The following is a 57,671-nucleotide window of genomic DNA, read 5'->3' as shown; positions in this document are numbered from 1 at the left end:
GTACAATCCTCCGTATGTGCCAATAAAGGCGTTCCTTGTAACGGTTTACAAGTTCCCCAAAGGCATGCTCTTGTGTGGCAACGCTTTTTAGTTCTTTAATTAGAATGTCTTCTTGCAATAGCGATTATTTGATCTTTAGACTCTAATTTAATAAAAAGGTTTAATATGAACCTTTAAAGCGGCTGTAAAGAGGCTAAAGCCATAATAATGTGAATGTACTGTGTTGTAAAATCAATGAAAAACTAGTCAAACGACTGCATTTCTACCAGTTTTTGGTATACTCCCTTTTTGTTCAATAATTCTTGGTGGGTACCTTGCTCGACAATTTGCCCTTTTTGCATTACCGCAATGGAATCTGCATTTTGAATGGTAGAAAGCCGGTGCGCAATTACTACCGATGTCCTGTTTTTCATCATGTTTTCCAAGGCGGTTTGTACCAGTTTTTCGCTTTCTGTATCAAGTGCAGATGTTGCTTCGTCCAAAATCATGATAGGCGGATTTTTAAGTACGGCACGCGCTATGGAAAGGCGTTGTTTCTGTCCGCCGCTTAATTTGCCGCCGGCATCGCCAATGTTGGTATCGAAACCATTTGGAAGGTTTTTTATAAATTCATGGGCATTGGCAATTTTGGCCGCTTTTTCTATTTCTTCCATTGTGGCATCGGGTTTTCCAATGCGGATATTGTTGGCAACCGTGTCGTTAAACAAAATAGAGTCTTGGGTTACAATGCCCATAAGGCTGCGTAGGCTTTTTATGGAAATTTCTTTAATATCAATCCCGTCAATTTCTATAGTTCCGTCATTTACATCGTAAAAACGGGTGATTAAATTCGCAATTGTACTTTTACCACTTCCCGATTGCCCCACCAGGGCAACTGTTTTTCCCTTGTCTATATTTAAGGTGAAGTCTTTTAGCACTAATTCGTCTTCATATTTAAAAGAAACATTCCCGATGCTGATATTTTTATCAAAAGAAGTTTTTTCAATGGCATTTGGAGCGTCTTGGATTGAATTTTCGGCATCGAGGATGTCAATAATTCTTTCGGCGGCCGCATCGCCCCTTTTTACGCCCGATAATGCTTTTGAAATTTGTTTTGCGGGAGTTAATATGTTGTAGGCCGAAGCTAAAAAGGCGATAAACAGTCCCGAGTCTAAAGATTTTTCCTGAAGGACCATAATCCCGCCAAACCACAATACGCCCGAGACGGCAATGATACCTAAAAACTCGCTCATGGGCGAGGCAATATTTTGCCTGTTGAGCACACTGTTCATGTATTTATTGAGGCGGTCGGTGGCATTGGTAAAAGTTTTAAAAAACCTGTTTTCGGCATTAAAGCCTTTTATGACCTTTAACCCGCCCAAGGTTTCTTCTATAATGGAAAGCACGTTTCCCTGTTCTTTCTGTGCCCTGTCGGAATGCTTTTTTAATTTTTTTCCGATGTATGAGATGAAAAAACCCATAATAGGAAGAAAAAGAAATACAAACAGCGTAAGTTTAGGACTAATGACTATCATGGCAATTAAGGTGAATATAATGGTAAGGGGTTCCCTCACTATTAATTCTAGAATGGAAAGGAATGTCCATTGAACTTCCTGAATATCATTGCTTGCCCTTGCCATGGTGTCGCCCTTTTTTTGATCTGAAAAATAACCAATTGGCAGGCTTAATATTTTTTTGTACAAGGCATTTCTCAAGTCCTTTAAAACACCGTTTCTATAAAAGGTAATAAAAAACATCGCCAGGTAATTGGAGACATTTTTTAAAAGAAAGAGTCCAATAATTAACAAACAAGAAAAGAGCAGCGCTTTCATCTCGCCATCACTCCCGTTGGATTCAATGTAGGTGTTAAGCTTGTAATTAACAGAGTCCAAAATAAAAGCTTTAAGGTCTCCGGTGAACTCTGGGGCTGCTTTAATGGGCGGGACCGTTTTAAAAAGGACGTTGAGCATTGGGAAAAGTGCAATAAGCGACAAGGCGCTGAACAACGCATACATGACATTGAAAAAAATATTCAAGTAGCCATACTTTCTATAAGGTTTGGCAAAGCGTAATATCTGTCGGAAGTAATTCATTAATTATTAATAACGTTTGTGGTAAATAACACGTTGGTCGAAATAAGAATACAAATGTATGGTTTATTATCATAATAGCCTGCTGTTATGAGCAAGCTGTTTATTTGATGAGTTTTTTTAATTCGTAGATTAGCTTGATCTTTTCTGCCCATCGAGCATGTCCTGTAATAGAAGCTTGTAATCTCGTTTAAACATAAATCAAATCTTCTTCGATAGATTGAAGGTATCGTGTTTAATTCCTTTTTAATGTTGATTTTATTTCCTTCAAGGACTTTATAACACTAATTTAAAGCTAATTCCTTAATAATACGGTCGATTTTTTCATCAAGCTTTGCAATTTCCTTGTCGTAATTTTTGGCATGGTCCAATGTTCCCTGTACGCTGAAATAAAATTTTATTTTAGGTTCGGTTCCACTGGGCCTTGCGGCTATTTTGGTACCGTCTTCTGTATAATAAATCAATACGTTTGAAGATGGAATAGCTAGGGTGTCTTTATCCCCGGTTAGTAAATTGGTGCGCATGGAGCTTTGGTAATCTTCTAGAAACTGTACTTTTGAGCCACCTATTTCTTTTATTGGGTTTTCCCTTAAATCTACCATCATTTGCTTGATTTCATTGGCACCGCTTATTCCTTGTTTTGTTAATGAAATAAGTTTTTCCCTATAAAGCCCAAAATCTTCATAGCATTTTAAAAGGTCATTGTAAAAGGAGCTTCCTTTTGCCTTGGCATCGGCTGCAATTTCGCAGGCCAGTAATGAGGAGGTAACGGCGTCTTTATCTCTTACAAAATCGCCTACCATATAACCAAAACTCTCTTCGCCACCACCAATAAATTCTTGCATTGGGAAATCTTTTATCATTTTGGCAATCCATTTAAACCCGGTAAGGGCTTCTTTGTATTCTACCTGATAATTTCTTGCAAGGACTTTCATCATTGGCGTAGAAACAATGGTAGACGCAATGTATTGGTTTCCGTTAATCCTGTTTTCTTTTTTCCACTTATCCAAAAGGAAACGGGTCATTAAAATCATGGTCTGGTTTCCGTTTAGCAAAACCATTTTGCCCTCGTTATCGCGTACTGCAATCCCCAGGCGGTCGCTATCTGGATCGGTACCAATAACCATATCGGCATTTACTTCGGCTGCTTTTTTTAGGGCCATGGCCAAAGCTTCGGGTTCTTCTGGATTTGGTGACTTAACAGTGGAAAAATCGCCATTTGGCACCGCTTGTTCTTCAACAAGATGCACATTTTTATATCCTGCCCGCTTCAAAACTTCCGGAAGTACGGTTATGGACGTGCCGTGAAGCGCTGTAAAAACAATCGAAAAATTGTCTTTTTCTTGGGCGTTAAAGCTTCCGTTTTCAACAGAAGCATTTATAAAGGCTTCATCTACATCTTTATCGATATACTGAATATTGTTTTCTATTGCCTTAAAATTGATATCTTCAAAAGAAAGGCATTCGATCTCGTTTATAATTTCGTGATCCTGCGGAGGGACAATTTGCCCGCCATCTTGCCAATATACCTTATATCCATTATATTCCGGAGGATTGTGCGATGCGGTAAGAACAATGCCGCATTGGCATTCCAGATACTTGACCGCAAAAGAAAGTTCGGGAGTGGGGCGAAGTCCGGAAAAGAGGAAAACCTCAATTCCATTAGCCGAAAAAACATCGGCCACTACTTTCGCCAAAGTATCGCTGTTATGGCGGCAGTCGTATGCAATGACTACTTTATGTTTTTTGTCTGGAAAAGATTTTTTTATATAATTGCTCAATCCCTGGGTGTTTTTTCCCAAGGTGTATTTGTTGATCCGGTTAGTGCCAACGCCCATGGTACCGCGCATGCCCCCGGTACCAAATTCAAGGTTCCTGTAAAACCTTTCTTTTAATTCTTCGGGGTCGTTGTTTATAAGTTCTTGTACTTTATTTCTGGTATCGGTATCAAAAAAATCGGCTAACCAAGCCTCGGCATTCTTTAAAATTTCTTCTGATGTCATTTTTTAAGCGATTATTTTTTCTCAAAGTTAGTTAAGTTTAAAAACTTAAGTGCTAAAAAATTATGTAGTTTTTATTATAAATTGGCAGTTTCCAAAACTTTATATCTTTTTTCCTGTTTTTTAGAGCGTAGGATAAGTTCTCCTAAAAAACCTGCTATAAAAAGCTGTGTCCCTATAACCATGGCAATAAGGGAAATGTAAAATTGCGGGCGGAGCGCTATAAGCCTGGCATGTGGATTGATAAAGAGCTTGTCTATGCCTATATAGGCGGCAAAGCCAAACCCGATAATAAACATAATAACGCCCAATGCTCCAAATAAGTGCATGGGCTGCTTTCCAAACTTGGATAAAAACCAAATGGTAATGAGGTCCAGGAAACCGTTTATAAAACGTTCCATGCCAAATTTTGTGGTTCCATATTTGCGTGCCTGGTGTTTTACCACCCTTTCTTCAATTCTGGTAAAACCTGCGTTTTTGACCAAAACCGGGATGTAACGGTGCATTTCGCCATGAACGTCAATAGATTTTACAACAGTGTTTTTATAGGCTTTTAGGCCACAGTTAAAATCGTGCAGATTAACACCCGATGTCCGTCTGGCGGCCCAATTAAATAGTTTGGAAGGAAGGTTTTTTGCCAGAACGGAATCGTAACGTACTTTTTTCCATCCGGAAACAAGGTCGGCATTATCGCCTTTAATCTGCTTGTAGAGTTCGGGAATTTCCTCAGGATTGTCCTGAAGGTCGGCATCCATGGTAATCACGACATTCCCGTTGGCTAGCTGAAAGCCCGCATGCAGGGCCTGCGATTTCCCAAAATTCTTTAAAAAACGTATACCTTTTACATTTGGATCTGTACTGGCCAGGGCCTGTATAGTGTTCCAGGAAGTGTCGGTGCTCCCATCGTCGATAAAAATGATTTCATAAGAAAAACGATTGGACTGCATCACTGTTGCTATCCAATCGTATAATTCCTGTAAAGACTCTTGTTCGTTGAGTAGTGGTATAACTACTGATATATCCATGAATGTTCTTTATATCTAAAAATAAATATCAAAGATATAAATTACATTTCACTTTTGGTTTTTTTCATTATAAGTCCTGTGATTAATGATACAACAAAGCCAATAAAAATATTGAAAATTAAAATTATTGGATAAGTAACCCAAAAGAACTTGCGTTGCATTTCAATAGCTTGGTCTTGTTGTTGTGTGCTTAAATCAGGATTAGCTTCAATCATTTTAGCTCTGGTAATTTCGGCCAGTTTATCATGGTAATCAACTTCAATAAAGTTTATGTACAATACAAGGTAAATCACTGTTATTACAGCGGCAATTGCTGCAACGCCCATTCCCACTTTAAGTGCTTGCCCTAACTCAAGATAGCCGTCGTTTGCTTTTTTAAATTGATAAATGGCAACAATGACAAGGGATACCAAGATAAGAGTAGAAACTATTTGTACACCCGTACTTTGTGAATATTGCATGTCCATAAAATGTAGCATCAAGCTAAAAGCAATTCCGATTACCGAAGTGATGATTCCATACTTCAAAGCAAACTTTCCTGTTGTTGGTTGTGTATTTTCCATTTTTTTGAATAGTTAATTAAGTTTTTATATAAAATTAGTGGTAATTCTTTTAATTTTGTTACAGCTCATGTGAATAAAAAAAATACTTGCAATTTTCGGGGCAAAAAAATTGGTTATCCAAAATAAATGCATAAATTTGCACCTCGAAAAAATTCTGAAGTTTAAAATATTAAGGCGATGAAAAAAGGTATACATCCGGAAAATTATAGATTAGTAGCTTTTAAAGATATGTCTAATGAAGATGTATTTATTACAAAATCTACAGCAGAAACTAAAGAGACAATAGAAGTTGACGGTGTTGAATATCCTGTTATTAAATTGGAGATTTCTAGGTCATCGCACCCTTACTATACAGGTAAGTCTAAATTGGTAGATACTGCTGGACGTATAGATAAGTTCAAGAACAAATACGCAAAGTTCAAAAAATAAGAAACTTATATATTTCAATAAAACCTCTGATACTTTTCAGGGGTTTTTTTGTTTACATACCCAGGAAATAGCAATGAACCCATAAATTGCTTCTTAGGGCGTAAACTTTTTTAGAAATACCAATCAATATCCTATCTTTAATAAAAAATTGTACGCCATGAACTATATTCTTTTTGATGGTCCTGTTCGTAATGCCCTGCTTCCGTTTACATATACACGTCCGGTGGCAGACATACGCATAGGGATTTTAACGGTTCGCGAAAAGTGGGAAAAATACCTGGGCTATACAACCACCACGATTACCGAAGAATATCTTGCCGACAAGTACCCCATGGTGGAAATGGAACATAACATTCTTATAAATGCTTCTTTTTTGCCAAATGAAGACATAACCGAGCTCATAAAGGGACTTGAGCCGGAACAGGCTATTTTTTACGGAGAAGAGGTTGTAGCTTTTTTTACTACGGAAGCTCAAGAAGAAGTAGATCTTAGTGCATATGAAGCCATTGAATATGAAGGCGAAATTATACAGATACAAAATACATGGGATCTGTTCTCTAAAAATGGGGAGGCCATTGAAGCCGATTTCGATTTGATAACTTCCGGGAGAACAAGCCAGCCCTTGCCCAGTAGCAACAATGTAATTTCGCCCGAAAACATCTTTTTGGAAGAAGGCGTTACCATTGAGTTCTGTACGTTAAACGCCTCGACAGGGCCCATTTATTTGGGCAAGAATTCCTTTGTAATGGAAGGCAGCATTATCCGTGGCGGTTTTGCTCTTGGAGAAAGCTCGGTGGTAAAAATGGGCGCACGTATTTATGGGCCAACCACTATTGGCCCCGGTTGTAAAATAGGGGGCGAGGTTACCAACTCTATTTTATTTGGCAACTCCAACAAGGGGCACGAAGGGTATCTGGGAAATTCCGTGTTGGGCGAGTGGTGCAACATCGGTGCAGATACCAATAGTTCTAATTTAAAAAACGATTATTCGCATATACGGCTTTGGGACTACGAAACCGAAAGTTTTGCAAAAACAGGGTTGCAGTTTTGCGGCCTTTTAATGGGCGACCATAGCAAATGCGGTATCAATACCATGTTTAATACCGGAACGGTAGTAGGTGTGAGCGCCAATATTTTTGGAAGCGGATACCCGCGCAATTTTATACCTAGTTTTAGTTGGGGCGGTGCGGCTGGTTTTGTAACCTATAAACCCGAAAAAGCATATCAAACGGCCGAGGCCATGATGCAGCGTCGGGGTTATGAGTTTACGGCTGGGGAGAAAGCTATATTGAACCATATTTTTGAAATCACCAAAAAATGGCGCAAAGATTAACTTGCCAACACATTGACTATTAAGTGCATTATCTCCTTGAATTATCGAGATTGAAGTTGAACTGAAAAAACGCTTAGCTTGGTAGTTAATTCATACAAAAACCAAAAACTAAATTTTCTTCATCTGTTGCTGCATCATTTTTATTTGATCTTTCAGCATGTTCTGTTTGTCCAGTTTTTTGGCTTCATTTAAAAGCATGGTAGCTTCGCGTTTACGTCTTTTCTGCATGGCAATACCTGCAAGGCTCAATTTGGCCATGGCAAGGTCGTAATCCATCGATAAGCCCAGCTTCAATGCTTTCTTGAAATATTTTTCGGCTTCCGTTAGGTTGGTTTGAGAAGACATAATGCCCTTTAGGTAGTTGTAATATCCCTGTTGCTTGGTTATAAGAGCACTTTCAGGGTTTTTAATTCTGTTCAGCCATTTTTGGGTACCAGCAAAATCCTGTTTTCGCATTCTTAAAAAGGCAAGTAAAATCATTTCATTTCTAAAATATAGGAACACAAAAATTCCGGCAAGCAGGATTAAAAAAATGCCGTTGCCTATTTGGCCTTCAATAAATTGATAAATTGCATATGCAAGGATAAGTCCAGCTATTACTAGTTTTATATTTTTGTTGAACATATTGGGAATTTTCAATTGAGGGGCAAAGGTAATAAAAACAAATAAAAATATTTTTAAAAAGGTATTTGTCAAAGTAAAAAGTCTTTGTATATTTGCGCCGCGCTTTTGTGAAGATATATTGCAAGCCGTTAATAGATAGAATTACAAAGAAGATAAAGATATTTAATAATGAAAAGAACGTTTCAACCCTCAAAGAGAAAAAGAAGAAATAAGCACGGTTTCAGAGAAAGAATGGCCTCTGTGAACGGGAGAAAGGTGCTTGCCAGCAGAAGAGCAAAAGGCAGAAAAAAATTATCAGTTTCTTCTGAACCAAGACATAAGAAATAATGGTCATATTGATTATTAAAATATAGAGGTGTTACTTTTATTAGTAACACCTTTTTTTATATCCAACAACATCTTATATTTATACAATACTTTATTAAAAAATGCCAAAAAGAAAAGAACTTAAGAGTATACTCATAATAGGATCTGGCCCTATTATTATTGGACAAGCATGTGAATTTGACTATTCCGGGTCGCAAGCATTACGGTCATTGAGAGAAGACGGTATAGAAACCATCTTGATTAACAGCAATCCTGCAACAATCATGACAGACCCTTCTATGGCCGACCATGTGTATTTAAAACCACTTACCACAAAATCTATTGTTGAAATATTAAAAAAACACCCAAATATAGATGCGGTGTTGCCGACAATGGGCGGTCAAACGGCGTTGAACCTTTGTATAGAAGCCGATGAAAAAGGCATATGGGAAGATTTTGAGGTGAAAATCATTGGGGTCGATATCGATGCCATAAACATAACCGAAGACCGCGAAAAGTTCCGTGAGCTTATGGACAAAATTGGGGTTCCAATGGCGCCACAGGCAACCGCGACTTCCTTCTTAAAAGGAAAAGAAATAGCCCAGGAGTTTGGGTTCCCGTTGGTAATCAGGGCTTCTTATACCTTAGGTGGAGCCGGAGCTTCTATTGTCCATAAGCCAGAAGATTTTGACGAACTTTTAAGCCGTGGACTGGAAATATCACCAATCCATGAAGTAATGATAGACAAGGCCTTGATGGGGTGGAAAGAATACGAACTGGAGCTTTTAAGGGACGATAACGACAATGTGGTTATTATCTGTACCATTGAAAACATGGACCCCATGGGGATCCATACCGGAGATTCCATTACCGTTGCTCCCGCCATGACGCTTTCTGACAGGACTTTTCAAAGAATGCGGGATATGGCCATCCACATGATGCGAAGCATTGGGGATTTTGCTGGAGGATGTAATGTGCAATTTGCCGTAAGCCCAGATGAAAAAGAAGATATTATTGCCATTGAAATCAACCCGCGTGTATCCAGGTCGTCTGCATTGGCATCAAAAGCAACGGGTTACCCAATAGCAAAAATTGCCAGCAAATTGGCCATAGGTTATACACTGGATGAGTTGGACAACCAGATTACAAAATCTACTTCAGCCTTATTCGAGCCCACCTTGGATTATGTAATTGTAAAAATACCACGGTGGAACTTCGATAAATTTGAAGGTTCCGATAGGGAATTAGGCCTACAAATGAAAAGTGTTGGTGAAGTTATGGGAATTGGGCGTTCTTTCCAAGAAGCATTGCACAAGGCAACGCAGTCTCTTGAAATTAAAAGGAACGGCCTTGGCGCAGACGGAAAAGGATATAAAGATTACGACCAGATAATAGATAAACTTACACATGCCAGTTGGGACCGTGTATTTGTAATATACGATGCTATCCAGATGGGTATTCCGTTAAGTCGTATACACGAAATTACCAAAATAGACATGTGGTTCTTGAGGCAATATGAAGAGCTGCATTTTCTTGAAAAAGAAATATCTACGCATACTATAGAAACCTTGCCCAAAAGCTTGTTACTGGAAGCAAAACAAAAAGGCTTTGCCGACAGACAAATAGCGCATATGCTTAATTGTTGGGAAAGCGAAGTGCATACCAAGCGCGACGAACTTAACATAAACAGGATCTATAAATTGGTAGATACCTGTGCTGCCGAATTTAAGGCCATGACGCCATATTATTACTCAACTTTTGAAGATGAAGTTGAAACGGCCGACGGAAAACGTTTTTCGGATAACGAAAGTATAGTTTCCGATAAAAAGAAAATTGTGGTTCTTGGTTCTGGACCAAATAGAATAGGACAGGGAATTGAGTTTGATTACTGTTGCGTGCACGGGGTATTGGCTTCTGCAGAATGTGGCTACGAAACCATTATGATAAATTGTAACCCGGAAACAGTTTCAACCGATTTTGATACGGCCGATAAATTGTACTTCGAACCCGTTTTCTGGGAACACATCTACGATATTATCCGTCATGAAAAACCAGAAGGGGTAATTGTTCAACTTGGGGGCCAAACGGCACTTAAATTGGCAGAAAAACTGGATAAATACGGAATTAAAATTATCGGGACCAGTTTTGAATCTTTAGATTTGGCCGAAGACAGAGGAAGTTTTTCAACATTGCTTAAAGAGAACAATATTCCTTATCCGGAATTTGGCGTGGCCGAAACCGCCGATGAAGCTCTTGCCTTGGCCGATGAGCTCGATTTTCCAATCTTGGTAAGACCTTCATACGTATTGGGTGGACAGGGAATGAAAATTGTAATCAACAAAAAAGAATTGGAAGAACACGTGGTAGATTTGTTGAGAAAAATACCAAACAACAAATTGCTCTTGGACCACTACCTTGATGGTGCCATTGAAGCTGAAGCCGATGCGATTTGCGATGGGGAAGATGTGTACATTATTGGAATTATGGAACATATTGAACCGTGTGGTATTCACTCTGGAGACTCCAACGCAACCTTGCCGCCATTCAACATAGGCGACTTGGTATTGGAGCAGATTAAAGACCATACCAGAAAAATAGCCTTGGCACTAAATACAGTTGGGCTAATCAATATCCAGTTTGCCATAAAAGATGATAAGGTGTACATTATTGAAGCCAATCCACGCGCTTCCAGAACGGTGCCCTTTATTGCAAAAGCATATAAAGAACCGTACGTAAACTATGCTACCAAAGTAATGTTGGGCGAGAAAAAGATAAAGGACTTTAATTTCAACCCAAAATTAGAAGGATATGCCATAAAGCAACCGGTATTCTCTTTCAATAAGTTCCCGAACGTTAATAAAACATTGGGTCCCGAAATGAAAAGTACAGGGGAAAGCATTTTGTTTATCGATAGTTTAAGAGACGATGATTTCTACGATTTATACCAAAGAAGAAAAATGTATTTAAGTAAGTAAAATACATTTTTGCTAATGGTTTGATAAAAATGCAAAGCTGCTAAAGAAATTTGGCAGCTTTTTTTTGTTATAAAATTATTGCAATATCAAGAAAAGAAAATAAACAGGAGGGAAGCCATAATGGCAATTCCAAAACTAAGAAGCGTACCAATTAATATATATTCGGTTAGTTTGCGGTCTTTGGCTTCGGTAAGGTCGCTAAACCTAAAAATAGACTTTGCGGCAATTAAAAAGCCCACGCCTTCCCAATGGTTGGTAACTATAAAAACAAAAACCAGTAAACGTTCCAGCATTCCTATGTATTTTCCAGCATTTTCAAGAGAGTCGCCCTTGTCCATTTCGGTTTTAGGCGTGTAAATAGAAATAAGGGTTTTAATGATAATGGAAGTTGGGTGCGTTAAAAATATAACCGCAGAAACAATCAACAGAAATTGTTCCCCAAAAATGTCTTCAATAGTTATAATTGATGGATTATTGAGCAGGCAAATAATTAAAATAACGGCCATATGTAAAATTTGGTCTACAAAAAAAAGGAGCCTTTTATTGTTTTCTGTCTGAAATAAAAGCTTTCCCGCATCAATAAAAAAATGAGAAATACCTATAATCAATGGGATGTACCATAAATTTATATCCCAAACAAATAGTGCTGCCAGTACACTATGAAGCAATACATGCAAATAAAGTTTTCCCGAACGTAATTTTTTTTCCTCTTTTTTAGCGACCCATTTTTTAGACTGAAAAGTAAAATCTCCTAATAAATGTGCTAAGAATAGCTTTAAAAACAACTCCATTTTTAATGTTTTATAAAATGCCTATTTTTTTTCGGTACATACAGTCCAGTTCCATAATCTCATCAAAAGAAGCCCTTTTTATCCGCTCGCTCACGGCACTTTGTTTTATCCCGATTAAATGTCCAACCTCTTCTTGTGATAGATCTGGGTTTTCTATGCTTATCTTAACAATCTCGGCAGAACTTTTTGTCCAATTATCCATGGCTATTAATGCAAGCTTGAAATATAAGTTTAGCTCATCGTCAAGCTCTTTGTGGCCCGTCTTTATGGCCAAATTAATCTTTTGTTCTTTAAGGGTCTCGAATTTTTCTCCCGAATATATAAAGGCAGAACCATTCGATTCCGATATGCTTGCAGCATCGTGCGTTTTTTCCCCAATGCCTATGGCCATGCGTACATCGAGTTCTTTTATCTTTTTTATGGTAGATTTTATCAATGTTGACATTAAAAACGTTTCCCGAATGTCTTTTATTTCAATTTGAAAACTATCGCCCCTATATATTTCCCAATCCCGGTTAGATGTTATGCCAACAAACACTTTTTTTAGTGGCTCAAGCCATTCTTCCGGATTTTTTATATTTCTGGAACTTATAATGTCACCTGTTATAACGCTTGTCATCTTATCTTTTAATAAAGCTATATTTATTGGGTTATTACCCGATATTTCAATTTATTGGGTTATTGCCCGATATTTCAATTTATTGGGCTATTACCCGATATTATCAAATATCGTCTTTTTAGGCGATAATTCCAAATATCGTCTTTTCAAACGATGTGTTTATATATCAATCTGAACATTATAACCTTCTAGCTCATGGACGAGTTGATTCACGGTATAGTCAAGCTGATTGGCATATGCGGTACGTTCTTTGCGCAACTGCATTCTTTTAATGCTCTTGAAAAATCGTTTTATATCGTTTTCAGATTCCAGGATAAGTCCGGGAACCTTCACGCTTTTTCCTTCACTATCTTTGGCAACCATTGTAAAATAAGAGGAATTACAGTGTTTTACAACGCCGGTTTGTATGTTTTCGGCCTCTACCCGAATGCCAATTACAATAGACGTGTTACCAACAAAATTTACGGAAGCTTTCATGGTAACCAATTCCCCAATTTCAATAGGTTTTAAAAAATCCACCGTGTCTACAGATGCAGTTACGCAATACGAACCACAGTGTTTGGAGGCACATGCAAAGGCAATTTGGTCTAAAAGCGATAGAATAAATCCACCGTGAATTTTTCCGCTAAAATTAGAATGCGAAGGCAACATTAATTCGGATATTTCAATCCTGGAAGCCGAAACAGGTTTAAATTTTGGTGTCATATTCATGAAGGTTGATAGTTGTCTACTTACAATAATTTCTCTTGCGGGTTTTCGGGCAATTCATCTTCATCATCTATTTCAGAGGCTCTGTTTAGCCATTTTTGGTCTATTTGCTTGCTAGCCTTGGCACCTAGCTTTTTCAATTTTTCTATACGTGTAAGCAGGTTTCCTTTCCCGGTTAGTTTGGTCATGGACGAAGAGTAAGTGTTTTGTACCGTTTGTAGCTGCTTGCCCACTTTTTCAAGATCGTCCAGCAGGTTTTTAAACTGGTCGTATAACCGGCCGGCCTGTGTGGCAATATCCAATGCGTTTTTATGCTGTTTGTCGTTTTGCCACATGCTGTCAATGGTGCGCAATGTTGCCAATAATGTAGAAGGGGTAACAATAACTATGTTTTTTTCAAAGGCCATGTTATACAATTGGGGCTCTTCTTGAGAGGCTGTAGCAAACGCGGGTTCCAGCGGTATAAAGAGTAGTACAAAATCAGGGCTTTCAATTTTATAGAGGTCGTGGTAATTTTTGGCACTTAATTGGTCTACGTGCTTTTTTATGGAGTTTACGTGCTCTTTGAGCAGTGCGGGTTTGAGCATTTCATCTTCTTCATTTACAAAGCGCTCATAAGCGATTAAAGATACTTTAGAATCGACAATCATTTTTTTGTTGTCCGGTAAGTGGATAATTACATCTGGCAATACACGTTTTCCTTCATCTGTGGTAAAACTATTCTGTACAGTATATTCACTCCCTTTTTCTAGTCCAGATTTTTCAAGTACGCGCTCCAAAACCAATTCGCCCCAGTTTCCCTGCATTTTGGTGTCGCCCTTTAGTGCTTTGGTAAGGTTGGAGGCTTCTTTTGTTATTTGTAGGTTTAGTTCCTGCAAATGCTTTAATTGTTGCTGCAATGCCGAGTGGCGTGTAATGCTCTCTTTATTGCTGTCTTCTACACGTTTTTCAAAAATTTGAATTTTCTCTTGAAGCGGACTCAAAATATTTTTTATGTTCTCTTTGTTCTGAAGTGTAAATTTCTCCGATTTTTCTTCAAGAATTCGGTTGGCTAAAATCTGAAAATCCTTTGTGAATTTTTCCTGTAATTTTTCTACTTCGGCTTTTTGTTCCTTGTTTTTTTCCATTAGGTTATCAAAATCTACTTCCTTTTTAGAAAATTGTATGGCAAGGCTGTCTTTTTCGTTCCTCAACTGTTCTTTTGCGGCAATTTCTTTTTCAACCTCACTCTGTAGATTGGTAATATTTTGCAGTAATTGGGTTTCCCGCTCCTGAAATGTACTTTCATTCCCTTTGTTTTTTAATTTTTGTATGTAAATACCTAAAAAAGCACCAAGAATGGTAGAAATAAATGCAGTGAAAATTAAAATAAGATTTTCGGTCATTATATGTATTTTCGTTTAAAATTTTGTGTTGAACAGAATTGATGTAAAGATAAAAGAAACGCTTCTATTTTAAGGCCTCAACAAAAAACAATTGATAATTGTACTCGAAAGTAGTATTTTAAAAGAAATTTCACTTAAAGATGTTTATTAGTAAATTCTATAAGGTATTTTATTCTGTATGGCTGTTTTTGCCGTTTTTTATGGTAAATGGCCAGCACAGACCTCCAATACATAATTTTAACGTTCATGATTACGAAGCCGGAATTCAAAACTGGGGCATAACTTATGGGGGCAATAATATTTATGTGGCCAATAATGAAGGTTTGTTGGAGTTTGATGGCATTCAATGGCGGTTTTACGAACTCCCCAATAGAACCATAGTCCGTTCGGTTGCTTATTTTGACAAAAAGATTTATACAGGATCTTATGAAGAATTTGGTTACTGGGAAAAAACTTCAACGGGCCAATTAAAATATTACAGTTTAAGCGAAAAAATCGAGGCAAAAAATATAGAAACCGAATCCATTTGGGGAATTTATCAATATAAAGATGCAATTATCTTTAAATCCTTCAGCAGTCTTTTTATCTACAGGAACGGTAAAATAGAAGTTATCAAGCCTGGAACTACAATTATGGGCGCCAATGTGGCCAATGGCCATTTTTATGTCTTTGGAAGGGAAAAAGGAATTTACGAGCTGGTCGATTTTCATTTAATCCTTTTAAAAGAAACCGAGGCGTTAAAAAACTACAAAGTCCAAACCGTAAATGCCATTTCCAGCAATGAGGTGTTAATAGGGACTTCCTTAAATGGCTGTTTTATATGGAACGGTAAATTGCTAAAACCTTGGAACCATCCTTTTAATGCTATTTCAAAGCAAAATCAGCTTAATAAAATTACCATAAGCAAGGATTTTATTTTTATGGGCACCATTAAAAACGGGGTGTATGTATTCAATAAAAAATCGCAACGCTATTACAACCTAAATGTTCAAAACGGACTACAGAACAATACGGTGCTTGGCAGCATTTTTAACGATCGCGGAATGTTATGGCTGTCGTTGGACAATGGAGTCTCTGCTATTCCCATACATTTTAATGCTTATTACCTAAATCCATCAAAAGAAGACATTGGCGGAGTGTACGACATGGTTGTTTATAATGGCGATACTTACATTGCTACCAATACAGGAGTGTATGTAAGCGGGGACAACGGGATTAGCTTTATAGATGGTTCGCAAGGCCATATTTGGGACTTGACATTGGTTGACAATGTAATAGTTTGCGGCCATAATTTAGGGACCTATCAAATTAAAGATAAGAAATGGGAAAGTATTTCGCCTCAAAACGGTGGATATGTTTTTAAGGAGATCAAAGGCCGTCCAGACACTTACATACAAGGAAATTACTCAGGATTGACCTTGTATACCAAAAAAGATAACAGTTGGGAAGCAATTAATATTGAAGGAATAGACTTTCCCGTTAAAAGGCTGGTTTTTGAGAAAGACCACATAGCATGGGCGGCACATACATATAAAGGTGTTTTCCGGATTCATTTTTCTGAAGATTATAAAAAAATAACCAAAATAGAAAAGCGGTATACTAAGGATTTTGCAAATAGCTACATGATAAAGCTCTTTAAAATAGAAGGGCAAATAGCTTTTTACAACGAAAAAGAATGGCTTGTATACAATCCTTTGGAAGAAAAAATAGTTCCTTTTGAATCGTTAAACACTATTTTGGGCAAGGACAAGGATGCATACCCGATAACCGATCAGGATATCGAGCCCATAGTGTTTAAAAAATCGGACGGGACGCTCTTTGTAAGGGAAGACCTTAATAGCCAAGACTCTCAATTTTACCTGCCACTTCGCTATTACAACAACAGGCTTTTAAAAAACGACGAAAAAGCAATTGTGGTAAACGACTCTTTAATACAGATAGCTCTTTATAATGATATTTTGGCAATCAACCCTCAAAAAATAACAGCCGGCAGCACTCCTTTTAAGCCAAAAATAAACAGGATACTAAAAAATGGGCGCCCGCAGCCACTAGACACTGTTTTTTCATTAAAGCAGCGTGATACTATAATAGTCGAAACATCCGTTCCTTTTTTATCAAACAATACTATTGTTTATTCATTGTCAGATGATGTAGAAACCGATTACAGGAAAGTTCCCAATGGTAAGATCATGCTTACCAATCTGTCTTTTGGCGAGACCAAATTAAATATAAATTCCATGGTCAAGGCCAAAATATCCAATTTGGGAGTTTCCATACCCATACAAACAAAAAAGCCGTGGTACATGGGCATCTGGGGAATAATATTGTTAATGGTTATATTGGCCGCACTTACTTTTTTTGTGGTCACTATTAACAAATATATGCTTATTAGGCACAAAAAATATCTCGAAGATCAGTTTGAGCACGAAAAAGAATTAAACCGAAAAGAAGAAGCGCTCCGTCACGAGAAAAAGTTAAACGAACTGCAAAAAAAGCAACACGACCTGGAACTGAAGGGCAAAACAAAAGAGCTGGCAAATACGGCGCTTGAAATGACCAAAAAGAACGAGATTTTGATGAAGCTCAAAGATGAACTGCTCTATTTTAAATCAGAAATTATAGACAAGGTACGTTATAATAAACTACTTAAAAACGTAGACCGAAATATAAACAATGCCAACGATTGGGAAATATTCGAATCCAATTTTAATGAAATACACGATTCCTTTTTTAAAAACTTATTGAAAAAACATCCGGATGTGCTAACTTCAAAAGACCTTAAATTATGTGCCTATTTAAAGATGAACTTATCCAGTAAGGAAATAGCGCCATTGATGAGCATATCGGTAAGGGGAGTTGAAATTCACAGATACCGTTTAAGAAAAAAACTAGAGTTATCTTCCGAACAAAATATAAATGAATATTTAATGAATGTATAATGTATTTTAACTTAATACTTAAAATAAAAACAACCAAAATTGCTTATATTTAAGGAGCCGAAGGGAATAAAGCAATATGTTTTTCGGTCTTACAAAAAATTGTTTTAACGAAATTTGAATTGATTAAATCATAAAATTTTAAGTTTTAAGCGATAATTTAATAAAAAATGGTATTGTAAATTACCGTTTTGCCAATACAAAAATACATCATTACTACATCATATTTAATTTTCCCATCCTACATTTTATTTTTAACATGCCTTGAATTGCTGAAAATATTAGGGTTTTCAGTGTTTAATATGTTTGATGTATTCAAGGTGAGGTATAATTTTACTACATCGATGTAGTTTGTGATAATTTTAAGAAGCTAACTTTAATATGTAAGAGTAATGAAAAATCATTTATTGACATTTTTATTGTTTTGTTGCATAACCGCTTTCGGGCAACAAACAATTACCGGGGTTATAACCGACGATCAAGACATGCCATTGCCAGGAGCTTCGGTATTGATAAAAGGAACGACCACCGGAACGCAAACCGATTTTGACGGTAATTATTCCATAGAAGCAAATACAGGCGACATACTTGTATTTTCATATGTTGGGATGGATACTCAAGAAATAACGGTGGCAGACACGACTACCGTTAATGTATCGTTAACTGTATCTACAAATCAATTAGACGAAGTGGTCGTGGTTGGTTATGGTACACAAAAGAGATCAGATTTAACCGGTGCTATTGTTTCTGCAAAGGCAGAAGATATAGCTAAGCAACCGGCATCAAACGCAATGCAGTCTTTGCAAGGAAAGGTAACAGGGGTTAATATTGTTACAAATGATTCTCCAGGGTCAAACCCTAAAGTAATAATTAGGGGCACCGGAACAGCTTCAGCTGGAAGTGATCCTTTATATGTTGTGGATGGAATTATGGTGAGCAATATTCAAAATATCAGTCCAAACGATATTGCCAGTGTAGATATAATGAAAGACGCTTCCTCGGCCGCTATTTATGGTAGTGATGCTGCCAACGGAGTGGTGATTATAACCACCAAAAAAGGAAAAAGTGGTAAGGCCAAAATCAATGTTGATTCTTTCTATGGCGCTAAATCGGTATTGAACCCTGTAGACATGGCCAATGGGCAGCAATATGCTACATATTTTAATGAAAAACAGGCATCTACAGGAGGCGGGTATCAATTAGCCAATAATCAATTATACGATACAGATTGGTATGACGAATTAATTTCAAATGCGTTTTCAGTTAATAACAACGTTTCAGTCTCTGGAGGAAGCGACAATGTTGATTATTTCTTCAGTATAAATAATTATAGTGAAGATGGATTATTGGAAGGACAAAAATATAACAGGACTACTATTAGGAGCAATAACACCTTTAAGCTTTTTGACGGGAAGTTAAAATTGACCCCTAATATTAATATGTCATTTATTAATCAAAACCCAAAAGGATTTGGAGTTTTCAATGATGCATACAGGCAATCGCCACTGGTTCCGGTTTATTATGATTCGGGACAATTTGGGCAAAACTATGTTAATCAATCAACAGGGGTGGTAACGTATATTGGTCAACCAGGAGAAACAATAGGGCAATTGAATTCAATAGGAAATCCAGTAGCTAATGCCTATTATGACAATCAGAAAATCGAGTCGACAAATATACAGGGAATATTTAATGCAGAATATAATATTACTGATTGGTTGAAAATTAGTTCAAGGTTTGGGGCCACAAAATTCTATTACACAAAGCGTGTGTTTAATGATGTTAAAGGAAGATGGTTGGCTTCCGACCCTACCAGAACCGAAGCTCAATTTGAGCAATTAAAAGCAGATAACCCTACCTCATTAACTTATGTGAACAATGACCTTTCCTATGAAGACAGGGAAGAGTTCCGTTATAATTGGGATACATTTTTGACCTTTGATAAAACATTTAATAAACATAGTGTAAATGTTTTACTGGGTTTGACAAGGGATTTACGAAATGATAATTCTAGAATGTATGTTAAAGGTTATGATGTTCCACCACAAGAGCAGTATTGGAACATCGATATGGCCTCTTCTGATTATGACAAAATAGCCGAACAAACTTTTTATAATATTAGAACAAAGCTATCATACTTTGGAAGATTGCAGTACAATTATGATAATAAATACTTCTTAACAGCTAATTTTAGAAGGGATGGGGATAGTTACTTTAAAGAAAATGAAGAATATTGGGGTAATTTCCCATCGGTGAGTGCTGGATGGGTAATTTCCAGAGAAGAATTTATGAGCGATTCGGGTATCGATTTCTTGAAAATAAGAGGTGGATATGGTAAACTGGGAAATGCAAATGTACCTCAATTGAACACAAGCACTATACAAACTAGTCCGGGAAGTAGTAGCAACAATTATGTGTTTGGACCAAACCAGGCATTGATATTCGGTTCTAGTTTTGGAACTCCTGTAACAGAATTAACTTGGGAAAAAACAAACGAAGTCTTTGCAGGTCTTGATATTAGTATTTTGAATAGTAGGCTGTCTGCAAATTTTGACTATTATAACAGAACAACAGAAAATGCAATTATGAATGTTAAACCCTTATTGAACTCACCTTATCAAGAATCTTATTATGATCATGGAGGAAAAGTTAATAACCAAGGTTTCGAAATTGCACTAAATTGGAAAGATCAAGTGTCCGATGATTTCTCATACAATATTGGTGTTAACTATGCATACAATAAAAATTTATTAAAGGACGTAAAACCTGCGTATGATGGGAATACCGGAGGCAGTTTGTCAAATGGTCAGATAACAAAGAGACTTCAGGCAGGACAGCCTATTTACGCTTGGTGGATGTACGAAGCAGATGGCATATGGCAAACCCAGGAAGAAATAGACGGTAATGCAAGCTTGGAAAGTGCCAAGCCGGGTTATTTGCGCTATAAAGATCAAAATGAGGATGGGATTATAGATGACAGGGATAAATTATTTTTTGGGTCATATCTGCCCAAATTTAATTATGGAATTAATTTAGGCTTAAACTATAAGCAACTAGATTTTAGCATGGATGCATTTGGAGTAGGAGGAAACAAAATCTATAATGGGTTAAAAGGAGTAAGAATAGATGGTGGAGAGAATATTACGAGCGATGTTTTCAACAGTAGGTGGACTGGTCCAAATTCTACCAACTCAGATCCTGGTGCAGACAGAGATGCAGTAGCGTCGAGTTACTACTTAGAAGATGGAGACTATCTTAGGATTAACAACATTACATTAGGATACACGCTTTCAGAAGATATTCTTAAATACTTTACCAAAGTTAGAATATATGCTACTGCTCAAAACCCGTTTTTGTTCACCAACTATAGTGGTTTCACCCCTGAGCAAAACGGTTATAACCCCAACGATCTATCTGCTTCGGGAGACCCAAGTAAAACCGCAGGGATAGAACTAACAGCATACCCAAATGTAAAAACCTTCATCTTAGGTATAAATATCGAAATGTAAAAAAGAAAAAGCATATATCATGAAAATAAAATATAACAAATATCTCTTACTTCTTGTAGCAGTTCTATGTGTTGCAGCATGTAGTGAAGATTATCTAGATGTAGATTCTAGAGAAAACATATCTCAAGAAGATAGTGGACAAACAATAAAAGCCGAGAATTTCGTAACAGGAATTTACGGAATGTTAACAGAATGGCCTTATGCCTTTTCTTACTTAGGAATAACCGATATGATTTCAGACAATGCAGACAAAGGAAGTTCCCCAACAGATCCAGGAGCAGACAAAGAGGCTTTGGACAATTTGGAACATACAACATCAGCAGGCTCTATAAGAGCTATGTGGGAACATTGGTATAAGTCTATCGGAAGGGCAACAAATGCTATAGAGTTTACTGAAACTTCTACCATTGACGATGCTACCTACAAGACTAGGTTAATTGGTGAAGCAAAATTTTTAAGAGCACTTAATTATTTTTGGTTGGTGCGTTCTTTTGGAGATGTATCTATTCAAGGGGTTTCGGAACCTGCTGAAAGAGCACCAAAAGCAGAAGTGTACGCCTATATTGAACAAGACCTTATGGATGCCATAGAGTCACTACCAAAGAAGAGTGAATATGCTAGTAAAGATTTAGGAAGGGCAACTAAGGGAGCGGCACAAGCTTTGCTTGCAAAAGTATATTTATACGAAGAGAAATGGCAAGAAGCATATGACATGGCCAATGCTGTATTAAGTTCAGGAGAGTATGGCTTAGAACCCAATTATGAAGATATATGGAGGGTGTATTCAGAAAATGGAATAGAATCTATTTTTGAAGTACAAGCAAGAGGGGAGTCCATAGCACATGGAGTTCAACAATACTCGCAAACACAAGGAGCTCGTGGAACCAGTGGTTGGGGATGGGGCTTTAATACACCATCTCAAAACCTGGTAGATGCTTTTGATGCTGAAGGTGACGAAATAAGAAAAAATGCAACTATTATATTTCCTGGAGAGACTTTATGGGACGGTAGGGAAGTAAGTGAATCTGTTGAAAATTCGGGATATAATGAAAAAGCATATTCCAGCAATAATGCAGGTGCAGCCGATGGAGATAAGAATGTTCGTATACTACGTTTGGCTGAGGTATATTTAATACATGCTGAAGCTGCAAACGAACTTGGCAATACATCTGTCGCACTTGCTTCATTAAAGACTGTAAGGGACCGGGTAAATTTAGCAGAATTTACTTCTACAGACCAAAATGAAATACGTGAGAAAATTTGGAATGAAAGGAGATTGGAATTAGCTTTTGAGCATGATCGATGGTTCGACTTGTTAAGAACTGGACAAGCTAAAAGCGCTATGGAAGCAGCTGGTAAAACTTTTATAACCGGAAAGCATGAGCTTTTTCCAATTCCATACGATCAACTTATCCAGACACCAGAGATGCCTCAAAACCCTGGTTGGTAAATAATTTAAGCAAAATAAACAGACCTTCATGCGATTAATTTTAGCATTTATAGCTGTCACATTCATAGTAACTGGATGTGACAGTTCTAAAAAAACAGAAAAAGAAGCCGTAGAAACGCCTTCTGAAAAAACCAACGAAGAAACTCAGTTTGCACCCTCCAAAGACGATAATGCTTTAATGGACAAAGTACAGCGGCAAACCTTTGAATACTTTTGGGATGGCGCGCAACCAAATTCTGGCTTGGCCGCCGAGCGTATTCATTTAGACAATATTTATCCTTCAAACGATAAGCATATCGTTACAACCGGTGGTAGCGGTTTTGGTTTAATGGCTATTCTGGTAGGGATAGAAAGAGGCTATATTACCCGTGAACAAGCTTTGGATAGGTATGTTAAAATTGTAGATTTTTTAAAGAAAGCAGACCGTTTTCACGGGGCTTGGCCACATTGGATGGACGACAATACCGGAACAGTAAAACCATTTAGTAAATTCGACGATGGAGGCGATTTGGTAGAAACAGCCTTTTTGGTCCAAGGGCTTTTAACCGTTGCCCAATATTATAAAGACGGCAATGAAAGAGAACAGCAACTGGTAGCCGATATCCAAAAAATGTACGAAGAAGTAGAGTGGGATTGGTACACCAAAGGGGAAAACGTACTCTATTGGCATTGGTCGCCCAATAATGGCTGGAAAATGAATTTCCCGGTGGGTGGATACAACGAATGCCTAATTATGTATGTCTTGGCGGCTGCTTCTCCAACACATTCAATTTCTAAAGAAGTTTACGAACAAGGCTGGGCACGTAACGGTGCCATTGCAAAAAGTACCACTTATTATGACCTGCCAACGGTATTAGACCATTACGAGCACAATGATGATCCTGTAGGCCCCTTATTTTGGGCACATTATTCTTATTTAGGCTTAAATCCAAAGGGACTTAAAGATCAGTATGGAGATTATTGGCAATTAAATCGCAATCATGCACTTATTCAGTACAGGTATTGTGTAGACAATCCAAAGCATTTTAAAGGATACGGAAAAGGTTGTTGGGGGCTAACTTCCAGTTATTCCATGAATGGTTATGCTGGCCATCACCCCGGAGACAAAGATTTGGGCGTAATTTCTCCAACGGCCGCATTGTCGTCAATGCCATACACTCCAAAAGAAAGCATGCAATTTTTAAGGTATATGTATAAAGAGCAGGATTCCTTAATTGGTAAATATGGGCCGTACGATGCTTTTAGTCTTCAGGATAACTGGTATTTACCAAGATATCTGGCGATAGACCAAGGTCCAATTCCAGTGATGATTGAGAATTATAGAACCGGATTGTTGTGGAGTTTGTTTATGCAAAACGAAGATGTTCAAAAAGGACTGGATAAACTTGGATTTACGATTTCTAATTAATATTAAATGAGGTTTACTTGGCAATTAATAACCTGTATTTTTTTTGCAGCGACCATTGGTTGTAGCCCAGAAAAAACTTCGTTTGAATTTGTTGTCCTGCCCGATACGCAATCGTATGTCGAGGAACATCCGGAAATCTATCTAAAACAAATGCAATGGATTGCCAGGAATAAAAATCGATTTTCATTTGTAATTCACGAAGGGGATATTACACAAAATAATTCTACCGGAGAGTGGCAAATTGCAAAAAAGGGTTTTAATATGCTCAACGGAAAAGTACCGTATACCTTTTGTTTGGGGAACCACGACATGGGAAGCGTTCCGGGGAAATTTGCAGATGTAAGAAATACAGAAAAGGCCAATAATTTTTTTAAGGCAGAAGCCCTTAAGCAAAATTCAAACCTTCTTGCTTCCTTTCCCTCGGGAACTATAGATAACCTATGCAGCCAATTTAATATCGCAGGATATAAATGGCTTGTATTTTCATTAGAGTTTGGTCCGAGGAACAAAACCATAGCGTGGGCAAATAAAATTATTGAATCGCATCCAGATGCAAAAATTATTATCAATACGCATGCATATTTGTACGAAGACAGTACATGGCAGGATGGAGAAGATTGGTGGCAGGCCCAGGCTTATGGTTTAGGGAAAGAAACTGGGGATAATGCCGTAAATAACGGAAAGCAATTATGGAATAGACTGGTTGCCAAGCACCCTAATGTTATAATGGTTTTTTGCGGTCATGTTTTAAAATCGGGAGTGGGCACTTTGGTTTCTACTGGAGAAAACGGAAATAAGGTATATCAAATGTTGGCCAACTTTCAAAAAGGTGTCGAAGGCTCGAAAAATGGCGGAGACGGATTTTTACGAATCGTTAAGATAGACATTGAAAACAAACGTATTTCGGTAAGCACATATTCCCCTTGGCTGGATGCTTATAAAAAAGATGCCGATCACGATTTTACATTTAAGAATGTTGATTTTTTGAATTGAAAGAAATAGAAGTACAAACGAAACAAACAACGATCAACGAACAAAAAAATGAACAATAAATTTAAGTTAGTTAGTTTTTTAATATTGTGTTTTCCAATGATTATGGTGGCGCAACAAAGCCTTTACCAAAAAGATAATTTTGTTAAAGATGGCGATACGTTGCGTTACCGTATCATGTTGCCAGAAAATTTTTCAGATAATAAAGCATATCCGCTTGTTTTCTTTTTGCATGGCGCGGGAGAACGCGGTAACGACAACGAAAGTCAGTTAATGCACGGTAGCGACCTTTTTGCTTCCAAGGAAAACCGCAAAAATTATCCGGCAATAATAATATTTCCGCAATGTTCAAAAGACAGCTATTGGTCCAATGCCAGTGTAGACCGTTCCGATAACGGCGTAAAGTTAAAATTTCATACTGATAAAGCTCCTACCAAAGCCATGTCTTTGGCCATGGACCTACTTCGGGAATATGTAAGCAAACCCTATGTAAATAAACAACAAGTATATGTTGTAGGTTTGTCTATGGGCGGCATGGGCACCTTCGAAATCCTTTCCCGAATGCCCGATACATTTGCAGCCGCAATCCCAATTTGTGGCGGCGGAAGTACAGAATTGGTAAAGAAGTATGTAAATACGCCTATTTGGGTTTTTCATGGTGCCCAAGATAATGTAGTAAACCCCAACCATTCCCTTGAGATGGTAAAGGCATTGTTAGCTGAAGGAGGTTCCCCTAGATTTACATTGTACGATAATGCAAACCACAACAGTTGGGATCGGGCTTTTCATGAACTCGATTTTTTATCGTGGCTGTTTTCGCATAAACTCACCGAAAACAGAGACTGAAAAATATGTCGATTTCTGTGCAAACCGAAATCTTTTTCGACATTATAATTCTACAAGGCGCTTTATAGGCCTGGCAGATAAGAACGGCAACTTGTTGCAGATGAACAACACATAAGAAACATATCAATTTAAAAAAATGCGAATATTTAAAACCCTATTATTTTGTTTTATTGGCACTACAAGCCTAATAGCCCAAAATGCAAAGAAAATCCCAGAAGTAGAGCAACTTCTGGAAAAAATGACGATCGAAGAGAAAATCGGACAGTTAAACTTATTAACACCCGGCGGAGGTGTTGCCACCGGCGAAGTTGTAAGTAAAAATGTAGAAGCTAAAATTAAAACAGGAAATGTTGGGGGGCTATTTGGTGTGGCAAGTCCCGAAAAGATGAAAAAGGCGCAAGACATTGCTGTAAAAAATAGTAGGCTTGGAATCCCCCTGTTATTCGGTTCAGATATTATTCACGGTTATAAAACTACTTTTCCCATTCCATTGGGACTTTCGGCCAGTTGGGATATGGACTTAATTAAAAACACGGCTCAAATAGCGGCTAAGGAAGCCACTGCTGACGGTATTAACTGGAATTTTTCTCCCATGGTAGATATTGCCCGCGATCCACGTTGGGGAAGAATTGCCGAAGGCGCGGGGGAAGACCCGTATCTGGGATCGGCTATTGCAGAAGCGATGGTTAAAGGATATCAAGGCACCGATCTAACGGCAAACAATACAATGCTGGCCTGTGTTAAGCATTTTGCACTGTACGGTGCCGTAGAAGCTGGACGTGATTATAATTCGGTCGATATGGGCCATGTAAAAATGTTCAATCAATACCTGCCGCCATACAAAGCCGCAATAGATGCCGGGGCGGCAAGTGTTATGACTTCTTTTAACGATGTAGACGGGGTTCCATCAACCGCAAATAAATGGTTGTTGACCGATTTGCTCCGGGACCGTTGGAATTTCGACGGCTTTGTGGTTTCCGATTATACTTCGCTTAACGAAATGATTGCCCATGGCCTAGGCGACTTGCAAGCTGTTTCTGCATTGGCCCTAAAGGCAGGACTGGATATGGATATGGTGGGCGAAGGTTTTTTAAGTACATTGAAAAAATCTTTAGATGAAGGTAAGGTAACCGAAACCGATATTACAAATGCATGCAGAAGAATATTGGAGGCAAAATATAAATTGGGCTTGTTGGATAACCCTTATCGATATATCGATGCTTCACGCCCCGAAAAGGATATTTTAACGGAAGAAAACAGAAAAATAGCCAGGAATGCGGCTGCACATTCGTTTGTGTTGTTAAAGAACGAAAACAACGTACTGCCAATTTCTAAAACCACCAAAATAGCTTTGGTTGGCCCGCTGGCCGACAGTAGAAACAACATGCTGGGAACTTGGGCGCCAACTGGAGACGTAAAATATGCTATTACCATTAAGGAAGGCTTTAATAATATTGCCCCCAATGCCACAATTAATTATGCCAAGGGAAGTAATGTTTTAAATGATAAAGAGCTTGCCAAAAAAATAAATGTATTTGGGCCCCGCGTTGGGATTAGCAATGAAACTCCCGAAACCCTGTTGAAGGAAGCCGTAGCTGCCGCCGAAAAATCGGATGTTGTAGTGGCTGTTGTAGGCGAGGCCACAGAAATGAGCGGAGAAGCCGCAAGCAGAACGGATATTAGCATTCCCCAAGCACAGAAAAAATTAATAAATGCACTGGTTGCCACCGGAAAACCTGTGGTTTTGATACTTATGAGCGGTAGGCCCTTGGTAATTACAGAGGAGTTTGATTTACCTGTAAGCATTCTTCAGGTATGGCATCCGGGAGTTGAGGCTGGAAATGCCGTAGCCGATGTTGTTTTTGGAGATTACAATCCGTCGGGGAAATTAACGGCCACTTGGCCGCGTGCCGTAGGTCAGATTCCTATTTATCACAGTATGAAGAATACCGGACGTCCGGCTCCCGAAAACGACCAGTTTCAAAAATTTAGGTCCAATTATCTAGACCAGCCAAATGCACCTTTATTTCCTTTTGGATACGGGTTGAGTTACACAACTTTTGAATATTCAGATGTTCGACTAAGCAAACAAAAAATAGCGCAAGGCGAATCGATAACTGTTTCTGTCAAGGTTAAAAATACTGGAAATTACGATGGAGAGGAAGTAGTTCAACTATATTTAAGGGATGTGGTAAGGAGCATCACCCCTCCAAAACGTCAATTAAAAGGTTTTAAAAAGGTATTCATAAAAAAAGGCGAGAGCAAAACGGTTACCATTACCTTACAACCGGAGGATTTAAAATTTTATAACGGAAATTTGGATTTCGTGGCCGAACCAGGCGATTTTGAAGTATTTGTTGGCGGTAATTCCAATGCCGACTTAAAAAAATCATTTATCTTAGAATAGAAAAATGATAAAATCCGTTAAAATGAAAAATAATGTTTTAATAATCACGTTAATACTTTGTTTTTATGCCAATCTTGGAATTTCTCAAGAACGTTATAAAGATGCAATTTTTTCAGAAATAGATTCAGAAACATATACCTATATTGATTCCCTTCAATTAGACTTTTATCATGCAAATGATGATAAAGCAACAATAAAACCGCTGCTGCTGTTGGTCCACGGTGGCGGTTTTTCATCAGGTAAACGCAATAATCCCGTAGAGAAACAATTTTGTGTTGAAATGGCCAAAAAGGGGTATGCAGTGGCTTCCATGAGTTATCGTTTAACCAGGAAAGGCACGGCTACCGGGTTTGGTTGCGATTGCCCTTCCGAAGAAAAAATAAAAACTTTCAATGCTTCAAGCGAGGATGTTTTAAGCGCGACCAAATTTTTAATAAGCAAGTCAAAAACATTAAAAATAAATCCCAAAAAAATTATTTTGGTGGGAAGTAGTGCCGGGGCCGAGGCTGTTTTAAATACTGTTTACATGAAGGAGAGCAATACAACCCAAGATCTAACATATGGTAATATTGCCTATGCTGGAGTTATTTCTTTTGCGGGTGCAATAGTCGATATTGATGATCTGAACGAAAAAAATGCCATTCCCGCTTTTCTTTTTCACGGAATTAAAGACAACCTTGTTCCTTATGGACAGGCGGCACACCATTATTGCGATGAGGGCACACCGGGCTACTTAATGCTGTATGGCTCTAAACCAATAGCCGATAAATTATCGGCACTTGGGGTTTCATATATTTTGGCAACCGACCCGGAAGGGAACCACGATTGGGCAAATTTGGCATACGGATATACCAATGAGATTGCCAATTTTATTGAGGAGGCCATCCTAAATAACAAAAAAATACAATCAAACATTCAATTGAGTTCAAAAAAATGAGTTTCTTAAAAAAAATAATTATAAGCTGTATTAGTATTCTTTTGTGTTTTTCGGCATGTAAAAAACAGGAAAACAAAAAGGAGGACATAGCAGAACAGCAAAAACCGAATATTTTGTTTATCATGGCCGATGATCATGCTTATCAGGCCATAAGTGCATATGGAAGCGAACTTAGCAAGCTGGCACCAACCCCCAATATAGATAGGATTGCAGTAAACGGCGCCTTGTTTAACCACACGTATTGTACCAATTCCATATGCGGACCGAGCAGGGCGGTTATCCTTACGGGAAAGCACAGTCATATTAACGGGTTTAGGCAAAATGGAGAGCGTTTTGACGGAAATCAACCAACATTGCCCAAAAAGCTTAAAACCTTGGGCTACCAAACTGCCATGATAGGAAAATGGCATTTGTATGGTTATCCGCAGGGGTTTGATTATTGGAATATTATTGATGACCAAGGACATTATTACAATCCGGATTTTGTAAGAATGGGCGATTCCATTAAAATAGATGGATATGCTACCGACATTATTACGGACGATGCCTTGGATTGGCTAAAAGATAAAAGAGAAAATGGTAAGCCGTTTTTTATGATGCTCCATCATAAGGCACCGCACCGAAACTGGATGCCGCCTTTACGTTATTTATCGGTTTACGATTCGATTGAATTTCCAATTCCAGATACTTATTTTGACGAACATGAAAACCAAGTGGCCGCTCAGCAACAAATACAGACCATCTATAAAGATATGTACGAAGGCCACGACCTAAAACTAAGCAAAGCATATGGAAGTACCGAGCTTTCCAACAATCCCTGGACAAACGATTTTGATAGAATGTCCAAAGAACAGCGCCATATATGGGACTCGGTGTATTTACCCAAAAACAATGCTTTTTGGAAAGCAAACCTGCATGGCAAAGCACTTGCCGAATGGAAGGCACAACGTTATCTACACGAATATTTAGCCACCGTAAAAGCTGTTGATGATGGCGTGGGAAAGGTTTTGGATTATCTTGAAGCAAATGGGCTGGACAAAAACACTATTGTGGTTTATACCTCCGATCAAGGGTTTTATTTAGGCGAAAAAGGATTTTTTGACAAGCGTTTTATGTATGAGGAATCGTTTAGGATGCCGTTCATGATTCAATATCCAAAAGAAATAAAACCGGGAACAGTGGTCGATGCGCTAACGCAAAACCTAGACTTTGCACAAACTTTCTTGGATTATGCCGGGGCAAACGACTCTCTTACGGATGGAATGCAGGGAAAATCGTTTAAACCTGTCTTGGACGGTACTGTAAGCGACGACGATTTTAGGGGCGCTATTTACTATCATTATTACGATTATCCTGCTTTTCATATGGTGAAAAAGCATTATGGCGTAAAAACCAAACGGTATAAGTTGATGCATTTTTACGACGATATTGATGAATGGGAATTTTACGACCTTCAGAAAGATCCTAAAGAACTTCACAACGCCATAAACGACGAGAAATATGCCGATGTTATCATGATGATGCACCAAAAACTGGACTCCCTTCAGAAGGTATATAAAGTTACCGATAAGGAATTTGAGCGGGCGCCTAAAAAGAAAGTCGAAAATTCGTATAAAGTTTTTGAAAAACTAAGGGGAACGCCAATAGAATAATGTAAATTTGAACATATAACAACAGCATATTTTAAACCAATGAAAAAGCTTTTTATCGGGATATTCTTTTTTATATCCTGCACATTAATGGCCCAGGACCTTAAGGTAATGACGTATAATATTAAGTACGATAATCCTTCTGATACGGCAAATGACTGGCAAAGCAGAAAAGAATTTTTAATTTCACAGCTCAACTATAATGCCCCCGATGTTTTTGGTACGCAAGAAGGACTGCACCATCAATTGGAGGATATTCAAAACGGACTGGAAAACTATAAATATATTGGCGTGGGGCGTGATAATGGCGATGAAGAAGGCGAATATTCGGCTATATTTTACAATGCCGATAAATTAAAGGTTATTTCTGAAAATACATTTTGGCTGTCGCCAACGCCTGATCAACCCTCTAAAGGATGGGATGCCGCCTTGAACAGAATTTGTACATATGCAGAATTTGAAAACAAGGCATCGGGGAAACGATTTATGGTTTTTAACACCCATTTTGACCATATTGGCGAGGTTGCCCGTTATGAAAGTGCCAAACTTATCCTGAAAAAAATAAAAGCCTTAAACAAAGAACAGTTGCCGGTTGCATTAACAGGAGATTTTAACCTGGATAGCACTTCTAAAGGAGTTGTGGAAATTAAAAAGGAAATGATAGACACGCATAGCGAAGCCGGGAAAAATGCTTTTGGCCCCGATGGGACATTTAATGGTTTTCATTTTGAAAAACCCGTTAAAAATAAAATTGATTTTATCTTTATTACCAAAAACGATTTTAAGGTGCTTAAAAGTGGTATTTTGAGCGATTCTAAGAATTGTAAATATCCATCAGATCATTTTCCGGTAGTTGTAGATTTGGATTTTAAATAGAAGTAGGCATTTCCGGCAAGGTATATAAAACCGTATAGATTTTTTACTTTTAATGCCAGCATTTAAGGTTGAAAAAATATCGAAAAATATGTTATTTATTTATCTTAAAAGTACCCGAATTGCTATCAAAAGAAACGAGGTCGCCGGGAAATAAATGTTGAAAGCTTCCTTTTTCAATTAAAGAACAAGGTTCGCCAAAACTGGAATTTTCGGTATCCAAAACAAGTATTTTATCACATAATTGAATGGCCATATCTATTTCGTGAGTCGAAAATAGTATGGCTTTTTCTGTTTCTCTTGCTATTCTTTTTAGCAGATTAAGCACATAAGCCTTGTGGTAAATATCGAGATGAGTTGTGGGCTCGTCCAAAATAATTATAGATGTGTCTTGCGCCAAGGCACGTGCAATCATGACCCGCTGTAACTGTCCGTCACTTAGCTCATAACATTTTTTATGTTTTATGTTTTCCAGTCCTATCAGGGAAATTGCTTCATTTACCTTTTGTTTGTCCACTTGAGAAAGTGTTCCGACCCAATTGGTATACGGCTGTCTTCCAAGGGCAATTAACTCAATAACGGTTAAGTTTTTAGCAGGGATATGTTCTGTTAAAACAACACTGATCTCTGTTGCCAGTTGAATCCCCGTATAGGTATGTAGCGGCTCGTTCTTTAATGTAATATCTCCAGATATGGCAGGTTGGACTCTGGCCAAAGTACGCAACAATGTAGATTTCCCTATTCCATTTGCCCCAACAACTGCCGAAAGCTCGCCAAGATTTAAATCGAAATGAATGTTTCTGGCTACCGCATGGGGGCGTTTTCCTGAAAAATACCCAATTTCAAGGTTACGTGTTTTTAAAGTGATATTTTGATTTGAAGAGATTATAAGATATCAATTAAAATAAAAGCCTTCATTTATTAAATGAAGGCTTAAATGTATGAATATTTTGGGAAATTTATTTCACCACTTTAATATCTACCAAAAGTCTAGTTGCATTGATAGCTTTTAATTTTACGGCTCCTTTTTTTCCATCTTGGGTTTCAAAAAGAACCACAACAGGAAATTCCAATGTGCCTATGGCTTCGTTGTCATTAACAACTTCAATGCTGTCAAAATCATCAGCTTCATCGATATCATCAAACATTTCTCCGGTAACACCTGTTTTAGCGTTCATGACTTTTGTTGAACGTGCGTTGGGAATATCTACCTCGGTAGACGAACTATCATCGGGGCTTGTGAAGTATATAAACGTAGATTCACTTCCTACATACGCCAATTCTATAACATCTGCATTAGAGGCGGCTTCTTCTGAATTAAATACTTCTCCTGTTGATGAAGAAAAAAAGATACCCATATCAGCATCAGTAGTCTGACCAAACTCAACATCTTGATAACTAAGAATAGTTTCTTCAACTTCAGGTTCTTCTTGGGTTGAATCATCGTCACTACTACATGAAATGAATGGGAATGACATCATTAACAAGCATAAAATAAAAACTTTTTCATTTAAATAAGATTTATAGGTTATATAATTAGAGATAATAATAGTTATTTTATACTACATAAAAAAATAATCTATAAAAAAATATTTATTTACTACTATATTGTATTGATTATTAGTAAGTTATTTTAAAAAATCATTTTTCTTTTTCTAATAAGCAACCAAATAATAACGGGAGCCCCAACAATAGAGGTAATTGCATTAATGGGCAATGAGAACTCGCTATTTGGAACCTGAGCAACAGTGTCGCAAATTAACATAAGCAGAGCTCCATAAAATGCCGTAGCAGGAATTAATACATGATGATTTTGAGTGTTGAAAAGTTGTCTTGTTAAATGGGGGACCGCCAAGCCTATAAAAGCAATGGGCCCGGCAAAAGCCGTAATGCTCCCGGCTAAAATACTGGTGGCGGCAATTATAAGGTAACGGGATTTTTTTAGGTTAACACCAATGCTGCGGGCATAATTTTCGCCCAGCAGGAATGCATTTAGCGACTTTATGCTTATTACGGTTAAAACCAATCCTATAAAAACCATACAGATTAACAAATAAACCTGATCCCAACTAAGGTTTCCGAGGCTGCCAAACGACCAAAAAATGTATTGTTGCAGTTTTTCTTTGCTGGTAAAATAGGAAAGCACATTGACTATGGAAGCAGTAATACTGCCAAACATCAACCCGATAATGAGCAAGGCCATGGTGTCCCTAACCTTATTGGCTATTACAAAAATTGAAAAAAGGACTATAAAACTTCCTAAGGTAGCGGCTATGGCGGTAGAAACGCTGCTAATCATGAACGAGGCAAAAATTCCAGTAAATATGGAAGACCCCATTATAAAAATGGCTACACCCAAACTGGCACCAGAACTGATGCCCAATACAAATGGACCGGCCAATGGATTTCTAAATATTGTTTGCATTAACAAACCGCTTATGGATAATGACATTCCTACCAAAATTGCCGTAACAGCTTTGGGCAGGCGGTAGTTTATAATGATATATTGCCATGATTGGTGGCCTGTATTTTCCCCGAACAGCGACTTAAATACTTCCTTGAACGGAATATGTACAGAGCCTAAACTTATATTAACCATAAAGCAGGCACATAATAAAATTATTATGAAGATAAATTGTACGCGGTATGATTTTAATGAGTTCAAGGCTGTAATTGCTTAAAGAAAACAGTTTTGTAATCTGGGAGGATTTCGGGGTGCAAAATATGAATTATATCTTTTAAAACAATATCCGGTCTGTTTGGTGCCAACTCGTAATAGAGTATACCTCCGGTTGCTCCGGTTGCAAGGCTATAGGTGTATATCTTTTTGTCTTTATAGGCCTTGAATTGCGTATAATGCATATTGGTTTCTTTTAATTGATTGTAGCTTACAAACTGTCCGGGACCAATCCAGAAATCGGCATTTTTAGCTTTTTCCAATACGGTTTCAAAATTTAGGGAAAGGCTTCCTGTTCCAAAGCTGTCTTTCCATAAATAATTGGCATTGGCATCTTCCAGGAAGTGTGCTACCCAACTCTTTCCTGCTGGAACGTACCAAATATCCTTAAACATGGACCCGCTTAAAACCGTTGGCTTATTTTTAGCCGTAGTGGCCAATGTTTTAGCTTCTTGATACGATTTTGCTATGCTGTTAAAAATACTGTCGGCTTCTCTTCCTTTTTGAAAAAACGGACCAAAAAACTTAATCCATTCTGCTTTTCCCAAAGGCGTTTCCTCGACCCAGTCGCCATTGTAGACCACCGGAATTCCTGCATTTTCAATGGTGCTGTAGGTTTTGTTTTGCCCTTCAACGGTAAAACCCATTATAAGTTCCGGTTGCAGGTTAACCAGTACTTCGGTGTTTATGGACTCGTTGAGGCCAAGGTTTGTAACTTTACCTTCATCAATCTTTTTCCTTACTTTTTTAGAAGAAACATAATTGGTTCCCGGAAAGCCAATTAATGTATTTTCAACGCCCAATGCCTCAATGGCGGGAATGTGTGTTGTAGAAGTAGCTACAAGTCGGTTAACGGGGGTAGGGATAACGGCATCGTATAAAGAAGAATTTATACGGATGGTCTCCATTTTCTTTTTATCTATCAATGCATAAGTATATGTTTTATGAGCATTTGGCCATGGGGCATTGACTTTTATAATGGTTAGGTTACCTTGTTTTTGTATGGAAAAACCCTTTGCGTATTCAATGGGAATATCAACGGCATCTTCTTTCTTAACGGGAATGTTATTTGGTGTTTCTGAAGTTGCTTTTTTGGGCTCTTTCTTGCAGGATATGAATGCAATAATTAATAGGAAAACTATTTTTTTCATTTAAGTTGTATGCTTAAGTTGTTGTTGGGTTACTTATTGTGAATGTAGCTTACACTTATGGCTAGTAACTATACCATGAAAAATTCAGCAATAAAATTAAGATTAATTAATGTTTTAATGGCAAGCTATGGCAAAATGTTTAATTTCGTAGCGAATTTAAGGTTTTAGATTTGCTTTTTCGGCATATCTAAATGAAAAGGGAATACGGTTAAAATCCGTAGCTGTTCCCGCAACTGTAAGTTTTATACCGTCCCGAAGATTATCGGGGTCGTTTTTGGTATCTAAAAAAAGTTGAAAACGTATTTTTTTAGTGTGTTGTTTACTTCAAAAGACCACTGTTTCAAGTTGAAGCGGGAAGGTAAAACAACGTAAGAACAAGCCAGGAGACCTGCCTTTATTCGATATTTATGTCAAACTTTCGGGATAAAAGTTTGCGTATGGGTAAACTCATACTTTTTTCCCATTTATTAACTTAAAAAATGAACAAACGTATTTTTTTACTTTGTGCAACAGGATTTTTATGCACAGTTGGGGCGGCTCAAGAAAAAGAAAACCAGCAGGATAACGATGTCCGTCAGTTGGAAGAAGTAGTGGTAACCGATTCCCGTTTTTCGCTAAAAAGAGAACATTCGGGCAAAACGGTAATCCAAATTACACAGGCCGAGCTGCAACGTAACCAAGGGAGGTCGGTTGCAGAGATTATTAATTCCAAGAGTGGTATCGAGATTAACGGGAGCCGCAGCAATGCCGGGCAAAATCTTTCTTATTTTGTCAGGGGCGGTAACAATAGGCAGGTTTTGGTTTTGATTGATGGGATACAGGTAAGCGATCCGTCTCAAATAGCGGGCGATTACGATTTGCGCCTGATGGACCTAGGCGAGATTGAATCCATTGAAATTGTAAAGGGTGCTTCGAGTACGCTGTACGGTAACCGCGCAGCGACAGCGGTAATTAATATAACCACCAAAAAGCCGGGGAAAGACAAAATATCTGGAAATTTTCAAAGTAGTTTTGGTACCAACCAACCGGCCAATGAAGACGACTATAACTTATCTGATTTTTCCAACAACGTTTCCGTAAACGGAACCTTGGGAAAGTTTAGCTATTTGGCAGGATTTGGAAATCAATATACCAACGGACTTTCGGCAGTAATAGGGGATGAAAAAGATCCGTTTAACCGCATTAATTCAAACATTAATTTGGGGTATCGTTTTTCTGATAGGTTTTCGTTTAAAATATTAGGGTATTACGATAAGTTTAAAGCGGCTTTTGATAGTTCTTCGCCATTGCAGGACGACAATAGTTTTTCTGAAAGTGAACAATTTAGGGTTACCATTGCTCCCGAATATACATATAGCAACGGGAGTGTAACGCTAAACGCATCTTATAATACAATTGACAGGGATATTTATTCAGCCTATCCTAATGCTTATGAAGCAAACAGTACCGTGGTGGATTTGTTTAACAAGTATAATTTTAGCGATAAATTTTATACCATTGTAGGGATAAATTACATAAAAAACGAGGCCACCTTGGGAGCGGAAACCGATTTTAATGTTACCGATCCGTATGCAAACGTGGTATGGGTTTCTAATTTTGGTTTGAACCTCAATGCCGGTGGCCGTTGGAACAACCATAGCGAATATGGGAGTCATTTTACCTATAACCTGAATCCGTCGTATGTAGTTGACCTTGCCGGAAGCTATTTAAAATTCTTGGGCTCCTACAGCAGTTCGTACATAGCGCCAACATTATCACAATTATTTGGGGCGTTTGGGGCCAATCCAGACCTAAAACCCGAAGAAGACCGAACCTTGGAAGGCGGGATGGAATTTAACAACAACAAATTTAGGTTGAGCGCCTTATATTTTAACAGGGAAGCAAAAAACTTTATAGATTATACTGTGGTAGACCCAGATACTTTTGAAAGCATGTACACCAATATAGAAGAAGCTTTTACCGTAAACGGGGTAGAAGTAGAGGTGGCTTACAATCCTTTGGAAGCATTGCAGCTAGATGCCAATTACACATTTACCGAAAACAGGGACAAAGTGGCGTTGCGTATCCCGAAGCACAAGGCAAATGCCAATATAAGTTATAAGTTGCTGCAAAAAACATTTCTTGGCCTGAACTATCAATATACAGGGGAAAGGCTGGATGTTGTATACAACCCCGATTTTACTTCAGAAAATATAGCATTGGATGCGTTTTCATTGCTTAACTTCAATATAAACCATCAATTCTCGAAAAGATTGAATGTGTTTTTCAATTTAGATAATATTTTTAATGAAGAATATGTAGAAGTAGTGGGCTATACCACTAAAGGAAGAAACATAAGGGCAGGATTTAGATTGAGTTTGTAGGAAACAAAAACGGGTGCAAAATTTTACTTTGCACCCGTTTTATATTTTGTTGGTTTGTATTATTTTAAAAACTTTTCATCGCCTGGTGCGATATACATTTCGGTACTAAATTTCTTCCCTTTAATTTTTGCTACAGCTGGCAAGGTTCCTTTTCGCGATAGGCTACTTTTTGCACTAGCGCCCGATATGGCATCCAGTGTAGTTCTCAGCATAATTTCGTTGGGGTCTCCAAATGGCAATATATTGGCGGCATAAGGCGCTTCTTCAATTGTAATATCTGGTTCAAATCCGTTATCGTAATTATTTTCTTTTTCGCTGTTAAATATTTGAAAAACGATTGGTTGAAGCCCAACATTATGGTTAGGGTTTCTATTTTCACTATCTGTATAATTAACACCAGAGTCATATACTGTAATAGAGCCTTCATTTTTACCAACGGTTGTTTCCCCCACCAATATTACATCCATGAAAGGACGTAACCCATTAATAATCATTTCGCTGGCAGAAGCTGTATAGCCAGAGCCAATTACATATAGTCGGTTCAAAGTGGTGAGACGGTTAATTTGAATATCTTCATCTTCACCGGCATATTCGCCGGTTGTTTTGTCATATATAAACGCCTTATCAAAGAAAGGATAAGTACCTCCTTCTTTTTCGTTTCTTTTTGCGTTGAATTCCAATTCGGCAAAAACATCCTCTGTTGTGGTTGTACCATCAATCATACTGGCCAAAAATGCCGCGGTCAGTACAGAACCCCCACCGTTATACCTTAAATCTAAAACAAGTTCATCGATATTGGCTGCTTTAAATTCTGCAAAAACATCATTAAGTTCTTTATGGTATGTATTTATAAAGCTATTATATACTAAATAGCCAATTTTTTTACCGTTTTCTTCAATAACAGAATGGTAATGAACTGGATTTTCATTAAGAAGGACAGCTGTTAGGTCGGTATCGTTTGCATTGCCTGTAAAGGCGCCATTTTCAAATTCACCAAAACCAAGAGAAATGGATTTTTCAGTAAACAAATTATTAAGTAATTGATAGTTGTTGACTGTTAATTTTGTTCCATCTACCTTGTATATTAAATCGCCGCGCTTTATTCCAGCATCGCTAGCTGGAGAATTTGGAATTACATAGCCAACAAAGGCAACAACGTCATTACTGTCTTGACTTATACGGACAATATATGCTAGGCTGATTCCATAAGATTCTGAAATACCTCTAAATTCATTAGCTTGTTCGTCAACATCTTCAATATACCATGAAAAGTCGTCTTCTTCAGTATATACTAAATTGTTAAATAAATCTTCCGGGTCAGTATAATTGCTTAAGAAATTTGTGTATTCTTCATCAGTAGCAAATCTATCATCAGCTAAATCGTTAACGTCTTCTTGCCAGTAATACCAGTAATTCATACTTTTCCAGATAAAATCCTGGATTTCATATTCCCCGTCAACGGGTGGGTCTACAGGATTGTCGTCTCTGTCTGTACAGGCAAAATTTATAAATAGGGCACATAATAATACCCATTGAAATTTTAATAAACGTTTCATTTTATAGGTTTTAAAGTACAACCGGTATGACTTTTTACATAGGGCTAATCACAACGGTAATGTAAATAGATTAGTATTGTAATTGTAAGATTACTTACATTTATTGAAATAAAAAAATTTATTGTAACAAAAATCAAGGTTGTTCGTCTTCCATATAGAGAGTGCTTAAAAACACTTCTCCAAATCAACCAACAAAATGCAACAAACGGAATTTTTACATACGGTCATGCCATTTAAGGACAAGCTGTTTAGGCTGGCAAAAAGGTTGTTGGTCTCGACGGAAGAAGCAGAAGATGCTACGCAGGAAGTATTGTTGAAACTATGGTCTAAAAAAAACAAAATGGACAATTATAACAATGTGGAGGCTTTTGCAATGACGATGACCAAGAACTATTGCCTGGACAGGCTCAAGTCTAAACAGGCATCTAACCTAAAATTGGTACATACCAATTACAAAGACGAAAACGTTTCTTTACAAAAAAAGGTAGAAGTAAACGACAGCCTGGAGTGGATGAACATAATAATGAATACCTTGCCAGAACAACAACGCATGGTATTGCAATTAAGGGATATAGAACAATATGAATACAGTGAAATAGAAGAAATGTTGAACATGAACCAAACTGCAATAAGGGTAACCCTATCCAGGGCCCGTAAGGCAGTAAGGGAACAATTATTAAAAAAACATAGCTATGGCATCAGTAAATAAAATTGAAGAATTACTAGAGAAGTACTTTGAGGCCACGGCAACCGTAGCCGAGGAGAACGAATTGAGGAGTTATTTTTCTCAAGAGCGGGTCGCCCCCCATTTGGAAGAATACAAACCTTTGTTTAATTACTTTTCTGTAGCCAAAGAAGAGAAAAGCACGCAAGACGTTCCATTAAAACCTAGAAGAAATACGAGTTATTTAAAATGGATTTCTGTTGCCGCCGTAGCCGCCCTTGTATTTGGTATTTATTTAAACAGGCCGGGTACCGCTTCGTTGCACGAAGAGTACACCCCCGAGGAAATCCGGTCGGCACAATTAGCGCTGGCGCTGTTATCTGATAATTTTAACAAAGGAACAGAAGGCGCGGCCTATTTGAAGGAATTTGAAAAAAACACTAACCGATTTTTGAGTAACGAATAAAAAAACTAAAAATTAAACGCATGAAAAAATTAATTTTAATAGCAGTATTAGCGGTGAGCCCACTATTGTCGCAGGCACAGTCTATTTTTGATAAATATTCGGAGAACAGCGAAGTAACCTTTGTGGCCCTACAGCCAAAAATGTTTCAGATGTTGAGCAAGATCAACATAAGCACCGACGATCCCGATGCAGAAGCTGTTTTTGACCTGGTGAACAACATAACCAGTTTTAAGGTTATTACCACCGAGAACCCGAACATAACCAAAGATATCGATGGTTGGGTTACAAACCACCTAAAAAGTTCTTCTTTTGAAGAGTTGATGCGGGTGCGCGATGGAGAATCCAATGTGAAGTTTTACGTAAAGGAAGGTGCCGATGCCAACCACGTCAAGGAGTTGCTTATGTTTGTAACCGATCTAAATTACGACGAATTGGAGTTTAATGGCAAAAAACCCGAAACGGTGCTCCTTTCCCTGACCGGAAATATCGATTTGAGGCAAATTTCCAAACTAACTTCCAAGATGGACCTTCCCGGTGGCGATCAATTGGGGAAAGCCGGAAACGACAATAAATAATTAGGTTCTGAGGGAAACTTTGAAGCTGGAAGTCGAAAGTTTTTTTAACGATGCATTTTGTAGCTTTTACGAACGCTCGAATTTACAGCTTCACGCTTTAACCCTTTCCCTCACTTCCTTTTTAGCTTTACAAACTATCAATTTTATAAACTCATCATGAAAAAACAAGTCATTTTATTAATAATTACAGTTTTTGTTGCAGTATCTTGCAGCAATAACAAACCCAGTTTACAAGAATATTTTGTAAACAATAACGACAATCCAAATTTTATTTCCCTGGATATTCCTTCGAGTATTTTAGACGTTTCAAAGTCTTCTTTAAGTCAACAACAAAAAGAAGCCTACGAGTCTGTTAAAAAACTAAATGTTTTGGCCTTTAAGATTAATGGAGAAAATAAAGCCGAATATGAAGTTGAAAAGAATACCGTTAAGGAGATTTTAAAAAATGAAAAATATGAAGATCTCATGGTTATCAATAGCGGAAAACATAAAGGGGTTGTAAAGTATTTAGGTGATGACGATGCTATTGATGAAGTAATTGTTTTTGGAAGCGATGACGAAAATGGCTTTGCCTTGATACGCATTTTGGGAAACAAAATGAAGCCCGAAAATATGATGACTTTGGTAGAGGCCGCTCAAAATGGGGCCGTTGATGCCAGTGGGATAGGGAAACAGTTAAAAGGACTGTTTGATTGATAAAATGTAAAAAGTAATTTGTTATTGTCAAACTGAACCCCAGAACGATACGATATGATCGGGCAGGGCTCAGTTTGACATTTTAAGTTTTTAATACTTTTATATCCCGGTATAATTTGAAGGGGTAATTACTTTTAATTCGGCTTTTATATCCTCAGAAATATCAAGGGTATCAATAAAATTGGCAATAGATTCTTTATTTATTTTTTCATTGGTACGCGTAAGTCCTTTTAATGCTTCATACGGGTTTGGATAGCCTTCCCTTCTTAAAATGGTTTGTATAGCTTCTGCAACAACGGCCCAATTTTTTTCTAAATCTTCTTCAAACTTTTCTGCGTTCAGTAATAGTTTGTTCAATCCTTTTAAGGTAGATTGAAAAGCAATAAGTGTATGGCCAAAAGGAACGCCAACATTTCTTAAAACAGTACTGTCGGTAAGGTCGCGTTGCAATCTAGAAATAGGTAATTTGGCAGACAAATGCTCGAAAATAGCATTGGCAATACCGAGGTTCCCTTCAGAATTTTCAAAATCGATGGGGTTTACCTTGTGCGGCATTGCCGAAGATCCTACTTCGCCCTTTTTAATTTTCTGTTTAAAGTAATCCATGGAAATATAAGTCCACATATCCCTGTTAAAGTCTATTAAAATGGTATTAATACGCTTTAATGCATCAAACAACGAAGCCATATGGTCGTAATGCTCGATTTGTGTTGTAGGGAAGGAATGCCTAAGTTGTAGGGCCTCCTCAACAAATTCGGTTCCAAAAGCCTTCCAGTTAATGTTTGGGTAAGCTACTTTATGTGCATTGTAGTTCCCGGTGGCACCACCAAATTTGGCCGCGATCGGGATATTTTTAAGGCCGTTAAATTGCTCGTTCAAACGGACGGTAAATACTTCTATTTCTTTTCCCAAACGGGTTGGGGAAGCAGGCTGGCCATGTGTACGGGCCAACATGGACACATTTTTCCAGTCTTCTGCCAATGCGTTCAACTTGGTAACGATTTCTTCATATACGGGCAGGTATACCTGTTCTAATGCTTCTTTTATAGAGAGGGGGATGGCCGTATTGTTGATATCTTGAGATGTGAGCCCAAAATGGATAAACTCTTTGTATTGTTGTATTTTTAAAGTATCGAATTTTTCTTTTATAAAATATTCAACAGCTTTAACGTCGTGGTTTGTGGTTTTTTCTATTTCTTTGATGGCCAAGGCATCTGCTGCTGAAAAATCCTGATAAATTGCTTTCAGATTGGAAAACAAAGTGGTATCAAACCCTTTTAGTTGAGGAACCGGAACCTTGCACAAAGCAATAAAATATTCAATTTCTATCCGAACACGATATTTTATAAGTGCTTCTTCTGAAAAATAATCGGCGAGTTTTTCGGTTTTGTTTCGATACCTTCCATCAATAGGCGAAACGGCGTTTAATGGCGTTAATTGCATGTCTATATTTTAAGAAAGGGCAAATTTAACTTTCTCTTTTAAAAGCATCAACTATTTTAGGGAAAAGTTATTGAGATAGCTGATTTTCAGTCGAAAATGGTAAAAAATATTCAAATTTTTTTCAGAATATGCCTTGCCCGTGCCTTGTATGCCGCGGAGTGGTGCGCAAAACCTTGTTCCAGCGTATGCTTTAGCTCGGGATAGATCCAATGGTATTTTTTGCCCAGTAAAAATAAACAGTGCATGGCATAGGCCTTGGTGGCCACTTTTACATTAGAAATTAACCAATCGAAATTAATTTCGGCAAGTTTTTCTAAATGGGCATCTTTTAATTGGGACATTGTTTTTGGGTCTTTTTTTATAAAATATGACTCGCACAATAATTCGCAAACCTTTGCTAATGGACGGATGGAGGAATCGTTTTTAAGGGAGGGCAATTTTATTAAAAAGAAATCCAAATGGGGAAATAGCCATGTTAACTTACCTTTACATACCAATTCTGTAACCCAACATGCTTTATGCGAGTAATTTTCTTCATTGGAAAAACAATGTTCCAGCAATTCAGGAAAATAGGCTTCATGAGTTAAAATAAAGTTGGCCAAAGCTTGCCTGTTTTCCCGATAACCGCTTACATATGAAAGTTTCTCTGTTAAAATCGTATTCAATTTTTATTTTCCTTAATTTAGAAGATTAAAAGTAAAAATATTTTAGCATTAAAATTCAATAAACAACTAAGCTAATGAGAATAATAAGAAAAATAATATTTCTGCTATTTGTTGTACTGATAATTATGCAATTTTTTCCACCTGCCGAGAACAAATCGGACACGACACCGCCGACAGATTTAATTTTGGCAACCAGTCCGCCAAAAGAGGTCGAGGCCATTATTACAAATGCCTGTTACGATTGCCATTCTAACAATACCCGTTATCCGTGGTATGCAAACATCGAACCTGTTTCGTATTGGATGGCGGCCCATATTGAAGAAGGGCGCGAGCATTTGGACTTTTCGCAATGGGAGCTGTATGCCAACAAGAAAAAAGCACACAAACTGGACGAAATGATCGAGGCGGTTACCGAAGGTTGGATGCCGTTAAAATCGTATACCTGGATACACAACGATGCAAAACTTACAGATGAACAGGCAAAAACCATTGCAGAATGGGCAAAAATGCTAAAGCTTACATACGAGACAACCGACCAACCGCAATAGGAACGCCAACAGTGGCTTTTTCGGCTATAATTTCCAGGCCGGGAATGGCATTTTCTGAAATGGAAGGTTTTGGGTCGATAAAAAAGAGCGGTGCATTTGGCTTTTTATAATCAACCAGTCCGGCCGCCGGGTACACTTGCATGGAGGTACCAATAACCATAATGATATCTGCTGTTTTAACTTCTTCAATGGCAACTTCTATCATCGGGACGGCTTCTCCAAACCATACAATATGCGGGCGCAATTGCTGTTGATGTTCGCAAAAATCTCCGATATTGATATCGTTAATCCAATCGTATACCAAATCTTTGTCAAAAGTGCTCCTGGCCTTTAAAAGTTCTCCGTGTAAATGAATTACATGAGCGCTTCCGGCCCTTTCATGAAGATCGTCTACATTTTGGGATACAATGGAAACATTGTAATTTTTTTCAAGTTCGGCAAGGGCTAGGTGCGCTTTGTTGGGCTTTACCGTTTTTAGTTGCCTGCGGCGTTCATTGTAAAAATTCAATACCAATTCCATATTATTGTGCCAGCCTTGCGGCGATGCCACTTCCATGACGTCGTGTCCTTCCCAGAGCCCATTGGCGTCCCTAAACGTGTTTATGCCACTCTCGGCACTCATTCCGGCCCCGGTTAGTACAACTATTTTTTTCATATAAATGTGTTTGTAACTTATTGGTTAATTGCTTTGAAGTACAAAAATATCTTTAATGATCGTTTAAACCCTTCCCTTCATGTATTTTAGGAGTGTATTTTTCTATTCTTGAGTAGCGTGTTTTAGATTGTTTTGCTGAAGAAAAATAAAGCAAATAGCCTCTTTGGCGACCCGGGGTTAATGCCTTGAAGGCTTTTTTTAAGGAAGGGTCTTCATCTAAGGCCTGTTGAAACTCTTTTGGTATTTCATACTCGGAAGTTTTCTTGAGATCGACTTTTAAACCGGCTTTTTCAACTTCAATGGCTTCAAAAATATAGCTTTTTATAATGCTTTTCATTTTTTGCACTTCCTCGGCATTTGTAAAACGTATCTGGCGTGCCGCCTGGACATTTTTGGTTTGCTGAACCAGAATATTATCAGTGTCGTTCAATAAAGAGCCTTTAAAAAAAAGAAGCGCACAATATTCTTTAAACCCATGTATTAAAACAATGTTGTCTTCTTTGTACATATAGCACGGATGTTTCCATTTTATGGTTTCGGTCAACCCGCAATCAAGGCAAACGGCCCTTAAATGTTTGAATGCCGCATGCCATTTATCGGCGTTACTGAAAAAAGAATCGACTTTAGGGTTCATATATTTATTTTTTTGACTGTTTATTGATTTCTGCCTGCGATTTGAGAAGCTTTTTTATGATGGTTGTTGGGACTTTTTGATTGAATTTAATTTGAATCGTTTTTTTTCCGGTTTTATAGCCCTTTTCTTTAAGTATCTTATGGTCTTCTTCCGTAAGCGTGTCAATACCAAAAGTTACATGTTGCTTAAAGATATTAAATCCTGCCAGAATACCATAATATTTATAAATAGGAACATTCCAACTTATAACTTCTTCGGCTTCGGGAACGGTAGTCTTTATTGTTTCCTGGAGCGTTTCCATAATTGCATGGCCATCTTTGTCTGCATGGGCAATATAGGCGTCAACGTCCTTTGGCTTTGAAACGCTCATGCTACTTCGGGTTGTTTATTGGTAATTACTTTTCTACTGGCGGGCCGTAAATACCAAGAAAGTACGGTAAGGACCAGCAACAATATAGGGCCAAAAAGTATTGACGGGTTATCTCCATTGGCCACATGAGAAATTATAGCCCCCGACATGGCGAAGAAAAATCCTGCATATGCCCATTCTTTAAGTAAGGGCGATTTGGGTATTAAAACGGCAATAACACCCAACAATTTCCAAATGCCAAGTATGGAAAGCAAATAGATGGGATAGCCCAGGTTGTTCATGCTCTGTACTTCTTCTTCGGTTTTTAATAATTGTACAATTCCCGTAGACACCATTCCAAGAGCAAGCCAGATAGTGGTAATCCAATAGATGATTTTAGCTGTTTTGGTCATAATAATGTTATTTTAATTTGTTAACGATTTCTTGTAGCCGGTTATGGGCCATATTGATGCCTTGAGCAAAAGGCATTTTTAGCAATTGGTCCCTATATGCCACCGATTTAAATATAATGTGCATGGTAAGCTTGCTGGTTTCATCAGTTAGTTTTTCAAATTCTAGAAACTCCAACTGTGTGGTAAACGGCGAATTTTCCATTTCAAAAGTCCGCGTAATGTTTTTGTTCACATTAAAATCGTGTATGGTGCCATTGGCACGAAATACTACTGTTCCTTGTTCGTCGGTGGTTTCAAACTGCCAGCTCCCATGTTTTTTGTTTTCCAGCTTCAAAACATTTGTTCCCATCCATTGTGCAACAATTTCTGGGTCTTCATACGCTTTAAAAAGCAATTCCAACGGCAAGCCGAATTCCCTTGTAATAACAATTTCCTGTTTATTGTCTTCAGCATGCACTTTCGTTTTTGGCTCCATTATTCTTTGTTTTTTGTTGGATAATTTTTCATGATTTCTTCTAGTTTGTTAAACCGATCGTCCCATAATTTTCTAAAAGGCTCTATAAAATCGGCTATTTCTTTTATTTTTTGAGGATTTAAATGGTAATAAATTTCCCTACCATTTTGTTTTTGTTCAAGTATCTGGCATTCGGTCAGGATTTGAATATGTTTTGAAACAGTTTGTCTGGATGAGTCAAAGTTCCCTGCAATTGCAGTGGGTGTCATGGCATGTACGGCCACTAACGATATTATGGCCCTCCTTGTTGGGTCGGCAATTGCTTGAAAAACATCCCTTCTTAATTCCATTTACGCAGTTATTTGACTGCAAATATATATGCAGTTATTTAACTGCGCAATTTTTTTAATACAAAATTTTCATATTACTGTGTTTTCTAAAAAGAATTATAAAGCGATATTCGTTTGATTTTATTATTTTTAGGCAACCAAATTACTATTGATGCACCATGATCCATAAAGTTTTATTTGGTATTTTATTTGAAGGTCAAAATTTTATGAAATGAAAAAACTGTTTTTTACACTTATCGGGATAGGGGTTCTTGCCATTGTAGGTTATTCTATTTTTCAAAATAAAACAGAATGGTCTTCCACAGAGACACTGGAAGGTTATGACAAGGAAGCTGCGGCCAAAGAAACCCCTGTTGAAACGTTTAAAAATACCAATACCCAGCAATCTGCCCCGGCAAATGGGTTAAACCCGGCACACGGGCAGCCAGGCCATAGATGCGATATAGCGGTTGGCGCCCCATTGACATCTCCGCAAGGAGGCGCTATGCTTAATACTTCGGCTACACTGAACCCTGCGCATGGGCAACCCGGACACCGATGCGACGTGGCCGTGGGTGCACCTTTACCCAATAGCTAATGACTTTGGTTATGTGTTTTAGCCCCTTTTAGTTTAGCCATTTTATTCTAGGCTTACTAAACGTGTTATTAATCTTTTTGCTTGTTCTTTTGCGGTATCCCTTATTTCTTCTTCAGTATAGCCATCGGCCAAAGAAGTCCTGTAGCCATATATGGGTTCTATATAGTTCATCTGTGCAAAAAGGGCCGTTTGTTCCAGATTTTTGCAAAATTCATGTACTCGGAAATGATGTTTCTCCAAAACGTTATATTCTTTTTCCTTGCCACCAACGGTAAAACTTGGCAAAAAGTTTTTTCCTTTTAATTTATCGCCTTTGGAACCAAAGGCAAATTGATGTTGAAATACGGCATCAAACCACTGTTTTAAAATGGCTGGCATGTTGTACCAATAAAATGGATACTGAAATACAATTGTTTTGTGCTTCAACAGTTCTTTTTGTTCTGTTCCTGCATCAATATGATAATTGGGATAAAGTTTTGCTATGTCCCGTATTTTGATTGCCAAATCACTTTTTTGTAATTCTTCTATAATTGTTTTGTTTGCAAATGATTTTTTAAAAGTGGGATGCGCTAGAATAATTAATGCCATACTGTTTAATTTTATACTATAATTATTATAGTTATAAAATTAATTTTAGTAACATTGTTGTGCAATAACTATCGGTTTAGATAGGTTTAAATTCAATTATTATGAAAGATGAATGCATAGGCGAATATGTTAAATTTAAAGGAAAGGTTTATCCTTGTACCGTTAGTTTAACAATGGATTTGGTAGGAGGGAAGTGGAAGGCTGTAATTTTATATCATTTAAGCGATACCAAAAAAAGATTCAGTGAGCTCTGTAGGGAAATGCCGTCTATTACAGAAATGACATTAAGCCTTCAACTGAAACAATTGGAAAAAGACGGACTGATTTCAAGAAAGGTTTACGGTAAAAAGCCCCCGGTAAGGGTAGAATATAGCCTTACGGCGTTTGGCAAATCGTTTATACCTGTCTTAGATTCCATTACCAATTGGGGCAATAATGTAATAAAAGAAAAGGGCGAGTTTGTAAAAGAATAAAAATAGGGCATGGATTAGCCTGGATTTTTTAATCTAAATATTCTGAAGCCTCGATAATTTTATAATTTGGGTTATCCTCAAGTAAATCTTTTAATACACCAATATGTAGCTGCCCCATGATTAATAATATTCGGTTTGTATTATGAGCTAGTTGAGTATTTAAAATATTTGAGTAAATCTTTAAATTTCTATTGTAAAATAGCGTAATGTATTCTGCCCCGATATACTTTTCATCAATATTTCCAATATCTACAGTATTGGTGCCTTTTTCTGAAAATTTACCGTCCATAACATAAGCCGGGAGGTTAAAAATTATGTTGTGCGAAAGCTTGACGTACTTTGGCAGATTCATGGTTTTTATGTAGTCGTAGATTGATAGACTGTCTTGTTGAACGCTTTTTTTCATTGGCCGGGCTGCATTTATAAGCGTACCCATTCCTTTTTTAAACAGTTCTATATTTTTTCCGGAATTCAATAATGATTGGGAAGTTGATTCATAATGGTCTATTCCATACACGCTTTTTAGGTTCAGCATTTTTGCCAATCTAAATCCTACTTGATAAGTTTCGGAAGTTCCATATTCTATATTGGAGAGCTGAAGCTTGTTTTCAAGATAAGAATTATAAAGGCTGTCTACTACAGCCTGTTCACTGGGTTCTTTCTCGACCATTATCATATTTGGAGAAAAACGTTTTAGCTTTTCAGTTAACTTAACAATCTCCTTTTGCTTTTTAGGACTAAAAATATTGGAAGATGGCGTGCCATTGTCCATCTGACTTAAATGGTCAAATCCAACTAAAAGGATTTCTGTTTTTTGGTTATTTTGGGCCGATAGGTAAACTACGCTAAAAATTGTTAAGAATAGGCATAGGGTAATTTTTTTGGTGGTCATTTAATATTGTATTATGTTTTGATTTTATGTTAGTTATGATTGATTAAGGGCTAAGATACATTAAAAAATAAAATAATCTTTATGTCTTTTTTCTGGCAATGGCAAAGAGGAATATTAACCCTGCTACCAGTACACCGCTACGGGCTATATAGTCGCCATATTTTACGTAAAAAGTTTGTTTGTTGTTAATGGTAATGGTTCCCGAAAGTGTCCCTTTTGCTTCGTAAGCTAAGGTTTTGGTAATTTTGCCTTTTTCGTTAATAAATGCAGAAATACCCGTGTTGGCACTTCTGGCAATGCTTTTACGGGTTTCTATAGCCCTTAGGCGTGCATAACTGAGGTGTTGTTTGTGCCCCTGTGTATTGCTCCACCAGGCGTCGTTGGTAATAATTGTCAGGAAATTGGCGCCTTTTTTAACATATCCGGTAACAAACTCACCATAAATAGATTCGTAACAAATAATGGGAGCTGCCTTAAGGGTTTCGTCTGTAGCGGTAAAAACACCCCGGTCTTTTTGTGTGGCGCGCATGGCCACCGTTCCGCCCAAGTCGAGCATAACGTCTCCCAAAAGGGGCTCTAAAATGTTTTTAAAAGGAAAGTTTTCAACTCCCACCACTAATTTTGATTTAATATATTTTTGTTCAGAACCTTGCTTGTCTATCTGCACGGCCGCATTGTAAAAGTCGAACCAGTCCCCACGCGGAAATAGGTTGGCGGTAACGGTGGGTTTTTCTTTTTGATTGTATCTTCTAAAAAAGTCAACGCCGGTAATAAATTGCAAATGTGGATATTTATTTACAAATTGCTGTATAATGTGTTCCTCCTGCCGATTTCCAAACTGATCAATTGGCGTGGGGTTAGACAATGCAGTTTCGGGGGCAATTACATAATCTGTATCTTTAGAAACATCCTGTTGCGCCAATTCAACCAATGCCGTTGCCATTTGTGGATTTGAAATATCATATTTTTCAGAATACGGGTCGATATTTGGCTGGAGCAGGGTTATTTTAGCTTCCTGGGCCCCTTCTTCATAATTATTCAGCAGAAATAAAGAAAGAATAATAGGAATGGCAATTATTAAAACATTTCGGGCAATTCCTTTTGTAAGAACACTTCGTTCTTTTGTTTTTTTATAATGAATGATGGTTTTAAAAATACCAATGTTAATAATCCAAATCCATAATGCACCGCCAAAAACGCCTGTATATTCGTACCATTGTATCCAGGTGGTATATTCAGAAAAAACATTGCCAAGGTTAAGCCAAGGCCAGGAAAAATCCCAGTTTAGGTGAAATTTTTCAAAGGCCATCCACATGGCAGGCAGGAAGATTAAATGTATTTTGGAGGGCAGTCGCCTTGCAACAAAATGGTACAACGAAAAAATAAAGGTCATTAATAAAGAATTCACCAACAATGCAAAGAACATCCCGAAAGGAGTAGAATACCAAATCCACCAAGTGGTTATGGAATTCCAAACTAAAAAGGAAATATATGCCAGCAAAAATACTTTGGCGCCCCTTCTCTTGTAATTGGATTCGCGAATATTCTTTTCTGCCAATAGCAGAGGTACAAAACCAACAAAAGCGAGTAGGGGAACCCCATAGGTTGGCCATGCCAAGGCTAATAATAATCCGGATAGAATAGCGAGTAGATAAGAATTTTTCATGAACGGTATTTATAATGCTAATATCTTAATAAAATTTGATAGTGCCATAGACGGAAAATGAAGAATGTACTGCTTTTCTTTGAAATTTTGAATAAACGGGCATTTAGAAGCAATTTTAAAGTAGTAATTTTACATAAGAAAACGAAAAATTATGAAGAAGTATATTCCAAACGGATTAACGTTATTAAATCTTCTATGCGGTGTTATTGCAGTGGTTATGGCGATGCAAGGTAACTTGATTTTTGCGGCTTATTTTGTTTTTGCAGGAATCTTTTTTGATTTTTTCGACGGACTCGCCGCAAGGCTTTTAAAGGTACAAAGCGATTTAGGGATACAATTGGACTCTTTGGCCGACATGGTTACCAGTGGGGTCGTGCCCGGTATAGTAATGTTTCAGTTGTTTAACATGAGCATGGGCAGTTATACATGGGGGGAAGAAGGAAATGAAATAGGAAATTTAAACATGGATATTTCATTATTGGCCATTTTTGGCTTTCTAATCACTTTGGGTTCGGCTTACCGTTTGGCAAAATTCAACATAGACGAAAATCAGGTGAGTTCTTTTATAGGCTTGCCTACGCCTGCCAATGCGTTGTTAATTCTTTCTTTTCCGTTAATGTTGCATTTTCAGCCCGGTGCTTTCGATGCGTTAATTTTAAACAAATGGTTTTTAATCGGCACCACGATTTTAAGTACTTATATGCTTAATGCGCCCATTGCCCTGTTTGCTTTAAAGTTTAAAACCTGGGCATTTAAAGAAAATAGCATTCGCTATGTATTCCTTGCATTGAGCCTCGTTTTATTGTTAACCTTGCATTATGCGGCAATTCCGCTTATTATTATTTTGTATGTACTATTTTCTGTTGCGGCCAATTTTCAACAAAAAAACAAGGCTTTCAAATAAATATTCAAAAGCCTTGGGGTAATTTTTATGAAATTATTTTTTATTCTTCTGAAAGTTCAAATTCGGCTAGCGGAGCCATTCTTGCCTTGGTTATTGTAAGGGTACCATCTTTTATAATATAGGTGTCAGATTTTTGCAGCACATCCATAAACTGTTGTTCAACCTCCATGTTCATGCATGCTTTCATGGTACTTGCCAACTTACTCAATTTAAACCTGTTGCCTTCCAATAGGGTATAGGTCCCGCCAAAGCTATTGCAGCCAGAGTTTCCGCCAACCCTGTTTTCTTCGGTAGCAAAGGTTATAAAAACATTGGAGGCACTTTTGTCCAGTTCAGCTACGGGTTTTCCCATCAATTTTGTAAGTTTCCATATTTTATCTGTCAGTGCATTTTCTTCAGTAGAAGTTTTTCTTTCGGTTGTTTTCACTGTTTCGGTTTCCATATTTTCTTTTCCCGATTTTTGGTTACATGCAACCATTGTCATGGTCAGGATCATGATGCTTACTTTTGCGAATGTATGTTTCATAACTTTAATTTTGTGTTTAATTATGAATAATTGTAACGATATATTTCTTGATATATATTGTCATTAAAAAACAAATGCCTATAATGGCCAAATTTGCCAAGGCACGGATAATCCATTTTTGCTCCGAATAATTATGATTCAAAAATTTGGTGGTTAAAACGGCCAGTCCCATTAACAAGAACCATAAGGTAAAGGACAAAGAGATTTTTTCATGAAAAAGCATGGAAACGGCATCGTGTATAAAACCACAAAAGACAAAGGTAAATATTAATGAAATTGTGACTGGAAATATTTTTTTTAAGGGTTTAAATACAAATTTCCCCAGGTAATACCCAAAAATTGGGTTCCAATAATTCCAGAAACCGGAAAAGTTTTTAGCGCCTAATGAGCGGTATAGGTTGTTCCTTAATGATTTTGAGCTTCCAATAGGCACGCCGTTCCTTTTCTTGATATATTCGGTCAAAGTCATTTAAATAAATCTCTTTTTTTGATTGGGCAGGACAAATTACCTATTTATATGGATTGTTCTTCTTTTTTTAGGCGAATTTTTATGAATGAAAATCTAATTTTTTCTTTCTCAATTCAAAGTTTTGCCCTAGATAAACCTTTCTTACCATTTCATCGGCCGCCAGTTCTTCGGGCTCCCCGGCTTTTAAGATGCTGCCTTCAAACATTAAATAAGAGCGTTCTGTAATGGCAAGGGTTTCCTGCACGTTGTGGTCGGTAATCAAGATGCCTATGTTTTTATTTTTAAGCTGAGCCACAATGCGTTGAATGTCTTCCACGGCAACGGGGTCTACTCCGGCAAATGGCTCGTCCAAGAGAATAAAACTCGGGTCGGTGGCAAGGGCACGGGCAATTTCGGTCCGCCTTCGTTCCCCACCAGACAATAAATCGCCCCTGTTTTTACGTATATGGCCCAAACTGAATTCGTCAATCAGGGCTTCCATTTTCATTTGTTGTTCTTTTTTGGAAAGCTTGGTTAGTTGAAGAACGCTCATGATATTGTCTTCAATGCTCAATTTCCTAAAAACAGACGCTTCCTGTGCTAGATAACCAATTCCGTTTTGGGCACGCTTATACATGGGGTAGTTGGTAATTTCCTGGCTGTCCAGGAAAATTTTACCTCCATTGGGTTTAATCAGGCCAACAATCATATAGAAAGAGGTTGTTTTTCCGGCACCGTTTGGCCCCAATAAACCTACAATTTCCCCACGGTTAACTTCTAGGGAAATTCCTTTTACTACTTTTCGCCCTTTGTAGGACTTCATGATGTTTTCGGCTCTTAACTTCATACAATTGTGTGTTCAGGTGTGTTTGTGTTCAAACATCGTACCGTTCAAAAATAGGGATTTTGAATTTAACCAGCTTTAATTTAATATAGGTTTAGGATTCTTTGTTTTCCAGCGCATCCCAAAATTCGTATGCTTTTCTAAGGTGAGGGATTACAATGGTCCCGCCAACAAGCGTGGCTATGCCCAATGCCTCGACCACTTCTTCCTTGGTAAGGCCTTCTTTATGGCTAGTTTCCAAATGGTATTTAATGCAATCGTCGCAACGTAAAACCGCCGAAGCTACCAAGCCTAAAAGTTCCTTGGTTTTTACGTCCAGTGCACCGGACATATATGCGTTGGTGTCCAGATTGAAAATACGCTTTATCAATTTATTGTTGTCTTCCAGTATGCGGTCGTTCATTTTAGAACGGTATACATTGAATTCATCAACTATATTAGACATTTTGTATGTTTTTATATAATTATAAACTATTGCATTACGGGCATTGTTATGTTGCCTTCAAGCCTTCTTCGCCAAAACTGCTATACACGACTTATTTATTTTTCATCTTTTTCAATTTACGGTCCTCTCTTTTAAGAACTATTTTTGAAATGTAGATGCTAACTTCATACAAAATAATAATAGGTATGGACACCACAATTTGACTGGCGACATCCGGAGGTGTTATAACTGCTGATAGAATAAGCACAATTACAATGGCTATTTTACGGTATTTTCTTAAAAATTCGGGAGTAACCAAACCAATTTTGGTCAGGAAATACATCAGGATGGGTAACTCAAATATAAGTCCGCACGCAATAACCGATGCCCGTATGGTTGAAATATAGGAAGACAGGTCGATGTCGTTAAAAACTTCTTCGCTGACATGGTAATTGGCTAGAAAATTTATTGAAAGCGGGGAGATAACATAGTACCCAAACAATACACCTGTAAAAAACAAAAAGGAGGCCACCATGATAAACCCGCGGGAGTTTTTCCGTTCATTGTCATATAATCCCGGGCTTATAAAGCGCCATAATTCCCATAAAATATAAGGGAAGCCAATAATAAAGCCTGCCCAGATGGAAGTCCAGATATGTGCCGAAAACTGTCCGGCCATCTGTCTACTTTGTATTCTAAATTGTGGCCCTTGGCAAAAAGAATCGTCCATGCCAAAATACCTTGAAATGTTACAAAAGAACTCGTAGGTAGGGAAGTCTGCTTTTTTGGGGCCAAAGAGAATGGTGTCGAATATAAAATCCTTGGCAATAAAGGCAACAATACCAATAATAATTACGCCCAGTGTGGCCCTTATTAAGTGCCATCTTAATTCTTCAAGGTGATCTAGAAAAGACATTTCTTGCTCCTCTTTACCTGTACCAATTTTTTTTGTCATTATATAATACCTTCTTTAATTAAATCATGAATATGGATTACTCCAAAATAATAGCCGTTTTTTTCTACCAAAAGCTGCGAAATGCCATATTGGTCCATTACGTCCAGCGCATCGACTGCCAAAATATCACAACTGACAGTCTTTGGGTTTACTGACATAATGTCTTTAGCTTTTAATCCGTTTATATGCTCATATTTTCTTAGCATTCTACGAATATCACCATCTGTAACGATACCCACAATTTTATTTTTATTTACAACTGCCGTTACGCCCATTAATTTTTCTGAAATTTCAACAATAACATCCCTAACATCTGCATCCTCAGAAACTTGTGGTTTTAGGTTCATGGTTGCAATGTCTTTTACGCGCAGGTAAAGTTTTTTCCCCAGCGCACCACCGGGATGATATTTTGCAAAATCTTCGCTGCTAAAGCCTTTTAGTTTTAACAAGCAAATAGCCATGGCGTCCCCAATAACCAATTGGGCGGTAGTACTGGTAGTTGGCGCAAGGTTGAGCGGGCATGCTTCTTTGTCTACATGCGCATTCACAACAAAATCGGCTTGTTGGCCCAAAAAGGAATTTTTATTCGAAGTAATGGCGATAAGTTTGTTGGGGCCTTCTTTTATAAAGGGGACAAGGACTTTTATTTCGGCCGTATTACCGCTTTTAGAAATACAGATAACCACATCGTCCTTAAGGATGGTTCCAAGGTCTCCGTGAATTGCATCGGCGGCGTGCATAAAAACTGCCGGAGTGCCAGTCGAATTAAAAGTTGCAACAATTTTCGTTGCTATAATAGCGCTTTTTCCTACGCCGGTTATAATAACTCTCCCATTAGATTTGTATATATACTCAACAGCATCAGCAAATTCTTCATCTATAAAAGAGGCAAGGTTTTTGATGGCATTGCTTTCTGTATCTATAGCCTCGATAGCATTGGCTATGATGGCACTTTTAGTATTCAAATTTTAATTTTTTTAGAATTTGTTATAACTAAAGATTAATAGTATCTTTAGTAGTGCAAATGTATATAAAATAGTAAAACGAAAGGATGAGTTCAGCTGAAATTGACTTACAGGCAGCGCTTAAACAGTATTTTGGATTTAGTCAGTTTAAAGGATTACAAGAAAAGGTCATAAAAAATATTGTTAATGACCATAATACGTTTGTTATAATGCCTACAGGCGGAGGGAAGTCCCTTTGCTACCAATTACCTGCGCTGGTTAAAGATGGCACGGCCATCGTTATTTCCCCCTTGATAGCTTTAATGAAAAATCAGGTAGATGCCATTCGGGGGATTTCCTCCAACAAGGGTATTGCCCATGTTTTAAACTCTTCGTTAAACAAAACCGAAGTCCGTCAAGTTAAAGAGGATATTACCAACGGGATTACCAAATTGCTTTATGTGGCCCCCGAATCTTTGACAAAAGAAGAATATATAGACTTCTTGAGGACCGTTAAAATATCGTTTGTAGCAGTAGACGAAGCACATTGTATTTCAGAATGGGGGCATGATTTTAGGCCCGAATACAGGAACATACGTACCATTATTCAGCGTTTGGGCAACGATATCCCCATTATAGCCTTAACGGCAACGGCAACTCCAAAAGTGCAGGAAGACATTCTGAAAAATTTAGGAGTAAATAGTGCCGAAGTTTATAAAGCGTCGTTCAACAGGCCAAATTTATATTATGAAGTAAGGCCGAAAACCAAAAATGTAGATGCCGATATCATCCGTTTTGTAAAACAGAACGAAGGAAAATCCGGGATTATATATTGCCTCAGCAGGAAACGTGTTGAAGAACTTGCACAAACACTCCAGGTTAATGGTATCAAGGCGGTTCCTTACCATGCCGGGCTCGATGCAAAAACACGTGCCAAAC

Annotated in this window: 56 protein-coding genes and 1 riboswitch (2 of these 57 running past the window's edge); of the genes, 24 read left to right on the top strand and 32 right to left on the bottom strand. The window is 37.7% G+C overall.

What is annotated here, in order from left to right:
* The 5 genes from UXI14_RS01585 to UXI14_RS01565 form a co-directional block, all read right to left on the bottom strand.
* Positions 1 to 118 carry the 5' portion of an RNA polymerase sigma factor gene (locus UXI14_RS01585; protein ID WP_335964496.1) on the bottom strand. 416 nt of this gene lie to the left of the window's left edge, so only the first 118 of its 534 coding nucleotides appear in the window; its start codon is at positions 116 to 118; its stop codon lies off the left edge, out of view.
* Positions 119 to 242: 124 nt separating this feature from the next.
* Positions 243 to 2,072, bottom strand: a complete 1,830-nt coding sequence (locus UXI14_RS01580; protein WP_335964495.1) for an ABC transporter ATP-binding protein — start codon at positions 2,070 to 2,072, stop codon at positions 243 to 245.
* Positions 2,073 to 2,353: 281 nt separating this feature from the next.
* Positions 2,354 to 4,072 carry a phospho-sugar mutase gene (locus UXI14_RS01575; RefSeq protein ID WP_335964494.1) on the bottom strand — a complete coding sequence of 573 codons (1,719 nt, stop codon included), beginning with the start codon at positions 4,070 to 4,072 and terminating at the stop codon, positions 2,354 to 2,356.
* Between the two features lie 74 nt (positions 4,073 to 4,146).
* Entirely contained in the window at positions 4,147 to 5,094 is a 948-nt protein-coding gene (locus tag UXI14_RS01570; RefSeq protein WP_335964493.1) for a glycosyltransferase family 2 protein, read from the bottom strand.
* Positions 5,095 to 5,135: 41 nt separating this feature from the next.
* The gene (locus UXI14_RS01565; RefSeq protein WP_335964492.1) at positions 5,136 to 5,657 is read right to left on the bottom strand and encodes a DUF4199 domain-containing protein; all 522 of its coding nucleotides are present in this window, start codon (positions 5,655 to 5,657) and stop codon (positions 5,136 to 5,138) included.
* Positions 5,658 to 5,834: 177 nt separating this feature from the next.
* Here UXI14_RS01565 and UXI14_RS01560 point away from each other — a divergent pair, with 177 nt between their 5' ends.
* On the top strand, positions 5,835 to 6,086 hold the full coding sequence (locus tag UXI14_RS01560; protein WP_277898721.1) for a type B 50S ribosomal protein L31: 252 nt from the start codon (positions 5,835 to 5,837) through the stop codon (positions 6,084 to 6,086).
* Positions 6,087 to 6,243: 157 nt separating this feature from the next.
* The gene (locus UXI14_RS01555) at positions 6,244 to 7,419 is read left to right on the top strand and encodes a GlmU family protein (RefSeq protein WP_335964491.1); all 1,176 of its coding nucleotides are present in this window, start codon (positions 6,244 to 6,246) and stop codon (positions 7,417 to 7,419) included.
* Between the two features lie 108 nt (positions 7,420 to 7,527).
* Here the strand turns inward: UXI14_RS01555 and UXI14_RS01550 are convergent, their stop codons facing one another.
* Entirely contained in the window at positions 7,528 to 8,043 is a 516-nt protein-coding gene (locus tag UXI14_RS01550; protein WP_277898723.1) for a DUF2892 domain-containing protein, read from the bottom strand.
* 168 nt (positions 8,044 to 8,211) lie between these two features.
* Here UXI14_RS01550 and rpmH point away from each other — a divergent pair, with 168 nt between their 5' ends.
* Together rpmH and carB are read left to right on the top strand one after the other, a co-directional pair.
* Entirely contained in the window at positions 8,212 to 8,370 is a 159-nt protein-coding gene (rpmH, locus tag UXI14_RS01545) for a 50S ribosomal protein L34 (RefSeq protein ID WP_105217492.1), read from the top strand.
* Positions 8,371 to 8,471: 101 nt separating this feature from the next.
* Positions 8,472 to 11,324: a carbamoyl-phosphate synthase large subunit gene (carB, locus tag UXI14_RS01540; RefSeq protein ID WP_335964490.1), complete on the top strand. Its 2,853-nt coding sequence runs from the start codon at positions 8,472 to 8,474 to the stop codon at positions 11,322 to 11,324.
* A gap of 86 nt (positions 11,325 to 11,410) precedes the next feature.
* Here the strand turns inward: carB and UXI14_RS01535 are convergent, their stop codons facing one another.
* The 4 genes from UXI14_RS01535 to rmuC all read right to left on the bottom strand — a co-directional run bounded on the left by UXI14_RS01535 (position 11,411) and on the right by rmuC (position 14,827).
* A complete protein-coding gene (locus UXI14_RS01535; protein WP_335964489.1) occupies positions 11,411 to 12,115 on the bottom strand; it encodes a DUF3307 domain-containing protein in 705 nt (234 codons plus the stop codon).
* Positions 12,116 to 12,125: 10 nt separating this feature from the next.
* On the bottom strand, positions 12,126 to 12,734 hold the full coding sequence (locus UXI14_RS01530) for a SatD family protein (protein WP_335964488.1): 609 nt from the start codon (positions 12,732 to 12,734) through the stop codon (positions 12,126 to 12,128).
* A 159-nt stretch (positions 12,735 to 12,893) separates the two neighbouring features.
* A complete protein-coding gene (locus UXI14_RS01525) occupies positions 12,894 to 13,439 on the bottom strand; it encodes an acyl-CoA thioesterase (RefSeq protein ID WP_277898727.1) in 546 nt (181 codons plus the stop codon).
* A gap of 26 nt (positions 13,440 to 13,465) precedes the next feature.
* Positions 13,466 to 14,827, bottom strand: coding sequence for a DNA recombination protein RmuC (rmuC, locus tag UXI14_RS01520; protein ID WP_335964487.1), 1,362 nt, complete (start codon positions 14,825 to 14,827; stop codon positions 13,466 to 13,468).
* Positions 14,828 to 14,967: 140 nt separating this feature from the next.
* Between rmuC and UXI14_RS01515 the strand changes: the two genes are divergently transcribed.
* The 10 genes from UXI14_RS01515 to UXI14_RS01470 all read left to right on the top strand — a co-directional run bounded on the left by UXI14_RS01515 (position 14,968) and on the right by UXI14_RS01470 (position 31,835).
* Positions 14,968 to 17,766, top strand: a complete 2,799-nt coding sequence (locus tag UXI14_RS01515; protein WP_335964486.1) for a LuxR C-terminal-related transcriptional regulator — start codon at positions 14,968 to 14,970, stop codon at positions 17,764 to 17,766.
* Between the two features lie 389 nt (positions 17,767 to 18,155).
* On the top strand, positions 18,156 to 21,272 hold the full coding sequence (locus UXI14_RS01510) for a TonB-dependent receptor (protein WP_335964485.1): 3,117 nt from the start codon (positions 18,156 to 18,158) through the stop codon (positions 21,270 to 21,272).
* Between the two features lie 19 nt (positions 21,273 to 21,291).
* Positions 21,292 to 22,722 carry a RagB/SusD family nutrient uptake outer membrane protein gene (locus UXI14_RS01505; protein WP_335964484.1) on the top strand — a complete coding sequence of 477 codons (1,431 nt, stop codon included), beginning with the start codon at positions 21,292 to 21,294 and terminating at the stop codon, positions 22,720 to 22,722.
* A gap of 28 nt (positions 22,723 to 22,750) precedes the next feature.
* Positions 22,751 to 24,130, top strand: coding sequence for a glucoamylase family protein (locus UXI14_RS01500; RefSeq protein ID WP_335964483.1), 1,380 nt, complete (start codon positions 22,751 to 22,753; stop codon positions 24,128 to 24,130).
* Between the two features lie 6 nt (positions 24,131 to 24,136).
* A complete protein-coding gene (locus UXI14_RS01495; RefSeq protein ID WP_335964482.1) occupies positions 24,137 to 25,123 on the top strand; it encodes a metallophosphoesterase in 987 nt (328 codons plus the stop codon).
* Between the two features lie 48 nt (positions 25,124 to 25,171).
* Positions 25,172 to 25,966, top strand: coding sequence for a prolyl oligopeptidase family serine peptidase (locus tag UXI14_RS01490; RefSeq protein ID WP_335964481.1), 795 nt, complete (start codon positions 25,172 to 25,174; stop codon positions 25,964 to 25,966).
* Between the two features lie 136 nt (positions 25,967 to 26,102).
* Positions 26,103 to 28,373, top strand: a complete 2,271-nt coding sequence (gene bglX / locus UXI14_RS01485) for a beta-glucosidase BglX (protein ID WP_335964480.1) — start codon at positions 26,103 to 26,105, stop codon at positions 28,371 to 28,373.
* A gap of 22 nt (positions 28,374 to 28,395) precedes the next feature.
* A complete protein-coding gene (locus tag UXI14_RS01480; RefSeq protein WP_335964479.1) occupies positions 28,396 to 29,310 on the top strand; it encodes an alpha/beta hydrolase in 915 nt (304 codons plus the stop codon).
* Positions 29,307 to 30,962 carry a sulfatase gene (locus UXI14_RS01475; protein WP_335964478.1) on the top strand — a complete coding sequence of 552 codons (1,656 nt, stop codon included), beginning with the start codon at positions 29,307 to 29,309 and terminating at the stop codon, positions 30,960 to 30,962. The genes UXI14_RS01480 and UXI14_RS01475 overlap by 4 nt, the downstream gene beginning before the upstream one ends.
* Before the next feature lie 39 nt (positions 30,963 to 31,001).
* Positions 31,002 to 31,835: an endonuclease/exonuclease/phosphatase family protein gene (locus UXI14_RS01470; protein WP_335964477.1), complete on the top strand. Its 834-nt coding sequence runs from the start codon at positions 31,002 to 31,004 to the stop codon at positions 31,833 to 31,835.
* A 91-nt stretch (positions 31,836 to 31,926) separates the two neighbouring features.
* On the opposite strand, the gene UXI14_RS01465 is transcribed toward UXI14_RS01470, so the two are convergent.
* The 4 genes from UXI14_RS01465 to UXI14_RS01450 form a co-directional block, all read right to left on the bottom strand.
* The gene (locus UXI14_RS01465; protein WP_335964543.1) at positions 31,927 to 32,628 is read right to left on the bottom strand and encodes an ABC transporter ATP-binding protein; all 702 of its coding nucleotides are present in this window, start codon (positions 32,626 to 32,628) and stop codon (positions 31,927 to 31,929) included.
* A 163-nt stretch (positions 32,629 to 32,791) separates the two neighbouring features.
* Positions 32,792 to 33,310 carry a hypothetical protein gene (locus UXI14_RS01460; RefSeq protein ID WP_335964476.1) on the bottom strand — a complete coding sequence of 173 codons (519 nt, stop codon included), beginning with the start codon at positions 33,308 to 33,310 and terminating at the stop codon, positions 32,792 to 32,794.
* A gap of 155 nt (positions 33,311 to 33,465) precedes the next feature.
* On the bottom strand, positions 33,466 to 34,497 hold the full coding sequence (locus UXI14_RS01455) for an iron ABC transporter permease (protein WP_335964475.1): 1,032 nt from the start codon (positions 34,495 to 34,497) through the stop codon (positions 33,466 to 33,468).
* Positions 34,494 to 35,660, bottom strand: coding sequence for an ABC transporter substrate-binding protein (locus UXI14_RS01450; RefSeq protein WP_335964474.1), 1,167 nt, complete (start codon positions 35,658 to 35,660; stop codon positions 34,494 to 34,496). The genes UXI14_RS01455 and UXI14_RS01450 overlap by 4 nt, the downstream gene beginning before the upstream one ends.
* Positions 35,661 to 35,802: 142 nt before the next feature.
* Positions 35,803 to 36,071, top strand: a riboswitch (cobalamin riboswitch).
* 68 nt (positions 36,072 to 36,139) lie between these two features.
* Between UXI14_RS01450 and UXI14_RS01445 the strand changes: the two genes are divergently transcribed.
* On the top strand, positions 36,140 to 38,023 hold the full coding sequence (locus UXI14_RS01445) for a TonB-dependent receptor (RefSeq protein WP_335964473.1): 1,884 nt from the start codon (positions 36,140 to 36,142) through the stop codon (positions 38,021 to 38,023).
* A gap of 59 nt (positions 38,024 to 38,082) precedes the next feature.
* Here the strand turns inward: UXI14_RS01445 and UXI14_RS01440 are convergent, their stop codons facing one another.
* Entirely contained in the window at positions 38,083 to 39,579 is a 1,497-nt protein-coding gene (locus UXI14_RS01440; protein ID WP_335964472.1) for a S41 family peptidase, read from the bottom strand.
* Between the two features lie 196 nt (positions 39,580 to 39,775).
* On the opposite strand from UXI14_RS01440, the gene UXI14_RS01435 reads away from it, so the two are divergent.
* From UXI14_RS01435 to UXI14_RS01420, 4 genes are all read left to right on the top strand, one after another.
* Positions 39,776 to 40,288 (top strand): RNA polymerase sigma factor, encoded by a 513-nt coding sequence (locus UXI14_RS01435; RefSeq protein ID WP_335964471.1) that lies wholly within the window; start codon positions 39,776 to 39,778, stop codon positions 40,286 to 40,288.
* On the top strand, positions 40,272 to 40,709 hold the full coding sequence (locus tag UXI14_RS01430) for a hypothetical protein (RefSeq protein WP_335964469.1): 438 nt from the start codon (positions 40,272 to 40,274) through the stop codon (positions 40,707 to 40,709). Before UXI14_RS01435 ends, UXI14_RS01430 begins: the two co-directional genes overlap by 17 nt.
* Positions 40,710 to 40,729: 20 nt before the next feature.
* The gene (locus UXI14_RS01425; RefSeq protein WP_277898746.1) at positions 40,730 to 41,284 is read left to right on the top strand and encodes a DUF4252 domain-containing protein; all 555 of its coding nucleotides are present in this window, start codon (positions 40,730 to 40,732) and stop codon (positions 41,282 to 41,284) included.
* A gap of 156 nt (positions 41,285 to 41,440) precedes the next feature.
* A complete protein-coding gene (locus UXI14_RS01420) occupies positions 41,441 to 41,980 on the top strand; it encodes a DUF4252 domain-containing protein (RefSeq protein ID WP_277898747.1) in 540 nt (179 codons plus the stop codon).
* Positions 41,981 to 42,079: 99 nt separating this feature from the next.
* On the opposite strand, the gene purB is transcribed toward UXI14_RS01420, so the two are convergent.
* On the bottom strand, positions 42,080 to 43,423 hold the full coding sequence (gene purB / locus UXI14_RS01415; protein WP_335964468.1) for an adenylosuccinate lyase: 1,344 nt from the start codon (positions 43,421 to 43,423) through the stop codon (positions 42,080 to 42,082).
* 110 nt (positions 43,424 to 43,533) lie between these two features.
* Positions 43,534 to 44,088, bottom strand: coding sequence for a hypothetical protein (locus UXI14_RS01410; RefSeq protein WP_335964467.1), 555 nt, complete (start codon positions 44,086 to 44,088; stop codon positions 43,534 to 43,536).
* Between the two features lie 74 nt (positions 44,089 to 44,162).
* Between UXI14_RS01410 and UXI14_RS01405 the strand changes: the two genes are divergently transcribed.
* Positions 44,163 to 44,636, top strand: a complete 474-nt coding sequence (locus UXI14_RS01405) for a heme-binding domain-containing protein (RefSeq protein WP_277898750.1) — start codon at positions 44,163 to 44,165, stop codon at positions 44,634 to 44,636.
* Here the strand turns inward: UXI14_RS01405 and UXI14_RS01400 are convergent.
* The 6 genes from UXI14_RS01400 to UXI14_RS01375 are packed head-to-tail and all read right to left on the bottom strand — an operon-like array spanning position 44,605 to position 47,491.
* The gene (locus UXI14_RS01400) at positions 44,605 to 45,291 is read right to left on the bottom strand and encodes an NAD-dependent deacylase (protein ID WP_335964466.1); all 687 of its coding nucleotides are present in this window, start codon (positions 45,289 to 45,291) and stop codon (positions 44,605 to 44,607) included. The two genes, UXI14_RS01405 and UXI14_RS01400, sit on opposite strands and share 32 nt — an antisense overlap.
* Positions 45,292 to 45,343: 52 nt before the next feature.
* Positions 45,344 to 45,925: a YdeI family protein gene (locus tag UXI14_RS01395; protein ID WP_335964465.1), complete on the bottom strand. Its 582-nt coding sequence runs from the start codon at positions 45,923 to 45,925 to the stop codon at positions 45,344 to 45,346.
* Positions 45,926 to 45,929: 4 nt separating this feature from the next.
* Positions 45,930 to 46,295, bottom strand: coding sequence for a DUF1801 domain-containing protein (locus tag UXI14_RS01390; RefSeq protein ID WP_335964464.1), 366 nt, complete (start codon positions 46,293 to 46,295; stop codon positions 45,930 to 45,932).
* A complete protein-coding gene (locus tag UXI14_RS01385; RefSeq protein ID WP_335964463.1) occupies positions 46,292 to 46,687 on the bottom strand; it encodes a DoxX family protein in 396 nt (131 codons plus the stop codon). The genes UXI14_RS01390 and UXI14_RS01385 overlap by 4 nt, the downstream gene beginning before the upstream one ends.
* A gap of 7 nt (positions 46,688 to 46,694) precedes the next feature.
* Positions 46,695 to 47,162, bottom strand: a complete 468-nt coding sequence (locus UXI14_RS01380; protein ID WP_335964462.1) for an SRPBCC domain-containing protein — start codon at positions 47,160 to 47,162, stop codon at positions 46,695 to 46,697.
* A complete protein-coding gene (locus UXI14_RS01375) occupies positions 47,162 to 47,491 on the bottom strand; it encodes a metalloregulator ArsR/SmtB family transcription factor (RefSeq protein ID WP_335964461.1) in 330 nt (109 codons plus the stop codon). The genes UXI14_RS01380 and UXI14_RS01375 overlap by 1 nt, the downstream gene beginning before the upstream one ends.
* Positions 47,492 to 47,702: 211 nt before the next feature.
* Between UXI14_RS01375 and UXI14_RS01370 the strand changes: the two genes are divergently transcribed.
* Positions 47,703 to 48,068 (top strand): hypothetical protein, encoded by a 366-nt coding sequence (locus UXI14_RS01370; RefSeq protein WP_277898871.1) that lies wholly within the window; start codon positions 47,703 to 47,705, stop codon positions 48,066 to 48,068.
* 42 nt (positions 48,069 to 48,110) lie between these two features.
* Here the strand turns inward: UXI14_RS01370 and UXI14_RS01365 are convergent, their stop codons facing one another.
* Positions 48,111 to 48,656, bottom strand: coding sequence for an NAD(P)H-dependent oxidoreductase (locus UXI14_RS01365; RefSeq protein ID WP_335964460.1), 546 nt, complete (start codon positions 48,654 to 48,656; stop codon positions 48,111 to 48,113).
* A gap of 101 nt (positions 48,657 to 48,757) precedes the next feature.
* Here UXI14_RS01365 and UXI14_RS01360 point away from each other — a divergent pair, with 101 nt between their 5' ends.
* A complete protein-coding gene (locus UXI14_RS01360) occupies positions 48,758 to 49,129 on the top strand; it encodes a helix-turn-helix domain-containing protein (RefSeq protein ID WP_277898758.1) in 372 nt (123 codons plus the stop codon).
* A gap of 28 nt (positions 49,130 to 49,157) precedes the next feature.
* On the opposite strand, the gene UXI14_RS01355 is transcribed toward UXI14_RS01360, so the two are convergent.
* A complete protein-coding gene (locus UXI14_RS01355) occupies positions 49,158 to 50,021 on the bottom strand; it encodes a DUF5694 domain-containing protein (RefSeq protein ID WP_335964459.1) in 864 nt (287 codons plus the stop codon).
* A 79-nt stretch (positions 50,022 to 50,100) separates the two neighbouring features.
* Complete coding sequence (lnt, locus tag UXI14_RS01350) at positions 50,101 to 51,687, bottom strand: apolipoprotein N-acyltransferase (protein WP_335964458.1); 1,587 nt, start codon at positions 51,685 to 51,687, stop codon at positions 50,101 to 50,103.
* 151 nt (positions 51,688 to 51,838) lie between these two features.
* Between lnt and UXI14_RS01345 the strand changes: the two genes are divergently transcribed.
* Positions 51,839 to 52,591 carry a CDP-alcohol phosphatidyltransferase family protein gene (locus UXI14_RS01345; RefSeq protein ID WP_335964457.1) on the top strand — a complete coding sequence of 251 codons (753 nt, stop codon included), beginning with the start codon at positions 51,839 to 51,841 and terminating at the stop codon, positions 52,589 to 52,591.
* Positions 52,592 to 52,631: 40 nt separating this feature from the next.
* On the opposite strand, the gene UXI14_RS01340 is transcribed toward UXI14_RS01345, so the two are convergent.
* The 6 genes from UXI14_RS01340 to UXI14_RS01315 all read right to left on the bottom strand — a co-directional run bounded on the left by UXI14_RS01340 (position 52,632) and on the right by UXI14_RS01315 (position 56,753).
* Positions 52,632 to 53,117: an META domain-containing protein gene (locus UXI14_RS01340; protein ID WP_335964456.1), complete on the bottom strand. Its 486-nt coding sequence runs from the start codon at positions 53,115 to 53,117 to the stop codon at positions 52,632 to 52,634.
* A 16-nt stretch (positions 53,118 to 53,133) separates the two neighbouring features.
* Positions 53,134 to 53,586, bottom strand: coding sequence for a hypothetical protein (locus UXI14_RS01335; protein ID WP_335964455.1), 453 nt, complete (start codon positions 53,584 to 53,586; stop codon positions 53,134 to 53,136).
* A gap of 79 nt (positions 53,587 to 53,665) precedes the next feature.
* Entirely contained in the window at positions 53,666 to 54,412 is a 747-nt protein-coding gene (gene lptB / locus UXI14_RS01330) for an LPS export ABC transporter ATP-binding protein (protein WP_277898764.1), read from the bottom strand.
* Between the two features lie 91 nt (positions 54,413 to 54,503).
* Positions 54,504 to 54,854 carry a carboxymuconolactone decarboxylase family protein gene (locus UXI14_RS01325; RefSeq protein WP_335964454.1) on the bottom strand — a complete coding sequence of 117 codons (351 nt, stop codon included), beginning with the start codon at positions 54,852 to 54,854 and terminating at the stop codon, positions 54,504 to 54,506.
* A gap of 91 nt (positions 54,855 to 54,945) precedes the next feature.
* Positions 54,946 to 55,788 carry a twin-arginine translocase subunit TatC gene (gene tatC / locus UXI14_RS01320; RefSeq protein ID WP_277898766.1) on the bottom strand — a complete coding sequence of 281 codons (843 nt, stop codon included), beginning with the start codon at positions 55,786 to 55,788 and terminating at the stop codon, positions 54,946 to 54,948.
* Positions 55,788 to 56,753, bottom strand: a complete 966-nt coding sequence (locus tag UXI14_RS01315) for a KpsF/GutQ family sugar-phosphate isomerase (protein ID WP_277898767.1) — start codon at positions 56,751 to 56,753, stop codon at positions 55,788 to 55,790. The genes tatC and UXI14_RS01315 overlap by 1 nt, the downstream gene beginning before the upstream one ends.
* 86 nt (positions 56,754 to 56,839) lie before the next feature.
* On the opposite strand from UXI14_RS01315, the gene recQ reads away from it, so the two are divergent.
* Positions 56,840 to 57,671, top strand: the start of a protein-coding gene (gene recQ, locus UXI14_RS01310; protein WP_277898768.1) for a DNA helicase RecQ. 1,370 nt of this gene lie beyond the right edge of the window; only the first 832 of its 2,202 coding nucleotides appear in the window; it begins with the start codon at positions 56,840 to 56,842; its stop codon lies beyond the right edge, outside the window.

Source organism: Galbibacter sp. PAP.153, assembly GCF_037029175.1.
Lineage (GTDB): Bacteria > Bacteroidota > Bacteroidia > Flavobacteriales > Flavobacteriaceae > Galbibacter > Galbibacter pacificus.
This window is presented reverse-complemented; position numbering and strand designations above follow the sequence as displayed.

What these genes read in the sequence shown, in the direction of transcription:
- UXI14_RS01580 (WP_335964495.1), bottom strand. Translation starts at nt 2,072, where the DNA reads ATGAATTACTTCCGACAGATATTACGCTTTGCCAAACCTTATAGAAAG.
- UXI14_RS01575 (WP_335964494.1), bottom strand. Translation starts at nt 4,072, where the DNA reads ATGACATCAGAAGAAATTTTAAAGAATGCCGAGGCTTGGTTAGCCGAT.
- UXI14_RS01570 (WP_335964493.1), bottom strand. Translation starts at nt 5,094, where the DNA reads ATGGATATATCAGTAGTTATACCACTACTCAACGAACAAGAGTCTTTA.
- UXI14_RS01565 (WP_335964492.1), bottom strand. Translation starts at nt 5,657, where the DNA reads ATGGAAAATACACAACCAACAACAGGAAAGTTTGCTTTGAAGTATGGA.
- UXI14_RS01560 (WP_277898721.1), top strand. Translation starts at nt 5,835, where the DNA reads ATGAAAAAAGGTATACATCCGGAAAATTATAGATTAGTAGCTTTTAAA.
- UXI14_RS01555 (WP_335964491.1), top strand. Translation starts at nt 6,244, where the DNA reads ATGAACTATATTCTTTTTGATGGTCCTGTTCGTAATGCCCTGCTTCCG.
- UXI14_RS01550 (WP_277898723.1), bottom strand. Translation starts at nt 8,043, where the DNA reads ATGTTCAACAAAAATATAAAACTAGTAATAGCTGGACTTATCCTTGCA.
- rpmH (WP_105217492.1), top strand. Translation starts at nt 8,212, where the DNA reads ATGAAAAGAACGTTTCAACCCTCAAAGAGAAAAAGAAGAAATAAGCAC.
- carB (WP_335964490.1), top strand. Translation starts at nt 8,472, where the DNA reads ATGCCAAAAAGAAAAGAACTTAAGAGTATACTCATAATAGGATCTGGC.
- UXI14_RS01535 (WP_335964489.1), bottom strand. Translation starts at nt 12,115, where the DNA reads ATGGAGTTGTTTTTAAAGCTATTCTTAGCACATTTATTAGGAGATTTT.
- UXI14_RS01530 (WP_335964488.1), bottom strand. Translation starts at nt 12,734, where the DNA reads ATGACAAGCGTTATAACAGGTGACATTATAAGTTCCAGAAATATAAAA.
- UXI14_RS01525 (WP_277898727.1), bottom strand. Translation starts at nt 13,439, where the DNA reads ATGACACCAAAATTTAAACCTGTTTCGGCTTCCAGGATTGAAATATCC.
- rmuC (WP_335964487.1), bottom strand. Translation starts at nt 14,827, where the DNA reads ATGACCGAAAATCTTATTTTAATTTTCACTGCATTTATTTCTACCATT.
- UXI14_RS01515 (WP_335964486.1), top strand. Translation starts at nt 14,968, where the DNA reads ATGTTTATTAGTAAATTCTATAAGGTATTTTATTCTGTATGGCTGTTT.
- UXI14_RS01510 (WP_335964485.1), top strand. Translation starts at nt 18,156, where the DNA reads ATGAAAAATCATTTATTGACATTTTTATTGTTTTGTTGCATAACCGCT.
- UXI14_RS01505 (WP_335964484.1), top strand. Translation starts at nt 21,292, where the DNA reads ATGAAAATAAAATATAACAAATATCTCTTACTTCTTGTAGCAGTTCTA.
- UXI14_RS01500 (WP_335964483.1), top strand. Translation starts at nt 22,751, where the DNA reads ATGCGATTAATTTTAGCATTTATAGCTGTCACATTCATAGTAACTGGA.
- UXI14_RS01495 (WP_335964482.1), top strand. Translation starts at nt 24,137, where the DNA reads ATGAGGTTTACTTGGCAATTAATAACCTGTATTTTTTTTGCAGCGACC.
- UXI14_RS01490 (WP_335964481.1), top strand. Translation starts at nt 25,172, where the DNA reads ATGAACAATAAATTTAAGTTAGTTAGTTTTTTAATATTGTGTTTTCCA.
- bglX (WP_335964480.1), top strand. Translation starts at nt 26,103, where the DNA reads ATGCGAATATTTAAAACCCTATTATTTTGTTTTATTGGCACTACAAGC.
- UXI14_RS01480 (WP_335964479.1), top strand. Translation starts at nt 28,396, where the DNA reads ATGAAAAATAATGTTTTAATAATCACGTTAATACTTTGTTTTTATGCC.
- UXI14_RS01475 (WP_335964478.1), top strand. Translation starts at nt 29,307, where the DNA reads ATGAGTTTCTTAAAAAAAATAATTATAAGCTGTATTAGTATTCTTTTG.
- UXI14_RS01470 (WP_335964477.1), top strand. Translation starts at nt 31,002, where the DNA reads ATGAAAAAGCTTTTTATCGGGATATTCTTTTTTATATCCTGCACATTA.
- UXI14_RS01460 (WP_335964476.1), bottom strand. Translation starts at nt 33,310, where the DNA reads ATGTCATTCCCATTCATTTCATGTAGTAGTGACGATGATTCAACCCAA.
- UXI14_RS01450 (WP_335964474.1), bottom strand. Translation starts at nt 35,660, where the DNA reads ATGAAAAAAATAGTTTTCCTATTAATTATTGCATTCATATCCTGCAAG.
- UXI14_RS01445 (WP_335964473.1), top strand. Translation starts at nt 36,140, where the DNA reads ATGAACAAACGTATTTTTTTACTTTGTGCAACAGGATTTTTATGCACA.
- UXI14_RS01440 (WP_335964472.1), bottom strand. Translation starts at nt 39,579, where the DNA reads ATGAAACGTTTATTAAAATTTCAATGGGTATTATTATGTGCCCTATTT.
- UXI14_RS01435 (WP_335964471.1), top strand. Translation starts at nt 39,776, where the DNA reads ATGCAACAAACGGAATTTTTACATACGGTCATGCCATTTAAGGACAAG.
- UXI14_RS01430 (WP_335964469.1), top strand. Translation starts at nt 40,272, where the DNA reads ATGGCATCAGTAAATAAAATTGAAGAATTACTAGAGAAGTACTTTGAG.
- UXI14_RS01425 (WP_277898746.1), top strand. Translation starts at nt 40,730, where the DNA reads ATGAAAAAATTAATTTTAATAGCAGTATTAGCGGTGAGCCCACTATTG.
- UXI14_RS01420 (WP_277898747.1), top strand. Translation starts at nt 41,441, where the DNA reads ATGAAAAAACAAGTCATTTTATTAATAATTACAGTTTTTGTTGCAGTA.
- purB (WP_335964468.1), bottom strand. Translation starts at nt 43,423, where the DNA reads ATGCAATTAACGCCATTAAACGCCGTTTCGCCTATTGATGGAAGGTAT.
- UXI14_RS01405 (WP_277898750.1), top strand. Translation starts at nt 44,163, where the DNA reads ATGAGAATAATAAGAAAAATAATATTTCTGCTATTTGTTGTACTGATA.
- UXI14_RS01400 (WP_335964466.1), bottom strand. Translation starts at nt 45,291, where the DNA reads ATGAAAAAAATAGTTGTACTAACCGGGGCCGGAATGAGTGCCGAGAGT.
- UXI14_RS01395 (WP_335964465.1), bottom strand. Translation starts at nt 45,925, where the DNA reads ATGAACCCTAAAGTCGATTCTTTTTTCAGTAACGCCGATAAATGGCAT.
- UXI14_RS01390 (WP_335964464.1), bottom strand. Translation starts at nt 46,295, where the DNA reads ATGAGCGTTTCAAAGCCAAAGGACGTTGACGCCTATATTGCCCATGCA.
- UXI14_RS01385 (WP_335964463.1), bottom strand. Translation starts at nt 46,687, where the DNA reads ATGACCAAAACAGCTAAAATCATCTATTGGATTACCACTATCTGGCTT.
- UXI14_RS01380 (WP_335964462.1), bottom strand. Translation starts at nt 47,162, where the DNA reads ATGGAGCCAAAAACGAAAGTGCATGCTGAAGACAATAAACAGGAAATT.
- UXI14_RS01375 (WP_335964461.1), bottom strand. Translation starts at nt 47,491, where the DNA reads ATGGAATTAAGAAGGGATGTTTTTCAAGCAATTGCCGACCCAACAAGG.
- UXI14_RS01370 (WP_277898871.1), top strand. Translation starts at nt 47,703, where the DNA reads ATGAAAAAACTGTTTTTTACACTTATCGGGATAGGGGTTCTTGCCATT.
- UXI14_RS01365 (WP_335964460.1), bottom strand. Translation starts at nt 48,656, where the DNA reads ATGGCATTAATTATTCTAGCGCATCCCACTTTTAAAAAATCATTTGCA.
- UXI14_RS01360 (WP_277898758.1), top strand. Translation starts at nt 48,758, where the DNA reads ATGAAAGATGAATGCATAGGCGAATATGTTAAATTTAAAGGAAAGGTT.
- UXI14_RS01355 (WP_335964459.1), bottom strand. Translation starts at nt 50,021, where the DNA reads ATGACCACCAAAAAAATTACCCTATGCCTATTCTTAACAATTTTTAGC.
- lnt (WP_335964458.1), bottom strand. Translation starts at nt 51,687, where the DNA reads ATGAAAAATTCTTATCTACTCGCTATTCTATCCGGATTATTATTAGCC.
- UXI14_RS01345 (WP_335964457.1), top strand. Translation starts at nt 51,839, where the DNA reads ATGAAGAAGTATATTCCAAACGGATTAACGTTATTAAATCTTCTATGC.
- UXI14_RS01340 (WP_335964456.1), bottom strand. Translation starts at nt 53,117, where the DNA reads ATGAAACATACATTCGCAAAAGTAAGCATCATGATCCTGACCATGACA.
- UXI14_RS01335 (WP_335964455.1), bottom strand. Translation starts at nt 53,586, where the DNA reads ATGACTTTGACCGAATATATCAAGAAAAGGAACGGCGTGCCTATTGGA.
- lptB (WP_277898764.1), bottom strand. Translation starts at nt 54,412, where the DNA reads ATGAAGTTAAGAGCCGAAAACATCATGAAGTCCTACAAAGGGCGAAAA.
- UXI14_RS01325 (WP_335964454.1), bottom strand. Translation starts at nt 54,854, where the DNA reads ATGTCTAATATAGTTGATGAATTCAATGTATACCGTTCTAAAATGAAC.
- tatC (WP_277898766.1), bottom strand. Translation starts at nt 55,788, where the DNA reads ATGACAAAAAAAATTGGTACAGGTAAAGAGGAGCAAGAAATGTCTTTT.